Here is a 57,671-nt window from a genome sequence, read left to right as displayed (position 1 = left end):
AAATCAGGTCGCAAAGGGCGGCTGGTTCAATCGATTTTTAGCCACAGTAGAATTTTTAGGGAACATGCTTCCCCATCCAATTACCTTATTCGCGCTGTTTTGTATTGCCATTATTTTATTTAGTGGTGTTGCCGATTGGTTTGGACTCAGTGCTATCGATCCACGGCCTGAGGGCTCTGCTGGGCGCGATCCAGATGGTGTTATTGAAGTAGTAAGCTTACTCAGTGCAGAAGGCTTACAACGTATTGTAACTGGGCTGGTGACCAACTTTACTAGCTTTGCGCCATTAGGGACTGTATTAGTTGCGCTATTAGGTGTGAGTGTAGCAGAGCATTCAGGGCTATTGTCTGCCGCTATGCGTGGCATGGTAATGGGGGCATCAAAACGCTTAGTGACCTTTATGGTGGTGTTTGCCGCTATATTATCCAATACAGCTTCTGAGCTTGGCTATGTGGTATTGATTCCGCTAGCGGCAATGATATTTCATAGCTTAGGTCGTCATCCGCTTGCCGGTCTTGCTGCGGCATTTGCTGGGGTATCTGGTGGTTACAGTGCTAATTTATTATTGGGTACTATTGATCCGTTACTAGCCGGTATTACCACGCCAGCTGCACAAATGATTGACCCAACTTACCAAGTAGGCGCAGAAGCAAACTGGTATTTCATGATGATATCGGTATTTTTAATTGCCATATTAGGCACGCTAGTTACTGAGAAAATTGTAGAGCCGCGATTAGGCAAATATAACCCAGACGAAGCCAGTGAAGATTTAGCTCAAAACAACATTGCCGGTTTAACTGATAAAGAAAAGTCGGGCTTAAAATGGGCTGGATTCTCATTACTTGTTGTTTCATTACTACTCGCGTGGACGGTTGTACCCGCAGACGGTATTTTACGTAACCCAGAAACAGGCCTAGTTGCTCACTCGCCGTTTTTAAAAGGGATTGTGGTTTTTATTTTTGTCACCTTTGGTATTCCAGGTTTTGTGTATGGCCGCGTTGTTGGCACCATGAAAAATGATAAAGACGTGATTAACGCCATGAGCAAAAGTATGAGCTCTATGGGCATGTACATTGTATTAGTATTTTTTGCTGCGCAGTTTGTGGCATTTTTTAAGTGGACTAACTTAGGTACTATTTTAGCCATTAATGGCGCTGCATTATTACAGGCACTTAGCCTAACGGGGCCGGAAGTATTTGTGTTGTTTATTTTAATGTGTGCTTTAGTGAACTTAACGCTAGGCTCATCGTCAGCGCAGTGGGCAGTAACAGCCCCTATTTTTGTTCCTATGCTGATGCTTATAGGTTATGCCCCCGAGACAATTCAAGCAGCTTATCGTATTGGTGATTCGGTAACTAACTTAATTACCCCGATGATGAGTTACTTTGGCTTGATCCTCGCGGTTGCCACTAAATACAAAAAAGACATGGGAATAGGTACTTTGGTAGCGACTATGTTGCCATATAGTATTATTTTCTTTGTTGGTTGGGTGGTGCTGTTTTACTTATGGGTATTTGTTTTAGGTATGCCAGTAGGCCCTGGGGCACCAACGTATTACACACCCTAACTAAGTAAGGTTTAATATTTACTTATAAAAAATGCCAGCTTATTAGCTGGCATTTTTATTTAAAAAGTAAAAATTATGAAAATACGACGGTTTTATTGCCATTAATAAATAGCTTATGTTCTGATGCTAGTTGCAATGCTTTACAAAACACTGTTTTTTCCACGTCTTTACCCATTTTAGCCATCATTTCAGCCGTATTAGCATGAGTCACACTCGATACGTCTTGTAAAATAATAGGGCCTTCGTCTAGCTCATTATTAACAAAGTGAGCCGTGGCACCGATAATTTTCACACCACGTTCAAACGCCTGATGATATGGTTTTGCACCAATAAAAGCAGGTAAAAATGAGTGATGAATATTAATGATTTTACCCTCAAAACGACCTACAAATTCAGGGCTTAAAATACGCATATATTTAGCTAGGCCAATAATGTCTGGGTTATAGCTGACAATTAAGTCACCGACTTTTTCGTCGTGCTCACTGCGCGTAAGTCCTTCATGAGAAACTACATGAAAAGGAATATCAAACCCTTTCACTAGAGGCTCTAAAGTAGGGTAATTGGCGATAACGGCTAGTATCTCTATGTTTAGGGCTTGTTCAAATTGCTTAAGTAACATGCCGCCCAAACAATGAGCTTCTTTTGTAGCTAATAGTACCACTTTGGTTTTTTCTTCGCCGTGCAGTGCCACTTTTGCGCCAGCAGGTAATACATCGCGCAGTTGTGACAAAAACTCAGTATGTGGTTCGCCTGTAAGCTCTGTGCGCATAAAAAAGCGCTGCGCATCTTTATCTACAAATTCGTTATTACGAATAATATTTAAATTATGCTCATTACACAGTCCGGTAATTTTGGCGATTAAACCTATATCGTCTGCGCATTGGGTGGTTAGTATATAACTCATTTTCCTCATTCTTACCCAGTGGTTAGTTGCTTCATTATTTGTCTTTTAACTCAGAAAGCAAGACCTTTGTGTGATAGCCAATGTTTAATTTTAATTTACGCTAAGATAGCGTTAGTAAGGTTAATTTAGCTTTAAGTAAGTTTAACAAATTGTGTTCTAGTAAGGATTTAAAACAAGGAACTAAATCAGTTGTTTATTACTATATTTATACTATTGTTTTAGCTAAAAAGTTGTTTTTAGTGTGCTTTACTAGCATACGAGTATATTAAATTGCGAATTAACTCTGTTTGTGCTTAATTTGTATACAAGTGTGGCGCTATTGTAAGTAATATAAACAATGGAAACTTAGCTGCTAAGTGGCTGCAAAATAAAAAGCTTGATAGCTTATAATGTTAATTGGAGAAATAATGGGTAATTTAAGCTTAAAAACCAAATTGCTACTGCTGGCTGTTTTACCTTTGATTGTATTACTAATCAGTTTTATGGCAGGTTCTTATTATTTAGAGATGCAAAATCAACAGCAAAACTTTAATGAGTTCAAAACTAAATTAATTGCTGATAAACAAACTCTATTAAGAACAGAAATAGAAATCGGCTCTAAAGTAGTGCAATACCAATTAGCGCAAGGAAATGAACAAGACGCTAAAGATGCGTTGCGAGATTTAACCTTTGGTGAAGATGGTTACTACTTTATTTATGATACCGATGGTATTAGTGTTTTTCATGCATTACTGGGTGATGCGATAGAAGGGCAAAGTAAAATAGGCATGACCGACCCTAACGGTAAAAAAATAGTGGTTGGCTTACTTGAGCAAGCGCGTAAAGGCGGTGGCTCGTTTACTTATCATTTTCAAAAGCCCAATACTAGCGGCTTAGTCGAAAAAATTGGTTATGCAGCCATGATCCCAGGTACTAATTGGATGATAGGCACTGGCACATATATGGATGATATTGAAGCCGAACTGGTAAAATATCAAACAACCATGGAGCGCCATTTAAGCGAAAAAATGACCACTTTGGTTTTAATCTCACTTCTACTGCTTGGTTTAGCAGCAGCCGGTGCGTTGTACGCTTCTAATAATATGCTAAAACCAATTAAACGTATGGTGCAAAGCTTAGACGATATTGCCAAAGGGGAGGGGGATTTAACCCGACGTTTAGAAATAGATACTCATGATGAAATTGGTCAGTTAGGTGAATCTTTCAATGTATTTGTGAGCAAGCTACACAGTATTATTGCCGGAGTGGTTGATGTAACAAGTGACGTTAAAACAGCTTCTTCAGACATTAATACGCAAACATTGCTAATTGAAGATAAATTATTAAAGCATAACCATGAAACCGATTTAGTGGCAACAGCGATTACCGAAATGTCAGCAACCTCGCATGAGGTAGCGCAAAATACCACGCAAGTTGCGGTATCAACGCAGGCAGCGACAAAAGAAGTGGCCAACGCGCAAGATTGTGTAGATGTTTCACTGAGCGAAGTATCAAACTTAATGAGCGAAATTAATCAAGCCGCAGAGCAGGTTAACTCCTTGAGTGAGCAATCTAAAAAAATTAATAGCGTATTAAGTGTAATTGGTGGCATTGCTGAACAAACAAACTTACTGGCATTAAATGCGGCTATTGAAGCGGCACGCGCAGGTGAGCAAGGCCGTGGGTTTGCGGTGGTGGCTGATGAAGTAAGAAGCCTGGCGAGTAGAACCCAAGACAGCACATTAGAAATTAACGAAATGCTAAGCGAGTTACATAATTTAGTAACGGCAGCGGTTGATGCAATGCATGCGAGTCAACAAAGCTGTAACCGCTCAGTTGAGTCTTCACGGGCTATATCTGAAAGCTTAGGTGCGGTAACTACGTCCGTGACCACCATTAATGATATGAGTACACAAATTGCCACTGCCGCTACCGAGCAAAGTAGTGTTACAGAAGAAATTAACCGTAACGTGTATGCTATTCAAGAAATAGTTAATGAGTTAACACAGTCGAGTAAAACCACTTCTTCAGTTAGTAAGCACTTAGCGGGACGCGGTGAGAACTTGGGTGACCTAGTGGGGCAATTTAAAATATAAATAGCGCTGAGTTATTAATTTTTTAGCAAGCCGTAACGTGTTTAGTTACGGCTTTTTTTGGCTTTATTTTTAGCTAAAGCGCGATAGTTTATAGCACGCTACAACCATAAATATTTAACAACACAGCGATTTTTTAATATTTTTATGCGTGTCTAATGTACACTATTAGCTATTCTCATTAATAAGTGCTTACTTATTACAGTAAATTTATAGTGAAAGACTATTTTAGGGTTTTTAAATGATAGAGTATCCGGTTGATCAGTTACCACAACTCATAAACGACTTATTGCAGTGTGATACCACTGAGCGCAAAAATAAATTACTTATTGATGCTCAGCAAACCTTATCAACGGAACACTTATCCTTATTATTTGAAGCTATTCCTAAAGAGCAGCGCCTTGAAATTTGGCATTTACTAGATGAAGACACGCAACACGAAATTTTCGTTAATTTAAGTGAAGATAGCTGTTTATGGTTACTGCAAACCCTAGATGACAGTGACGGTTTTAAATTATTAGACGAAGTTAACGTTGAAGAGCTGCTTGAGTTAGAAGAAGTGATCCCGCAGCGCTTTATTGATTATGCAAAAAAGCAGCTTGATGAAGCACAAACCAAACAATACGAGCTGGCGCAACAATATACGCCTGAGCAACTAGGTCACTGGATTGGCTTTGACTTTTTAAAGGTGTCAGACAAACTCACAGCCGGCGGCGCTAAAAAGTTACTCCACAAAGGGTTACCGCAGTACAGCGAAGTGATTTATTTAGTGAGCCGCAAAGGCAGCTTAATAGGCGAAGTGGCAGTTAATGACCTGATAAAAGCGCATGATAATGAGAGTTTAATGACCTTAGCTAATCATGACTTTACCTCATTGCATGCAGACCATGATTTATATGAAGCCGCTGAAGTGGTTATTCATAGTGAACAAATGGCCATGCCCGTGGTTAATGCCGATAACAAACTAATAGGGCGATTAACCATTGCATCAGCTTATGAATTACGTCAGGAAATCGCTGACGAAGCCACAGCAAAGGCTGGTGGTTTACGAGAAGACGAAGACCTATTTGCTAGTGTTCGCAAAAGTGCTAAAAACCGAGGTATTTGGCTAGGTATCAACTTAGCAACCGCATTTTTAGCCTCGTGGTTTATTGGTTTATTTGGCGCCACCATAGAACAAGTGGTTGCTTTAGCTGTATTGATGCCGATTGTCGCTTCAATGGGGGGTATTGCCGGAAGCCAAACCTTAACGGTTATAGTGCGTGGTCTTGCGCTTGGTCAGGTTACCGACTCCAACCGTAAGGCACTGCTTAAAAAAGAGCTGCGTGTGGGCGCGGTAAATGGCTTGGTATGGGCTTTAGTGATTGGCTTGCTAACTTTCCTATGGTTTAACGATATTATGCTTAGTATAACCATTACTGTGGCAATACTGCTGAATTTAGTGGCTGCATCATTGGCGGGCGTAGTGATCCCGTCTATTTTAGATAAAATGAAAATTGACCCTGCATTATCAGGCTCAGTTATTTTAACCACAGTCACTGATATTGTCGGCTTTGTAACCTTTTTAGGATTAGGTAGTTTGTTACTACTGTGAAGCTGTCTCAGTTCAGCGCTAATTCCTATTTATTAGCGCTTGTTTTGGGCATAATGCTACTAATTCGTTAAATGATAGAGCTTATTCTATTGCGTCCTTCTTTTTTAGCTCGGTATAGTGCTGTATCGGTTGCACATAAAAGCGCTTCATATGTCCTATATTGATTATGATGCTCACAGGCTATACCTTGGCTTATGGTAATTTTAACCTCTGGTGGTAAGCCAATATCTGTGAAGGTCATCTTATTAACGAGTTGCTCGATTTGTTTTGCAACAATGGTTGCACTTTTAATATCGCAACGGGGCAAAACTATTGCAAACTCTTCACCGCCATACCTAGCCGCTAAACATTCTCTTGAGGGTACACACTGTAAAATTAGCTTTGCAATTTTTTGTAAGCATTTATCACCTTTAATATGCCCATAGGTGTCGTTGAATTTTTTAAAGTGATCTACATCAATCAATATGCTGGTTAGAGGTTGTTGGCTTTGAATACTTTCTTGCCAGTATTTTTTTAGTGACTCATCTAAAGCTAAACGATTAGCGAGCCCAGTTAAGTGATCGGTTGAAGCTTGTATTTTTAAACGGTTGTACATCGCTTTATGCGTACTGAGATCATGAAGTATGCAAACGTATAATTTTTGCGCCGATGCAATACTTTTTGGCATACTAGATATTGATAAGTCTGCTTCAATCACATCGCCATTGGCTTTGTTTATAGTAACTTCATTTGGGCCAATGCTAAGAGGGGTGTCCTTAATACCAATCCAATTTAATAAGGTCTGTTTATATTTATCAAGATCGGCACCGTGTAAAAACGACAGTAAATTTTCGCCTATTAGAGATTGCTGAGAGTAACCTAATAGCTGCGCTGTTTTTGGGTTTGCAAACTCAAAACCACCGTGCTCATTAAGTACAAAAATGCCTTCAGCGGTGCCGTTAAATAATTCAATTAAAGCGCCAAATTGAGTATGCGAAAAAGGGGATAATAAAGCGCTATTGAAGGGCAATGCTTTATCGTTTTTAACCGCTGCAGTCTCTTTTTTATTAATTTGTTTAGACACGTTTTAGCCTTAGCATGATACAGACGTTTTTGATGTCTACAAATTTACATAAAAAAGTGCAATTAAACCTTTCGGTAATCTTCTGTTTTTAACTGCTTGATATTTAATGGTAAAAATCATACTTGCACAGGTTTTAAGTAACCTGTGCAAGGTGAAAATTAGTTACTCAGCAATTGAAAGTTGAGGTTTTTATTATAGATTAGTAATAAAGGATGGTTATTAATAATGCTGCTTGGTATGTGTTAGCGTTAAGGTGTTTGGCTTATAAAAATTGCACAGGAGTAAATCAGCCCTGTGCAATTTAGAAAAGTTATTTTAATTTACAGTATATCTTTATTTATAACCTGAGGGTCAGTGCTCTTATACGCTTTGCCATTACACTCAACATTAAATACTAAACAGGCGGTGCCTGGATTTTCATCGGTATCGATAATGGTAATTGTACGGCCGTTATCGCTTACTTTAAAGCTGAAGTCTTGAGCGCAAGGTGTTTCTTTATTAACATCGGTGATAGTGGCGCCAGTAAATAAAAAACCTTTAGCAAGCGTGGCTTGATCTAAACTATAAATGCCCGCAGTTTCGGTTCTTACAACTCCGCCACCTGTCACTTCTTTACCATCTATAAAGTATGTAAAGTTAGCTTCGTCGTCATTGCCTAGTACAATCTTAACTGTAAAGCGGATTTGTTCTTGAGTATTATTCATATTATTTCCTTTTGTATTCATGATTATAATTGAAAGTTGTTGATGCCCAGCTTAACTAGACGTGCTTTTATCTGGGGGATTTCGTTTGCGCGGTTTAAGCAGGTGTAAACCTTTACTAGCCGGTACGTTTTGTGAATGCTTTGATTTGTATCTGCTATTTGAGTAATGGCTTTAAGCGCATTTAAGCAGAATTGATCTCGCTGCACGTTATTTTTAGCTAATTTTGCTTTAAGTAAATTAATATCTGTCAGGGCTAAATTATCGCCGCTTTTCATTTTATTAATTATGTACCGTTTAAATTCGCTGTCCTTCTCAAGGCTGGTTAATAAATCTTGTGCTTTAAGCGGTAACTGTCTACTAATAAAATAGTGAATCAGGCTAATTTGTGCATTGATTGAATTGAAACTATTAAGGCCTTCTGATTTTAAGAAGCTAATAATTTTTTCTATTCCTAAATCAGCCTTCTTTTCGTCAGATAGCATTATTAATTGCACTAAAGAGAGATAATACATTCGTTGAAATTCACTATTTTCTGAATCTTGCTTTAAAGCCTCGCTTATAGTTTCGTTAGCAAAACTAGATTTTGAATAGGCCATTTTTTTGTCAGTTAAATAGTTTAGTAAATAACTTTGTTGCATAAGTATATTTGCTGACATATAAAGAAGGCTTGCGTCATCAGGATAGTAAACAATCATTTTTTTTACTACGTTAACAGCATTTTCTAGCATATCCACTGCTGCATTAAAGTTACCCAATCTCTCTTCTGTTTTTGCCAGCCAACTGATGGTATCGGCTTTATCGCGTAACAAATTTTTATTATTGGGTTTAAGCTCAAGGGCTTCTTTTTTTAAAGCAAGCGACTCTGTAAAGCGTTGTTTCGCGCCAGTGTAGTTAAATTGCTTTAAATACAAAGATCCCAGCGAATTATGCGAATACGATAACTCCATAATCGAGTTAAAACTATTTGGTGCTAATGAATACATTTTCTCACTGTAGGCATGATATTTTTTAAATAATGGTTCAGTGGCAGCGTAATCACTTTTATCATAATGGAGCTGGCCGAGCCAAAAGGCATTCGCACCGGCGAGTGTGAGAAGCTCTAAGTTGTTTGGCTGAATTTTTAATAACGCCTCAAGGCGAATGCGGGCGTTTTCAAAGGCGGTGAAGGCCTCAATGGTTTTCCCGCGAGAATAGGCCACTTCTCCCATGGCTTCCAGAGTTTGCGCGTACTGAAAGCGACTTTTAAATTCTCCTTGTTGACTGCTAAAGTTAAATAGCGAGCTTGGCTCATCAACTTGATTGGTAAAATACTCAAGTGCTTTATTACTAATGCCATCAAGTAAGTCCATACGCTTTACGCTGCGTAATTTATCGGCAAAATCACCTACCATAAATCCTAGTAAGCTTTCGGCCTCTTGGCGCTTTTGCTGTGCAAGTTGCTGCGCTTGAAAGCTAGTAACACTCATAAATAGGGCAACACAGGTAAGTAAACAAAGCAGCGCAATCGTGCCGCGTTTTATGGTTGTTTTTGTTTTACTGTGTTTAAGAGAGCTGGTTATAAGCGCGCGTTCGTCATCGTCTAGTTTGAATATGTTGTCGTTTAATAAGGTAACGGCTTCTTGCAGCGGTTTACCCGGTGCTAAAAAGTAAGCGCTACTTTTATGTTCATTAAGCCACTGTTGCGTGTGGTGGTGCAAACGGCTTTTAATAGCAAGGGCATCTTTATGATCGTTTATCCACTGTTTAGCACGTGGCCATTGGCGTAATAATGCCTCGTGGGCAAGGCTAAAGCAGGCTTCTTGGTTTTGTAAGTGCGATACAAATAAGCGGCTGTCGACCATGGCTTGTACAAGCTCTTTTTGGCTGGTGTTGGTTAATGCTTGTAAGCGGGCCGCACGGCTAGTAATGGTTTTACCATCTGGGTTTAGCGTCACTAACTGCGATAATACGCTTTTTAGTTGTTGTTGTTGTTTTGCGCTCAGCCCAATAAAAACATCTTCTGCCTTTTTACCAATGGCGCCTTCAATACCGCCGAGTTTTTCATACACGCTGTGCAATAACTCATTATTTTCACTGCGCTGTAAATACAGCTCTTGCAGTGTGTATTGCAACATGGGCAGGGCATCAGGGTTGTTGGCGGTATCTGCACACAGTATTTCATCCAGCGGAGTTTTGGTTTGCGGGTCGTGTGAGAACGTTAAATTAGCGGTTAATGCCGGCAAGCGAATAATTTGTTGTAGTTCCTGGCGGTTGGGAGGGGTTAAATCATAATGGGCGCCATTCGCTTTTGCGGCCATAAGGCTGGGTTGCTCTACCACTAAAGGGTAAAAGTCGTTACGACACGCACTAAATACGATCACCGCTTTAGAGGTGGCTAAACGTTCAATAATCGATAAAAAATGACTTCGGGTGTTGGGACTAAATAGTGGCGATGAAAGCAGCACCTCTAAGCGGTCTATAAACAAAAAAAACTGCGGTGTGTTTAGTTTTGTATTTGCCTTACTGATTGCAGTTTGTAACGTGTTTATCGCTTCGTCAATTGTGTGCTCTAATTGCTGCGCCAGTGTTTGCGAGCTTAATCCTTCAAATACGGGGTGTTGGTTTATATCCCAATCAAGCATGGCAGAGGCTAAATCTAAATAGAGCCTAGTTTGATGCACATCTGCAAAGTCGAGCTGAGTGTATGAAACAACGCCAATACTATCATAACCTCGCTCATCAAGTAGCTTCGGTAAAATACCCGCATTGACTAACGACGATTTACCCGTACCACTTGGGCCAAGTATTAAGCAAAAAGCACGGCCAGATTTTACTTGGTTTGATACGTTTTCGAGTAAGGTGGTGATGGCTTGGTTACGACCAAAAAATAAATGAGTATCGGTTGGGTTATACGCGCTTAAGCCTAAAAAAGGAGAACCGCCTTGCCACGTGTTTACAGGGCTTGATGTATCTTCTGCAAATGGAAACTCAAGCTTTGCAATAATACGGTAGCCGCGTTTACGAATGGTTTCTATGTATTGCGGGGAGCTTGCCTTATCACCCAGTGCTTTTCGCAGTTGTGTGATGGTTTTATGCAGTGGGTTATCGCCTACTTCAATGTTTTGCCAGCACTGATTGAGTAACTCGTCACTGGTGACCATATCGCCTTTTTGTAAGCACAGATATAATAATACATCCATTGCTTTAGGTTCTAATTGTGTTACTTTTTCAGCACATTGTATACAATTGCTGGCAGGTGTTACCTGCCAGTCGCCTAAATAAAAAGGTGATTGATGCATAAGGACTCGTTATTATTTTATTTGTAAGCACGCTTAATTAATTTAATATGATTTAAAATCATATTAAGGTTTTTATTTATTTTAAGTCGCTTTTATTAAGCGTAACAATGCGTTGTGGAAACGGAATTTCAATATTGGCATCGTTAATCGCTTTATACACACCGCCATTTATAGCGAGTTTAGTTTCAATAATTTTAGTGGTGGGCACCCAATAACGATAACTAATGGTGACGCCGCTATCGGCAAAACGTTCTATGCCAATTTGTGCATTAGGGTGTTTAGCTACGAGTTCGTGATTGACTAATACGTTTTCAATAAGGCTTATCGCATTATCACTACAGGCACTGTAGGCTATGTCTATTTCACCTTTTACCAGTGAATAATTAAATGAGTTATGCAGAATTTCGCCAACAATATGTTTGTTAGGAATGGTTATTTCTACTTTTTCTTCATTAATTAATATGGTGTGCCCCAGCTCAATTACTTTTACTTGGCCACTAACGCCTTTTACTTCTATGGTATCGCCAACCACAAATGGCCGCGTAGCAATAATGGCAAGCCCCGCGCCATAATTAGAAAGCATACCTTGTAACGCTAAGCCTGCGCCTAATGAGGCGGCACCTATTGCAGCTACAAATGGGGTCACACTAATGCCAATTTTACCAAGCGCAATAATGATCACCATAATGATCAGCAGTACTTTTACAACATTACTGACAAAATTAGTCAGGGTGATATCAATGTTGTGGCGGGTCATTAAGTTTGCGACAACTTCGGCGAGCTTTTTAGCGACCCACAGGCCAACGAGTAGAATAAAAATAGCGCCCACTATTTGCATACTGTAGGTAACTAAATACTCGGTAAGTAGGGCGTAGTACTTTTCAAATTGCTGAATTTCGGAACTGATCATGCTGGGCTCTATTTTTAGCGATACTGTTATCCGCTTACTATAACAAAGTGTTAACTAAAATTGGATATAATAGTGGTACTATCACTGCGGTTAATAATGCACTGAGTGCCATAGCCACTGATGAAAATGCGCCTATTTTTGGGTGTTCGGCAATAGCTGCCGCCGTACCAATTGCATGGCACGCGGTACCGATTGCAATTCCTTGTGCCTCAAAGTTATAAATCTTAACTAATTTGAGCAATATAAAGCCAAACAAAGCCCCCAATAAACCAATAAAAATAACCATGGCAGCGGCAAGCGAACTAATTCCTCCTAATGAGTCAGTAACCAGCAGTGTGATAGGCGTTGTTACACTGAGTGCCGCAACAGAGGCGCTCAATTGTGAGGGCACAGCAAATAAAATACTTAATACAAAAGCCACTAGTGTGGCGTTAACAATACCTATACTGCAAGTAGCGACAATTAATAGTAAGTTTTTACGTACGTGCATAAATTGCTGATAAAGCGGCAAGGCTAAAGCAACTATGGCCGGCTCTAATAGCCAACTTAGTAACTGACTATGTGAGGCAAATTGTGAATAGGGTAATTTAAGGTTAACTAACAGTAGGGCAATAATGCCAATGCTTAAAAAAACAGGGTTGGTTAATGACTTTAAAATACTCTGATTTATTTTAAGATTAACCGCTCTTAGTGCAATAAAGAGAATAATAATAAATGGCACGGTTAACCACCATAGGCTGGGGGTTATGCTGGTGGTTAAGTTAGTCATTATTAGCTCTGCCTTTAAAATAGCCCACTAGGCTTGCCACTAAAATTAAACTACTGAGTGGGACTAATAAGATGACCGCAGTTAAGAAAGGCCAATGTGATTTAATTAGCCCTAAATGTTCTATAAAACCGACGCCTGCAGGAATAAAGAAAATAGGCATTACATTCAAAATAGGTGATGCGCAGGGAGCGAGTTGATGTTCTTTAACTATGCCCAATAACAGTAACGTTAGCAGCAAAACCATGGCGAGTAGAGGAGCAGGAAAACTTGCATCAAGAAGGTGCATAATGAATTTGCTTGTTGCCAAGCACAATAAAATAATTGCGCTACTTAGTAGGTATTTCATTAATTTGGCTCACTAGAATAGAAGAGCCTAACTTTAACAAATAACACTGTTTTATGCATTGTGCCTTAGTATTACCATCAATGTTACCAGCGCTTGGCGTTTGTAAACTCAATATCAGCTTTCCCTTTAGCTTTAGCAATGGCTTTTTTAGTATTAGGGTTGATCAGTAAGCGAATTTGGCTCCATGTTTCTTTAGCGAGTATTTTTCGAGCAGGGGCTTTATAGCTTTGTTGAGTTACACGCTTTATTGCAGCTAATGTGTCAGGTGAGCGCGCTAGCAGTGTATCAAGCATCTCTTTAGTTGCTTTATCTGTATCGTCGGTTGTTTTGGTTACTAAACCTAGTTCAAAAGCATGTTGTGCGTTTATTGGATTTGCGTGACTTGCTAACCAAAGCGCTTGGTCGCGTTTTACTAAGCCTGAAAGCATAACATTAGCGCCCATATCTGGGCATAACCCCCAGCGCGCTTCCATAATGGCGAGTTTGGCATCGTGGTGAACAATCCGGTAATCGGCACCCAGTGCTATTTGCAATCCACCCCCAAGGCAATTTCCGTTTATTTTTGCAATAACAGGCACACTCAATGATTGCCAACCAAGTACTACTTTTTGCGCTAAATTTTGATTACCAGGAAGCCATTTAAATAGGAGTTTTATAATATTTATTGGCGAGGCCATAACCGCGTTAATATCAAGCCCTGCACAAAAGTGTTCGCCTTCACCGGTTAATACAACCGCACGAATATTGGCATCTTTTTTAATACTTTTAATCACCTTGTTAAGCTCAATAAACATAGTAAAGCTTAAGGCATTTTGTTTTTCTACTCGATTTAATGTGACGGTGGCAATGCCCTGTTTTTTTTCTAGTTTTATCATCTCGCACTCCTCTGACCTGTTACTTGAGCTTATGTTTTTATTCGTGCTAAGTAAAGTGGATGAAGATGAATAAAAAACAAAGTGAATTTTTTAATGCAATTGCGGTCTGTTATCTTTCAAGGCAAATTTAATCTTGAAAGGCCAACAGACCCTAATGCTAACCAATCCATTAATATCTATAAGTATTAGGTAAAAGTAAAAAAGTCAGTATTTAACGTGTTTTTTTTATCAAAACACTAACAACTTTTGATATTATGGCGCCAACTTAAAAGCTCAGAGGTTAACCACTCATGTCAGGTCCACGTTTATTTACGGTAGAAGAAGCAACCCATCAAGCTTATGATATTTTTTTGGAGCTGGCTCCCAACAACCTGAGTGATAAAGATGTTGAAGAATTTAACCTGCATCGTGAAGAACTTGGCTTTATTGAAGAAGATGAGCCCGATGAACAGTGGCAAGATTTTGTTGCACTAGAAATAGAGCCTGAGCATTTTATTCAAGTATTAGTGGGCCTTGAGTTTGATAACGAAGACGTCTTATTTGCGAAAATTTTAATTAGCCGTGATAAAGACGCGCCTTATTGCCATATTTTATGGAAAGAAAGTGAATAACTTTTTCGGCCCCTTTTCATTATTACCATTTGCAAGAGAATGTATTTTGCGAAAGTACGTTGTATTACTGCTTTTATTATTTAGCTCCTACAGCTGGGCAGTGGATCCCTTTGAAGATTTTCATCAATATGGGGAGCTCTCTGATGAAGAAATTCATGAGCTACACAAAGGCGAAGTACTTTATGGTGATACCGAGTTTGGTTTTATTTTAAGTAAAGGTAATACCAACTCAACCAGTTTTAAACTCAAAGGTAATCTTTACCAAGATTTTGAAAACTGGCGTAATCAATTCAAAATAGATTCCTTATACAAACGTGACGAAAATGAAGAAACGGGCCAGTCGGATGTTACGGCTAATCGCGTGTTTGTTTCTGCGCAGGGTAACTATAAAGTTGGTGTTAAAAATTCGTCTTTCTTTATTTATGGCGATTATGAAGAGGATGAATTTAGCGGTCTTGATTTTAAAAGTACGGTGGCAACCGGCTATGGTGCACGTATTTATCAAGGGGTTAAAAACAAAGTAGATATAGATATTGGCCCTGGTTTATATCGCTCCGTTGCTGATGATGAGTCAACAATAAGCGAAGACGATAAAGACAAAATGGGTTACTTGTTACGTATTGCCATGCAATGGGAGCGATTAGTATCTAAGCGCACCCGATTTAATCAAGACATTAGTATAGAGCAGTCTTTATCTGGGCTTAACTCACGGTTAAAGTCAGAAACCGCCTTAATTAGCCAAGTGGTTGGGGCTGTATCGCTCAAGTTTGCTTATATGTACCGTTATAACTCTAAGCCTGAAGAAGATAAGCTTAAATATGATTCAGAGCTCAGCGCAACGTTAGTATACAGTTTTTAATTTTTTAACTTTTTAATTGAGAGTGTTATGTATCAGCATAAGCAGTATGCGGTATTTATATTTGTAGTATTGGCATGGATAGGTGGGTTTGTTGCACTTGCATGGAATTTAATGGGTGCCGATGTGCCGTTAATGGTATTTGCAGGTATTTTATTGCTGGTGGGTTTTTTATTTCATGGTTTAACCATTAAAGTTGATGAAGCCCATATTAGCTGGGCATTTGGTCCAGGCGTTGCGGGTCAAAAATTAGCACTAGAGGACATAGTTGGCGTAAAAGCAGTACAAAACTCATACCGTCACGGTATTGGTATTCGCATTACGCATGATGGTTGGATTTATTCAGTATCAGGCTTTAGTGCCGTGCAATTAACGCTTAAAGATGGCAGCCAATACCGCTTAGGCACTAATGACCAAGCAGGATTAGTTGCTGCGCTTGAAGATAAAATAACCCCTAGCGAAGCACCTGCAGCAGAGCCTCAAGTTAAATTACGTACGCATAATAATATGCTATAAAAAAAGCGCCTGAGGCGCTTTTTTTATTACTGGATTAGGGTTTAGTGGTCGTGACCACAACCGCCTTCACCATGTACATGGCCATGCTCAAGCTCTTCAGCCGTTGCATCGCGTACTTCTAAAATCTCTACATCAAAATTGAGCGTAATACCAGCGAGTGGGTTGTTACCATCAACAATCACTTCTTCGTCTTGAATATCGATGATCATGACTGACTGGTCGCCGTCATCAGTGGTTGCACGAAATTGCATGCCCACTTCAATGTCCATGCCTTCAAACATTGATTTTGGCACTGCTTGCATGAGGTGATCATGACGCTCACCGTAACCTTCTTCAGGTTCAACTTTTACACTTAGTGTATCGCGAGCTTGTTTGCCTTGCAGCGCGTTTTCAAGTCCTGAGATCAGGTAACCCGTACCAACGATAAAAATTAATGGCTCACCGCCAAATGAGTTATCAATGGTATTGCCGTCATTATCTAGTACAGAGTAATGCATTTTTACCACTTTATTTGCTGCAACGATCATAGTCATTCCTATTATTCATCTTCAAGAGAGTAAGGTAGAGGCAGAATGTTTAGCTCTACCGAAGGGGTATGTTTTGCACGAAGAACCTGAGCGGTGTCAGTATCGTTTGGCAACACAACTAAGCCAGTTAAAGTGTGTGTTTTTTCATTAAAGCTTTGCGCAATAAGTTTGCCCGCGCGGCGCCAGTTTTCACCTAACTGGGTTTCGATATCGGGTGCATCGAGCAATCCTTCACTTTGCCCTGTAACGATATACATGGCACGTTTATTTTTACCTAAGTATTTCATACGTGCGACGGTTTCTTGGCCGGTGTAGCAACCCTTTTTAAAACTGATGCCATTGATGGCTTGAAGGTTAACCATTTGCGGCACATACTCATCAATTGCATCAACGCTTAACTGAGGCTCACCAGCTAGCAGTGAGGCCTGTTGCCACATAGCGTCGTTGTCGAGGGTAGATACTTCATCAGGTAAGCAAAATTGGCTATCAACCATAAGTAAAACGCGGTTTGGCGCAAGTTTAAGGGCTTTGCCGTTAGCAAAGTCGCATGCTGTGGCATCGTCACTAAAGTGAATATCAAGTTGCGTAAGCAAATCAGTTAGGTCATCACCTAATAAACCAATTAATCGCTCTGGGGCTTTATTAATTTCAACTTTTGCAAATACAGCGTATTTTTTTAACTCAGCCAGTGAGCGTTCTACTTCAGCACTTGATCCGGTTAAATAATAGTTTTGCTGGTAAGAAAATAGCTTAAATACACCCCACAGCTTACCTTTTGCGCTACAGTGACCTGTCCACAAAAAGTTGTTGTTGTTGATTTTATTGAGATCTTGAGTGATTTGTCCGTGTAGGTAAGATAATTTATCTGTGCCTGAGAGGCTAATAACCTGATGTGATAAAGGACATGCATAAACCAGAGACATAAACACCTTCTTTGCAATAACAAATGAAACCACATAATAACGTAGTTAAAGCCGATGGTACAGCCACCAACAAGCGTTGTTTTTTTATAATTTAGTGCTGTTAAATTAACGTGCATTTGTTAAACTCGAATTAATTAAATATGAGGTTTAAAATGGTTGAAATACATAGTAAAGCACGTATCCGTTGGGCTTGCCGCCGTGGCATGTTAGAACTAGATGTTTTGTTTATGCCGTTTGTTGAAGAAGCTTATGATTCGTTAGATGCTAAACAGCAGGCGACTTTTCAGCGCTTATTAACACAAGAAGACCCAGATTTATTTGCTTGGTTTATGGGCCATGAAAAATGTAAAGACGTTGAGCTAAACAGTATGGTTGAGCTAATTTTAGACCGAGTTCGTGTATAGGTTTACCGTCACAGATAATCAGACAGACCACAAACAGATTGTGGTCTTTTTTTGTGTGCTAACTTTAATATTATGCTTATTTACCACTTCTATTTTGGCAACTCTTTTTTGCATTGCGCTTAATATCGTTGCTGGCATTATCGTTTGGCGAAAAATCGTGGCTGCTCAGCCAGAGCAGGGCGTTATATTATTAGAGCCAAATCAATTTCGTTTTGAGAATGAAAAGCTGCTAATTCAAGGGGTTATTGGTAAGCAAAGCCGATTGCTTGGTCGCAGTGTATGGTTGTATATTAATGGCTTTAGTGAAAACTATTGGCTGATTATCTCAGCCAATAGTGTTGATGAGCAAAGCTACGCGCGTTTAAAACGCGCAACACTTAAAGCAATTAATTGCGCTTTGGAGTCAAAATAGTTGGCGTTGGATTTTCGTTTTGCTCTGGGTAGTCAATGGTAAAGTGCAGTCCGCGACTTTCTTTACGTTCCATAGCACTTCTAATTATAAGCTCGGCTACTTGAACTAAGTTACGTAACTCAAGTAAGTTATTACTCACTCTAAAGTTCGCGTAGTAATCGTGGATTTCTTGTTGTAATAGTTCAACACGATGAAGCGCGCGTTCAAGTCGTTTGGTTGAGCGCACAATCCCAACATAGTCCCACATAAATAATCGCAGCTCATGCCAGTTATGGGTGATCACGATTTCTTCATCTGAGTTAGATACGCGGCTTTCATCCCAACTAGGTAACTCAACCAGTGCAGGAGCGGTCTCTATTTTACTCAAAATGTCTTTTGCTGCTGCATGGGCAAATACAATGCACTCTAATAATGAGTTACTTGCCATACGGTTAGCACCGTGCAACCCAGTGTAAGCCACTTCACCCACAGCGTATAAATTAGCTAAGTCGGTTTTGCCATTAAAGTCGGTCATAACGCCGCCACAGGTATAATGCGCAGCAGGGACAACAGGAATTGCCTCCTTGGTGATATCAAGCCCTACGCTTAAACATTTGGCGTAAATCGTTGGGAAGTGTTCAATAATAAAATCTTTGTCTTTGTGGCTAATATCTAAATATAAGCAATTTGCACCAAGGCGCTTCATTTCAAAATCGATAGCGCGCGCGACTATGTCGCGCGGGGCGAGTTCTTCTCGCTCATCAAACTCTTTCATGAATCGCGTGCCATCTGGGCGTTTTAAATAGGCTCCCTCACCACGCATTGCTTCGGTAATTAAAAAGTTTTGCAACTCAGGGTGATAAAGACTGGTTGGATGAAATTGATTAAATTCCATATTAGCAACGCGACACCCTGCACGCCATGCCATGGCAATACCATCACCGCTAGAAACATCAGGGTTAGAGGTATAAAGGTATACTTTACTTGCGCCACCCGTTGCTAGGGCAACAAATTTTGCGCCAATTGTTTCTACTTTTTTGGCTTTTTTATTCCACACATACATGCCATGAACATGTGTGCCTGTTTTGCCGATACTTTTATCGGTAATTAAATCAATCGCGTTGTAATGCTCTAATAAGGTGATATTGCTGTGCGCTTGAACTTGGCTAATCAAGGTTGTTTGCACAGCTTTGCCTGTGGCATCGGCTGCATGCAAAATGCGTCGGTGGCTATGCCCACCTTCACGAGTTAAATGAAAGCGCTCTTTACCTTTGCTATCAAACTCCATATCAAAAGGCACGCCTTGGTCAATCAGCCATTGCAGGCAGTCATGAGCATTGCTGGCAGTGTAATGAACCGCCTCTCTGTCGCATAAACCGCCACCGGCGTCTAAGGTATCTTCAACGTGAGACTCTATACTGTCATTTTTTTTATCAAAAACAGCGGCAATTCCGCCTTGGGCATAAAGAGTAGAACCTTCGGTTAATTCACCTTTACTAATTACGGTAACGTTACAGTAATTAGCCAAAGATAAAGCAAGTGATAAGCCTGCTGCGCCGCTACCAATAATAGCGACATCGGTAATGTGATGTTTATTTTGGTTCATCTGTGAGGTACTTTGCGGTTACAATGCTCAGATAGAGCAATATTTATTTTTAATACTTATAGTTGTACCATATTTGTAGCACTACCACGAAGTGGTTTTAGCGTATAAATACGTAATTTTTTAGCTATTTTATAAAAAAACAATATGAAGCAGAACTTTTTATTCATCTAAGGGTCAGAGTAGGTGTGAACAATGGCGACACTATGAATAATAAGCAAGAATCAATCAGAGGAGTACCGGCTCGAATGAGCGAGCAGGAATTAGATTTAGCGTTAGTGAAAAGGGTTCAGCAGGGAGATAAAAACGCCTTTAACCTATTAGTTAAGAAGTATCAGAACAAGATTGCCGGTTTGATCTCACGTTATGTATCAAATCAGGGTGACATTGCTGATGTAGCACAAGAGGCGTTTATCAAAGCGTATCGTGCCCTTCCAAACTTTCGTGGTGACAGTGCTTTTTATACTTGGCTTTACCGTATCGCCGTTAATTGTGCTAAAAATTACTTAGTGGCTCAAGGGCGTAAACCGCCAGCAAATGATATAGATGCTGACGATGCCGAGTTTTATGAGGGTGCTGATTCAATGCGGTCAAACGCATCACCTGAAAATTTACTATTAAGCGAAGAAGTACGCGCTGTTATTTTTAATACGATTGATAGTTTGCCTGAAGATCTTAAAACCGCGATTACCCTTAGAGAAATTGAGGGGATGAGCTATGAAGAAATAGCCGTGGTGATGGATTGCCCAGTCGGGACGGTGCGTTCGCGTATTTTTCGTGCCCGTGAAGCAATTGATAACAAATTAAACCCATTAATAGGCGAGTCTTAGTATGACGAAAGCACACGTTAACCGCTTAGATAACGAATCGTTATCAGCATTACTTGACGGTGAGCAAGCATTAAATGATGCCGAGATTGCATCTGCTGATGTAGCTACATTTGGCCGTTACGCGTTAATCGGTGATGCAATGCGAGCTAAAGAAAACAACAAAAATATGGATTTTGATATTAGCGATCGCATTTCATTAGCACTTGATAGTGAGCCGGTTTATGCAGACTTTAGCCAGTCTGAAAGTGTGGCAAAGCCGGTAAATACTGAAGCCGATAATAAAATCGTGGCGTTTAATTGGCGCAAGCCGGTTGCGCAGTTAGCAATTGCAGCTAGCGTGGCAATGTTTACTATTGTTGGCGTGAACACCTTGCCGCAAGGTGAAGATGCTGTGCAAAACGAAATTCCTTTATTACAAACCACGCCGTTAACCGGCATGGCATCGCCAGTGAGTTATTCATCAGCACCGGCGCTAGAGAACGCAGAGCAAGGCTTACGAGAGCTTCAACAGCAACGTATTGGCGCTCTAGTACTTGAACACCAGCGTCAAGCACGTGTGGCTCATTCGTTGAAAACTGCGAAAACAGATGAAACGTCACAAGAGGAAAAAAACTAATTAGATGAAAGTAATAACTTTTGTTATGTCGTTGGTGTTAAGTTTTAATGCTTTTGCCAATGACACAAACCCCGCTAAAGATTTACTGCTTGAAATGGCCAGTGCAGTACATACACGTAATTTTGATGCCTCTTTTGTTGTTGTTAAAGGCAAAAGTATGGAGCCCTACCGTTGGGTGCATGCTAAACAGGGGGACGTTGAGCTTGAGCATTTGAGTTTACTCAACGGTGCTGGCCTTGAAATGATCCGCATTGACAACCAAGTTACCTATTTTGAGCCACAATCAGAGCCGTATTCATTAACAACCGACTCAATTGCCGGCCCTATTCCTGAAGTGCTTTTTAAAGATATTAATCGCTTAAGTGCGCATTATGATTTTGTGCTTGGTGGTAAAGGCCGTATTGCGGGGCGTCCTGCTCAGCTGGTTCGAATTGAATCTAAAAACGATGACAAATATAACTATTGGATTTGGATTGATACTGAGTCTTCGTTATTATTAAAAGCCGCTTATGTTAATCATCAAGGCGAAGCACTTGAGCAATTACAACTTACCCAAATCAGTGTAACTGAGCAACCGGCAAGCTTATTATTAGAAGTACTTAATCGTAATTTTCCAACCCCATTACCCGCTAATTCAATTGCTGAACAGAGCAAAGCAAATGCTATGAATTGGACTATTGGTTGGCTACCTGAAGGGTTTGAACTACTCAAGTCAGATAGACATAAGCTCGACTTAAACAATGAATTAACAGACTACTATTTATTTTCTGATGGATTCGTTGAGGTATCAGTATTTGTACAACGACCACTACCGGGCAAGCGTTTAAGCGGAGCACTGACCTCGGGTGCAACCACTATATATGTGCACAACGGCGGAAATTTTGATGTGTCTGTGGTGGGGAATATCCCAACAACGAGTGCTAAAGCGATTGCAGAGTCGGTATCACGGGCATTATAGAAACTAAATTATGATAGAACAAACGTTAACCGTCGTGGCCCTTAGTGGCCACGTTGCGCATTTAGAAGCCCAACAAAAACAGGCCTGTGAAGGCTGTAATGGACGTTGTGGCTCACAGGTGTTTAGCAAGTTATTTGGTACCGCCAAAAAAACCTTGCCCTATAAATTTGAAACGCAATTAGAAGTGGGTCAAAAAGTGACCCTGTCACTAGATGACAGCCATGTTGTAAAACATGCCTTTGCCGTTTACATGTTGCCCTTGTTTTTGAGTTTAATCTTCGCCTTAATAACCAGTGAATTAATATTATTGGCCGAAGGCTGGCAAATTTTAGCAGCGATATTGGGTGGCATCACCGGCTTTTTAATTGCTAAAACATGGGTAAAATCACTTAGACATGAGATTAAAGTGATAAAAATTCATCCAATTAGTCTCCCTTTAACTCAAATAGATGGTGATTGACGCCAATTAAATGTAAAATTGCGTTTTTATGCCACAGTAACTTGAAAATGCACAGCAAGTATTTTCAAGTTACTTAGGCATGCGACCTTAGTCCTTTAAAATAGAAGTTTAGAATCCAGTTTATGAAGCATATCCGTAATTTTTCGATCATCGCCCACATTGACCATGGTAAATCGACCCTTTCTGACCGTTTGATCCAAGTTTGTGGTGGTTTAACCGACCGTGAAATGCAGAAGCAGGTTCTAGATTCAATGGATATTGAACGTGAACGTGGCATTACCATTAAGGCGCAAAGTGTAACGTTAAACTACAAAGCAAACGATGGTGAAACGTACCAGCTCAACTTTATCGACACTCCTGGGCACGTTGACTTTACTTATGAAGTATCACGCTCACTAGCAGCGTGTGAAGGCGCATTATTAGTTGTTGATGCCGGCCAAGGTGTCGAAGCACAAACATTAGCCAACTGTTACACCGCCATTGAAATGGACTTAGAAGTTATACCGGTTCTGAATAAAATTGATTTACCGCAAGCCGATCCATTACGTGTAGCCGAAGAAATTGAAGACATTATTGGTATTGATGCCCTTGATGCCGTGCAATGTAGCGCCAAAACAGGTGTGGGTATTGCTGAAGTACTTGAAATGATCGTTAAAGATGTACCACCACCAGTTGGTGATAAAGACGCACCATTACAAGCGCTAATTATCGATTCTTGGTTTGACCCATACCAAGGCGTTGTATCGCTAGTGCGTATCAAGCATGGCGAACTTCGCGCGGGTGACAAAATTAAAATCATGTCAAACGAGAACGTACATACCGCAGATCATGTGGGTATTTTTACGCCTAAACAAACTAACACCGGTGTTTTACGCACAGGTGAAGTAGGGTTTGTTATTGCCGGTATTAAAGAAATACACGGTGCACCAGTAGGCGATACTATTACTCATCAAAAAAATGCGGCACCACTGCGCTTACCTGGTTTTCAGAAAATTAAACCACAAGTCTACGCGGGCATGTTCCCAATTGCGTCAGATGATTACGAGTCGTTCCGTGATGCACTTAACAAACTAAGCTTAAACGATGCGTCGTTATTCTTTGAACCAGAAAATTCAACCGCGTTAGGGTTTGGTTTCCGTTGTGGCTTCTTAGGTATGCTGCACATGGAAATTATTCAAGAGCGTTTAGAGCGTGAATACGACATTGACTTAATCACCACAGCACCAACGGTTATTTATGAGGTAGTGACTAAAGAGGGCACTACACAAATAGATAACCCGTCTGACCTACCAGCCGTAAACGATATTTTAGAAATACGTGAGCCAGTAGTAGAAGCAAATATTTTAGTACCACAAGAGTACTTGGGAAGCGTAATCACGTTATGTGTTGATAAGCGCGGTATGCAAACTAAAATGAGCTATCACGGCAAGCAAGTTGCAGTAACGTATGAACTGCCAATGGCTGAAGTGGTAATGGATTTCTTTGATAAGTTAAAATCAACCAGTCGTGGTTTTGCGTCGCTTGATTATAACTTTAAGCACTTCCAAACCTCAGACATGGTACGTGTAGATATACTTATTAATGGCGAGCGCGTCGATGCTCTAGCTATTATTGTACACCGCGAAAGCGCGCAGTCTCGTGGTCGTCAGCTTGCTGATGCGTTAAAAGAGCTTATACCGCGTCAAATGTTTGATATTGCGATTCAGGCAGCAATTGGTCAGCATGTAATCGCCCGTACAACTGTAAAGCAACTACGTAAAAACGTAATCGCGAAGTGTTACGGTGGTGACGTGAGTCGTAAGAAAAAATTACTTCAAAAACAAAAAGATGGTAAAAAGCGAATGAAGCAACTTGGTAACGTTGAAGTGCCTCAAGAAGCGTTCTTAGCCATTTTAAAAGTTGGTAAATAAAAATAAAGGATAATAAATGGCTGGCTACTTTTCAGTTTTATTGGTGTTATTAACCTTAGGCTCAGGCCTAATATGGTTAATAGATCACTTAATGTTTGCCCCTAAAAGGCAGGAGCGTTTGGCAATTGCACAAACTTCTGCCGGTGGCCAACTTGATGAAGAAACAGCAGCATTGATTGCGCCTGAGCCAGTCATTACTGAAACAGCAAAGTCGATTTTTCCGATGATTGCTGCTATCACTATTTTTAGATCGTTTATTTTTGAGCCGTTTCAGATCCCATCGGGTTCAATGATGCCAACCTTATTAGTAGGCGATTTTATTTTAGTGCAAAAGTATTCTTATGGAATTAAAGACCCAGTATGGCGCAGCCAGTTAGTGGATGTGAGCGAACCAGAGCGTGGCGATATTGTTGTTTTTAAATACCCATTAGATGAAAGAGTTGATTATATTAAACGTGCTATAGGCTTACCTGGCGATAAAATTGTTTACCGCGATAAGCGTTTATATATTCAACCAAAATGTGAAGAAGGCGAAGTTCAAAAAGGCGCGTTTCTTTGCAACGAATTCAATAAAATTGATTTTAAATTAATTAATGATGATGAATTTATGCAAGGCCCAATGGCTTTAGCGCGTTTAAATGAAGATTTAACTACGTCTAGCCATGATATTTTAATTAACCCAAAATCGCCTGAACGAAAAGGGCGTTACTACCAGCAATTGGGCACTCCTGCGGATGAATGGGTGGTGCCTGCTGATCATTACTTTATGATGGGTGACAATCGCGATAACAGCCAAGATAGTCGCTTTTGGGGCTTTGTACCAAAAGAAAACTTGGTGGGTAAAGCTGTCTTTATATGGATGAGTTTTGAATTTGATAATGGCCCAGATGACATTTTACCAGGATGGGTTCCAACTGGTGTTCGTTTTGAACGCCTAGGTAATATTCAGTAACAATGAAAAAAAATGTAACAGAGTTATACAAAAGAATTGGCTACACATTTGCTGATCAAGGCCTACTTGAGCAAGCAATGACGCACCGCAGCCATAAAGGTCAACACAACGAGCGACTCGAATTTTTGGGCGACTCGATTTTGAGCTTTGTAATTGCCAATGCCTTGTACGCTAAATTTCCTAAAGCACGTGAAGGCGATTTAAGCCGCATGCGTTCGACTTTAGTTCGCGGCCAGACGTTAGCTGAATTTGGCCTTGAGTTTGAGCTAGGTGATTACCTACGTTTAGGCCCAGGCGAGCTAAAAAGTGGCGGGTTTAGACGCGAGTCGACCCTTGCAGATGCAGTTGAAGCCATAATTGGTGCTGTATTTTTAGATTCAAATATTGATCGCTGCGGCGAGCTTATTTTAGCGTGGTATGAATCACGTTTAGATGCTATTTCACCAGGGCTTAATCAAAAAGATCCTAAGACCCTGCTGCAAGAGTATTTGCAAGCTCGTAAGCTATCATTACCTGGCTATACTGTAGTAGATACTAAAGGTCAGGCACACAATCAAACATTCACGGTTGAATGTATCGTTGATGGAATGGATAGCATTATTTCTGTTGGCAGCTCAAGGCGTAAAGCCGAACAAAAAGCGGCCGAAAAAGCATTGAAGATACTTAAAAATGAATCTTGATACCTTAATACAGCCTCATGAAGGCGAAATAGACACATTTTGTGGCATGGTTGCGATTGTTGGCCGTCCTAATGTGGGTAAATCAACCTTGCTTAATGAAATTATTGAGCAAAAAGTCAGTATTACCTCACGTAAGCCACAAACCACGCGCCATCGTATTATGGGTATTCATACTGAGGGTAAACACCAAGCGGTGTACGTAGATACCCCAGGTCTTCACGTTGAAGAAAAACGCGCCATTAACCGTTTAATGAACCGTGCAGCGTCGAGCTCAATTGGCGATGTTGAACTGATTATTTTTGTTGTTGAAGGCACTCATTGGAATGCCGATGACGAGATGGTACTTAACAAAGTGAGCCAAAGTGGCAAGCCGGTATTGTTAGTTATTAACAAAATTGACCAAGTGAAAGATCGCGACCTTGTACTGCCACATATGAAGTGGTTAGGCGATAAGTTTGATTTTATAGGCATTATGCCTGTATCTGCGACTCAGGGTAAAAACATTAACCTGATCAAAGATGAAGTGACTAAACGCTTACCGCCGTGCGAATTTTATTTTCCAGACGACTACGTTACTGACCGCTCAATGCGCTTTATGGCTGCTGAAGTGATCCGTGAAAAGCTTATGCGCTTTATGGGTGAGGAACTACCTTACTCAGTGACTGTGGAAATAGAGCAGTTTAAATGGCAAGAAAACGGTATTTGGCACATCAATGGCCTTATTTTGGTTGAGCGTGAAACGCAAAAGCGCATGGTTATCGGTAACAAAGGCGAAAAGCTAAAAGTGATCGGCCGTGAAGCGCGTAAAGACCTAGAAGAAATGCTTGAAAATAAAGTATTTTTAGAATTATGGGTTAAAGTAAAATCGGGCTGGGCTGACGATGAACGTGCCTTAAGAAGCTTAGGCTACGGTGAAGATTAATAAGTATCGAATAGCCTAATATGGACAGCGACTTTTACAAAGCCTATTTATTACACCGACGTCCCTACAGTGACTCGCAAGTAATGTTAGATATGCTGGTAGAAGGCGTTGGTCAGCTTAGAATGCTCGCTCGAGTTAGTGGTCGCCAGGCCACTAAACATAAAGCCCAATTACAACCATTTCAATCCTTACTCGTCCATTACAATGGCAAATACGATTTAAAATATATTAATAAATTTGAGCTCTACGGCAACCCGTTATTTCTAACCGGTGATAAGCTTTACTGTGGCTTTTATTTAAATGAGCTAACTAATCGCATTGTGCCGATTAATGAGCCCATTGATCAAGTTTTTCAACTTTATAAAACACACCTAGAAAACCTTAATAGCGGTAGTGACATGCAAGCGGTACTGCGTTCTTATGAATTTCAACTGTTAGAGCTGCTAGGATATGGAGTCGATTTTAGTTTTGACGCTGACGGTGAGCCAATTGACGAGGTACAAACGTATAGCTACTTCGCAGAAGTAGGGTTTTCAGTGCAACATGACTCGCGTTCTGGATTCACCGGTTCACAACTTAATGCCATAGCAAATCATGACTTTAGCCAAGCGGATGTGTTATATATGGCAAAGCAATTAAGTCGTTATTTATTAAAGCCATTATTGGGCAATAAGCCATTAAAAAGTCGTGAGTTATTTATTAGCTCTCAATAAACAAATTTCACAGGTACAAACATGAAAGATATTCTTCTAGGCGTGAACGTAGATCATATTGCAACGCTTCGCCAAGCTCGAGGTACTTCTTACCCAGATCCAGCCCATGCAGCCAGTGTTGCAGAACATGCCGGTGCAGATGGCATTACGATTCATTTACGCGAAGACCGCAGACACATTCAAGACCGCGATGTGTATGTGATGGCTAAAACCATTCAAACACGCATGAATCTAGAAACCGCAGTAACCGATGAAATGATTGCGATTGCACTTGAGGTTAAACCTGAATATGTATGCTTAGTACCTGAAAAACGTGAAGAGCTTACTACCGAAGGTGGCTTAGATGTAGCGGGTAATATTGATAAAATAGCCGCAGCGACTAAAACCCTAACGCAAGCCGGTATTAAAGTATCACTGTTTATAGATGCTGATAAAGCGCAGTTAGATGCGGCAAAAACCTGTGGTGCACCTTATGTTGAAATTCATACTGGGGCCTATGCAGATGCAACTAATGATGAAGACACCGCAAAAGAGCTTGAGCACATCCGCCAAGGCGTTAAGTATGCAGCGAGTATTGGCTTAATTGTCAATGCCGGCCATGGTTTGCATTATCACAACGTGAAGCCAATTGCAGCGATGCCAGAGATTTACGAGCTTAATATTGGTCACGCTATTATTGCCCGTGCAGCGATTGATGGTTTAGACAAAGCGGTGCGTGACATGAAACGCTTAATGCTTGAAGCACGCGCTTAGAATCATAAAAAACAACATCAAAGACGAGCTTATTTATTAGTGATATCAATTTTGGCATCAACAAGTAAGTTTTCCAGCTCGTCTTGAAGTTCAAACAGTTCGGGCTCTATATTATCAAGTACGCATTCATTTTTTAGTGATGTTTCGATCGTTTCAGCTAAGGTTTTTAGCTTTGGTACGCCGGTGTAGCAACACGCTCCATGAAACTTATGGATCACGCTGAGTACTTGATGGCAATCATTACTGACGATTGCTTGATTTAATAAGTTTAGGGTTTCAGGCACGCTTAATAACAACATGTTAAGCATTTCATTGGCTAATTCAGGCTTACCGCCTGCACGTTGCAGTGCCAACGTCCAATCAAGGCGAGTGCTATCAAAAGGGGCTGGGCTATGCGCTAAGGTGCTTTTTGATTTATCGCGGCTTACCGGTAATTGTGGGCTATGATCGCAAATAATCTGGTTTAGCATATCTTCATCGATAGGCTTAGTTAAATAACCTTCAAAACCATCTTTTAATAACTGTTCTTTTTCACTATTAAGTGCATGCGCCGTCACGGCAATAATAGGGGTATCTTCATTCAAAGATGACTCTTTAATGAGTTTACAGGCTGTAATACCATCCATTATAGGCATTTGAATATCCATAAAAATCACATCATATTTATGGCTTTTGCTTAAACTATACGCTTGTGACCCATTATGTGCGGTATCAATTAATTCAACTTGCTCGTTGAGTAGGGTGTAAATTAATTTTAAATTAGCGTCATTATCATCCACCACTAACACCTTTAGCGGCAGCAGGGTTTGTTCATGCTGTTCTATATTATGTGCCGGGTGGTCGAGTCGATAAGGCGCAGCTAATAGCTCACATAGCTTTCGGTGATTAAGAGGTTTACTCAAACAGGCGTCAGCGCCGCTGCCGATGAAGGCTTCGCGCATGTTGTGCGATACGGTATTGAGCATTAAATATAAATAATCGGTTGATTCTCTAACCGCTTTTACATAGCTTTTTAAACGCTGCATATCGTCAACTGATGCCATGTGACCAATAAGACAAATATCAAAATTGATCTCTGAATTTTTTATGCACTCTAAAAATTCGGTTTCGTTATAGCAAGGAGTGACATTGACTTTCCACTCTTGTAATAATGAGGCAACAGCATGATGGGTATGCTTATGCGGCTCTAAATAAAGAACACGTTTACCAATTAATGACTGGGTAGGCAAATCGTTGATAAATACATGATTTGGTAATCTAAATACGCCATTAAAGGTAAAACAAGTACCGCTACCAGGGGCTGAATTTAAGGTAATACGGCCGCTCATTGCTTCAACGATATGTTTAGTAATAATAAGCCCTAAGCCGGTACCGCCAAATTTGCGGGTAATACTGGAGTCGGCTTGACCAAAGGCGGTGAATAGCGCGTCTTGTTTATCTGCTGGAATACCTACCCCAGTATCTGCGACTGACACTAAGACAGAGGTGCGCTCTTCATCAAGTAAACGATGGCTAATATCAACTTTTATCGCGCCCTTTTCAGTAAATTTAATCGCGTTACTTAACAAGTTAATCAGCACTTGCTTAAACCGTGTGGGGTCGCCAGTTAAATGATCGGGCACCTGAGGATTAATAAAAATAGAAAGCTCAAGTTGTTTGTCGTGTGCGCTAGGTGCCAGTAAGGTCATTACTTCGTTTACGCTATCGCGCAGTTGAAACTGAATAGACTCAAGCTCCATGGCTCCTGCTTCTAACTTGGAGAAATCTAATATGTCGCTAATAATAGTCATTAAGCTGTTAGCCGAAAGCTCAATGGTATCAAGGTAATCTTTTTGGTTTTTATTCAGAGGCGTTTTATAAAGCTGGCGGGTAAATCCAATAACCCCGTTAAGTGGTGTGCGTAACTCATGACTCATTTTAGCTAAAAAGTCAGATTTAACGCGGTTAGCATCCTGCGCTTCTTTTTTAGCCATGGTGAGCTGGATATTTTGTGTTTCGTATTGTTCAAGCGTTTCGCGGTAATCGCTGGTTGCCTGATCAATATTTTTTTGCATTTCATCTTTTTGCATCACCATAGAATGCGAGATGGTATTGAGCCCCTCACGTAATAACTCAAACTCGCCACTCATGGGTTCAGTTAATCCGGTTTGTCTTTTACCTTCAATCAATCTGTCGGTAGCAAGTACTAACTTATTAAGCGGGGTCATAAACATACGACTAAGTCTTAGCGCTAAAATAGCCGCTAACACTAAGGCGAGAATAATAATAATACCGCTGACCAATAATGCACGTTGTTGGCCAATAACAGCTTTGTCGCGGTTAAGCTGAATCACAACGGTGCCTAACGAGGTTTGAAACTCAGAAGTATTCCAGTCGCTATTGGGGGTTGTATGGTTAATGATAGGGGTGAAAAAGGTTACTAAGTCTTCACTTTGCTGAACATAGGTGGCTTTAAAGCCATTTAATTGCGTTTGCTCAATTAAAGTGTCGAATGAGCGATGATAATTACTGGTTATAATAAGTTGGTTGTTATCATTAAAGATGGCAATCGATTTAATCGAAGGGGAGTGTTTATTGTGTGTATAGCGAATAATGCGATTAAGCAGTTTTTTATTTTTTTCCAGTAAAGGTTGTTCAAGTGCAATAGCCAGAGGTTCAGCAATCGTTGTGCCTTGTTGATATAAAATTTCATCAAGCTCAATGTAACGATTTATTGTAAAATAACCACCTAGTAATAGCCCGATGATCACTGTAGGGATCAGGGTGAGTGTTAAAACAGAATCGCGCAAGCCTAGTTTGGTCATAATCTGAGCATTATTATCATTTTTATTGAATGTGAGTATATACATACTCATAGTTATTCTCAAAGTATCTAGGTAGAGACGTGATTCATCAATCTTTTAAGGTAATGCCTAATGGCACAAATATTTAAAGCAAAGAAAAAACCACTTCAACAGCAATCACTTGAACTTGATATTACGGCTATGGATCACCACGGACGTGGTATTGCTAAGCATAATAATAAAGTGTGTTTTGTCAGTGGGGCATTACCTGGTGAGCGAGTAAAAGCCAAGTTAGTTGATGATAAAGCGCGTTACAGCCAAGCTGACACGCTTAAAATACTCAAAGCCAGTGAATATCGCACTACACCCATTTGTGAACACTACAGCCAATGCGGTGGTTGCCAGTTACAGCATTTAGATGCCACACAACAAGTCATTGAAAAGCAAGCAGCGGTAAATCAATTATTTGCCAAGTTTGCAAAATTAACTGATTTGAACTGGCAAGCCCCGCTGCAAAGCCAAGCAACGCATTACCGACGTAGTGCCCGCATTGCCGTAATGTTCGACAAAGCAGCAAAAAAAATGCGGGTAGGCTATAGGGCACGTGGCTCTAAAAGCATTGTTAGTATTAATCAGTGCCCAGTATTAAGTGACGTATTTGCCGATGTATTTAATGTATTTGATAAAGTCATTAATCAACACAAGACGCTGCACAGTATTAGTCATTTACAGTTATGTGCCGCTGATGAACAATATTTTATTGTTATTCGTCATACAAAAGCCATTTCGCCCACAGATAAAGCGTTTGTTGAGCAAAGTGTCTCGGCGCATCATTGGCAATTAGTGTGGCAAAGTGATAGCGATATGATTGATCATGCCCATTTAGCGATGCCATTTTATAAGCTTGATCAGTTAGATATAAAATTTGAATTTGGACTAAATAACTTTATTCAGGTCAATGCGAGTGTAAATCAGGCAATGTTAATTCAAGCGGCGAGCTGGTTAGCATTACAAGGTGATGAAAATGTACTGGATTTATTTTGTGGTATTGGTAACTTCTCTTTAGTGTTAGCAAAGCAGGCTAAAACAGTAACAGGAATTGAAGGCGTTACTTCGGCGGTTGCATTAGCGACGCAAAATGCGCACACTAACTCTATTACAAATACTCAATTTCATTGTTTTGATTTAACCACGAGTATTAAAAAAGCGCCGTGGTTTAATAAAGAGTTAGATATTTTAGTACTCGACCCTTCTCGCACTGGTGCTATGGCAGTTTTAGAGCAGCTTCCATTAACGCAGTTTAAAGCGATTTTATATGTCTCTTGCGACCCTGTTACTTTAGCCCGTGACAGCGCTATTATTTCGCAAGCCGGCTTTGAACTTAATAAAATAGGGCTAATGAATATGTTCCCTCATACGGGGCATATCGAAACTATGGCGTTATTTCAACGGAGGTAAAGCGCATTATGGTAGCGACACGTCAATCTCATCAACATGACAAAGCGGGTGATTTTTTTTCACGCGTAGAATCTCTTGATTTGTCTCAGGAAAAAATTAGCTTACTCAATAAAGCGCAGCAACTTTGCCAAACTTGTGATAACAGCGAACGCCAAAATACCGCCATAGAGATGGTGGAGATTTTGGTTGAGCTAAATTTAGATGCTGACTCGTTAGCCACCGCCTATTTAACCCCTTATTATTTAAATGATGTAGTGAGCATTGACGCTGTCGAAGAGCATTTAGGAAATCATGTTGCGGTGTTATTAACGGGTGTGTCGCAAATGGCCACCATAAGTACGTTAGCTCATCAAGGCAATGGTACCGTGCAGGTCGATAATATTCGCCGTATGTTGCTTGCTATGGTGGAAGATGTGCGTGCCGTGGTGATTAAATTAGCCGAACAGGTGTGCCATTTACGCAACGTAAAAGATGCCGCTGAAGAAGAGCGAGTGATTGCAGCCAAAGAGACTGCGGATATATTTGCACCGCTTGCTAATCGCCTTGGTATTGGCCAATTAAAGTGGGAGCTAGAGGATTTAGCCTTTCGCTATTTACACCCAGATATTTATAAAAATATAGCTAAACAACTTGATGATAAGCGCCTTGCCCGTGAAGCGTATATGGCTGATATGGTTGAGCAAGTAAAACAGCGCCTACATGAAGCGGGTATTAAAGCTGAGGTATACGGCAGGCCAAAACATATCTACAGCATTTATAAAAAAATGGCGAAAAAGAACTACGAGTTTGATCAGCTGTTTGACATACGCGCGATGCGAATTGTGGTTGAACGATTACAAGATTGCTACGGCGCCCTAGGCATAGTGCACACTAATTGGCGCCATTTAAATAAAGAATTTGACGATTACGTTGCGACCCCAAAACAAAACGGCTACCAGTCTATTCATACCGTAGTATTTGGCCCCGAAGGTAAAACTGTTGAGATTCAGATACGAACGCACGACATGCATCAAGATGCAGAGCTGGGTGTTGCCGCACATTGGATGTACAAAGAAGGTGCGTTACCAGGGCGTGGTTCAGGCTATGAGCAAAAAATTAGCTGGTTGCGTAAGTTACTGCAATGGCAAGAAGAAGTGGTTGATGGCAGCGATTTAGCGCAAGAGCTTAAAAACCAAGTGGTTGAAGACCGCGTCTATGTGTTTACTCCACGTGGAGATATTTTTGACTTACCGCTAGGGGCAACGCCTCTTGATTTTGCTTACTACATTCACTCCAATGTAGGGCATCGGTGTATTGGTGCAAAAATATTTGGCAAAATAGTGCCGTTTACTCATCAATTAAGTACCGGCGATCAGGTTGAAATACTGACCCAAAAGCAGCCAAATCCAAGTCGTGATTGGCTAAATCCGTCGCTGGGTTATATAAAATCGTCTCGCGCTAGAGCCAAAATCCACCATTGGTTTAAACAGCTCGACCGCGATAAAAATTTAAGTGCGGGTAAAGAAATCCTTGATAACGAATTACAAAAGTTAGAGTTAACTTACAAAGATTTAGACCCAGCGATAAAGCGCTTTAACTTTAGAGAGCTTGATGACTTAATGGTCGCCATTGGTGCAGGCGATATTCGCCTTAACCAAATGCTTAACTTTATTACCGATAGAACGGAGCACGAGCCGGTTATTCGCTTTAAATCGCCCAGTAAAGTGACTGGCGATAAAAACGGTATTGTGGTTGATGGAGTAGGCAGTTTAATGAGTCATGTTGCTCGCTGTTGCCGCCCTGTACCTGGGGATGAAATTATTGGGTATATTACCCAAGGCCGTGGCATTGCCGTGCATCGTGAGGATTGTGACTCGTTTAGTAATTTAAAAAACAAGCACCCAGAGCGCGTTATTTCAGTAAGTTGGTCAGATGATATTAGCAGCTCCTACGCGTTAACTATTCGTATTGAAGCCAGCGATCGGTCTGGTTTAATTCGTGATATTAGTTCTGCTTTGGCGAATGAAAAAGTCAATGTGCTCAATATGAATGTCAACACGGTTGATAGCACTCAAACGGCTATTTTTGTGATGCAAATAGAAGTGCATGACTTACAAGGCACAAATAAAGTGCTTTCTAAGTTACACCAGATAGAAGGGGTGCACAGTGCAAAACGAGGGCAGTAATCAGGCTAATAATGATGCTTTAAGCCAACTGCTGGAAATAATGCAAACACTGAGAAACCCTGAGGGCGGATGCCCTTGGGATCTCAAGCAAACGTTTGCGTCAATCGTGCCGCATACTCTTGAAGAAGCCTATGAAGTGGCTGATTGTATTGAAACGAATAATTTAAACGATTTAAAAAATGAGTTAGGCGACTTACTATTTCAAATTGTGTTTTATGCGCAACTAGCACAAGAGCAGCAATTATTTAATTTTAACGATGTAGTGGCACAGTTAAATGAAAAGTTGGTGCGTCGTCATCCGCATGTATTTTCAGCGCAAGACACACCTAAAACCGATGCCGAATTAGCTGCGCAGTGGCAAGCAATAAAAGCACAAGAGCGTGCGGCTAAACCCCAAGGTCAAAGCTCAGTACTTTGGCAAGATATACCAAACAGTTTACCTAGCTTAACAAAAGCCAAAAAAATTCAGCAACGTGTAGCCGCTTTAGGCTTTGACTGGCCCACTTATCATGGCGCTATAGATAAGGTGAGTGAGGAAGTTGAGGAAGTCAAAGAAGCCTTAGAACATGACCCTTACTCAGACCATACAGCAGAAGAACTAGGTGATTTGTTGTTCGCGACCGTGAATGTAGCGCGCCATGTTAAACGGGATCCAGAGCAATTGCTCCGTAGTGCCAACGATAAGTTTTCTGCACGATTTGAAAAGGTACAAAACTACTTAATTACACAGGGTAAATGTATTGAGTCAGCGTCTTTAGAGGAAATGGATGCGGCATGGGATGCGATAAAAAAAAATTAAATAAATAGGGACATAAAAAATGTCTGTTTTTTGTGCACAGATTTGCCATTTATAGCTGGATTGCTCAGCCATGTTTTGGTACAATTTCGCCCCGTCTTGTTTATATTCCAAAATCACTTGTTTGGGTATTATATTCCTTTTAATTCCTGATATTCTAGGGTTCGCATGAGTACAAAATTTATCTTCGTTACTGGCGGAGTTGTTTCTTCGTTGGGTAAAGGTATTGCAGCAGCATCATTGGCCGCTATTTTAGAAGCCCGTGGCTTAGATGTTACCATTTTAAAGCTGGATCCTTACATCAACGTTGACCCAGGCACAATGAGCCCAATTCAACACGGTGAAGTATACGTTACCGAAGACGGCGCAGAGACCGACCTTGATTTAGGTCACTACGAACGTTTTATTCGCACCAAAATGACCAGCCGTAATAACTTTACGCAAGGGCGCGTATATGAAGATGTACTACGTCGTGAAAGACGTGGCGAATATCTTGGCGCAACAATTCAGGTTATTCCTCATATCACTAATGATATTAAGCAACGTGTTTATGATGGCGCAGAAGGCCATGATATAGCAATCGTTGAAATTGGTGGTACGGTAGGCGATATTGAGTCACAACCATTTATCGAAGCTATTCGTCAAATGGGCACAGAGATTGGTCGTGAACGTGCGCTATTTATTCACTTAACGCTAGTGCCATTCTTAGGCCCTGCCGGTGAAGTGAAAACAAAACCAACTCAGCACTCAGTTAAAGAGTTACGCTCAGTCGGTATTCAACCAGATATTCTTATTTGTCGCTCAGATCGTAAGCTGCCAAATAACGAGCGTGCAAAAATTGCATTGTTCACAAACGTTGAAGAAAAAGCCGTTATTTCACTGCCTGATGTAGACAGTATTTATAAAATCCCTGCGTTATTAAAATCGCAAGAGTTAGATAACTTTGTATGTCGTCGTTTTCATTTAGACGCGCCTGAGGCTGATTTAGCTGAGTGGGAACAAGTATTGTATCAAGAGTCTAACCCAACGGGTGAAGTGACAATTGGTATGGTTGGTAAATACATTGAATTACCGGATGCATACAAATCAGTAAACGAAGCATTAAAACATGCGGGACTAAAAAATCGTTTAACTATTAATATTCAATACGTTGATTCACAAGACTTAGAAACTAAAGGAACGGATATTCTTTCTCGCTTAGATGCTATTTTAGTGCCAGGTGGTTTTGGTGGTCGTGGTGTTGAAGGTAAGATTCTAGCGGCTAAATATGCTCGTGAAAACAAAGTGCCTTACTTAGGTATTTGTTTAGGTATGCAGGTTGCGCTTATTGAATACGCACGAAATGTTGCCGGTTTAGTTGATGCAAACTCAACGGAATTTAATGCAAACTCAGAGGCTCCAGTGGTTGGTTTAATCACTGAGTGGCTAGACGCTGAGGGTAACGTAGAAGTACGTGATGAAAAATCTGATTTAGGTGGCACAATGCGTTTAGGCGCACAAAAATGCCATTTAACGCCTGGCTCTAAAGTACACGAAGTGTATGGCAGCGACGAAATTGTTGAACGTCACCGTCACCGTTATGAAGTTAACAACAACTTCGTTGCACAGCTTGAACAAGCAGGTTTAAGCTTTACTGGTTTATCTGAAGATAAAAAGCTAGTAGAGATTATTGAAAATAAAGATCACCCTTGGTTTATTGCAGCGCAATTCCACCCGGAATTCACTTCAACACCACGCGATGGTCATCCGCTATTTGAAGGGTTTGTAGCTGCGGCTCATACCTACCAAAAAGCGTCTTCGTAATTTAAAAAAGGCTGTGCATATTGCGCGGCCTTTTTTGTTTCTAAGGCTAGCCAAACTCAGGTTAGCCGCACTCACCATTTTGGGAATATAGAGGAATCAAGATGTCAGAAATCGTAAAAGTAATCGGTCGTGAAATTATGGACTCGCGTGGTAACCCAACTGTTGAAGCTGAGGTATATTTAGCTGATGGTTCATGGGGCCGTGCTGCTGCACCTTCAGGTGCATCTACAGGAACTCGCGAAGCATTAGAATTACGTGATGGTGATAAAGCGCGTTACTTAGGTAAAGGCGTATTAAAAGCGGTTGGCTTCATTAATAATGAAATTGCAGAAGCGCTAAAAGGTCAAAACGCACTTGCTCAAAGTGATGTAGACCAAGTAATGCTTGATTTAGATGGTACTGAAAACAAAGAAAAACTAGGTGCTAATGCTATTTTAGCGGTTTCACTTGCTAACGCAAAAGCGGCTGCACAATCTAAAAAAGTAGAGCTTTACGAGCACATTGCTGACTTAAATGGCACGCCAGGTGTTTACTCTATGCCACTACCAATGATGAACATCATCAACGGCGGTGAGCACGCTGATAACTCAGTAGATATTCAAGAATTTATGGTTCAGCCAGTAGGTGCTACTAACTTCCGTGAAGCATTGCGTATGGGTGCTGAAGTATTTCATAGCCTTGCAAAAGTACTTAAAGCAGATGGACATTCAACAGCTGTAGGTGACGAAGGTGGTTTTGCACCAAACCTTGCATCAAACGAAGCTGCACTTGCAGCTATTAAAGTGGCTGTTGCAAATGCCGGTTATGAGCTTGGTAAAGATATTACCCTTGCACTTGATTGTGCGGCCTCTGAGTTTTATAACAAAGAAGCAAATATCTACGACCTTAAAGGTGAAGGTAAGCAATTTACATCTGAAGAGTTTAACCACTTCTTAAAAGATTTAACTGAGCAATACCCAATTGTATCAATTGAAGATGGTTTAGATGAGTCTGATTGGGATGGCTTTGCACACCAAACCAAACTAATGGGCGATAAAGTTCAATTAGTGGGTGATGATTTATTCGTAACCAATACTAAGATTTTAAAACGTGGTATCGACAATGGTATTGCTAACTCAATCTTAATTAAATTTAACCAAATTGGTTCACTAACAGAAACGTTAGCGGCAATCAAAATGGCAAAAGATGCAGGTTTTACAGTGGTTATTTCTCACCGCTCTGGTGAAACTGAAGATGCAACTATTGCTGATTTAGCAGTAGGTACTGCTGCAGGTCAAATTAAAACAGGTTCATTAAGCCGTTCAGATCGTGTTGCTAAGTACAACCAATTGCTACGTATTGAAGAGCAATTAGGCGCTAAAGCACCGTACAATGGTTTAAAAGAAGTTAAAGGTCAGTAATTCTCCAATCAGAATCTGATATTTAAGATTATAAAAATCCTCGCTTATGCGGGGATTTTTAATCATAAATGCAAATATAATAGGTGGGTGGTTTATTGTTTGTAAATTTATTGTTACTTTAGGAGCGTATTAAAAATAACAATAAAATGATTATGAAAAATAACTATGTTACTCACCTCATAAATGCCAAATATCATGGCACGCTTCCTCCAAAACAAGAAATAGTGTCTTTTGCGCTAACAGCTCCTGAATTTGTTCACTATTGGTTGTGCCATGCGCTTTCATCATCAACTTCTTCTCAGGAGCTAGCCATTGTTTTATGCTTAGCTAAGTATCATAAAATTAAAGCTCTTAAGGTTTTATCTCACTTTTGGCCAATCCGAACTGCTGATCCACAAGTAACAATTAACTTTGAAAAACATATATCAGGCCTTCCTAAGACTATACAGCAGGGTATTGAAACCGATTTAATAGGGTTGTGGAGTAGCTTAATTATGCCATTGAATATTCAATCCTCTGAACAATCATTACCTGTGACAACATTAGAAACGCAACTAACGAATGAATTAGCGCAGGAGATTATAAAGCTTGCTAATAATAATTTAAATTTAGCTGGAGTGTATGCTGAAAACTCTACAAGACAAAAAGTTATAGACATCAGAGACAATGAGCAGCTTATAACACAATTACCAGTCGATAATATTTTAATAGCTATATTACAGCGCATCATATGTTCAGACGACTATGCTGACTTAGCATATGCTGAGCCTATGATTATTTATCGTTATACTCAAGGTCAGCAATACAAATGGCACTATGATTTTATTACACCTTCAAATGAAAATGCTAAAAAAGAACTTAATTTTTTTGGTCAAAGACGGCGAACACGTATTATAAATTTAAATGACGGATTTGAAGGTGGAGAAACCGCCTTTAAAGACTGGAATGTAAGTGTTAAAGCCAAGCAAGGACAAGTGATTAAATTTAATAATATGATTGGTAATCAGGTAGATAAAAACTCAGTACATAGTGGAAAACCCGTATTATTAGGTGAAAAGTGGATTTGTACGCTTTGGATGCGAGAAAAACCTTTTTGGTTACGCGAATCTATTTGGTGCAAAAATTAATACCGACAAATAATTACAACTGAAACTGCTGTTTTAATATCTCTTTTGTAAAACTGGTTTTTAAATAAAAGCCACGGGGCAGTGTTTGTATAATTTGTCCGTTGGGGCCTATGGCATCGGTAACTACTTTGCTATTAGCAGCTTTTGGCCGTATTTGCATAGCGTCGCCTAAATGCCCTGATATTTCATCTACCCGACCAAGCGCGATAAGCTCCATTTGCTCTTCCCAGTCTCGCTGTAATTGCGCATCTTGCGCGGGGGAGGGTTGCCACAAAAAGCCACTGCCTATGGTTCTATCAAACGGGGCGATATTGCGCTCACTTAAAATAGGTAACCATAAAACATGATTCAACTTTTTACGTACGCTACTTGTGTGCCACGTCATGCCAGTTACATTCATTAGCGGGGTAACCGACACAAAGGTGGTTTCTAGCGGTTTACCTTTATATGAAATAGGCAATGTTTTAAGCTCTATGCCTAAATCCTCAAAGTCGGGTAGCGGTTTTGACCCAGCACTTGCGCCTAATACATACTCAATCAGTTGACCTGTCCAGCCTTTTTCACGCAATAAATCATCTGGCGTTTTAAAGTGGTACTGCTGTGCGAGTTGTCCAAGTGTGAGTCCTGCAATATTATTGACACGTTGCATTAATTGATTAATTGAATGAGGTTTTAAAGGTTGCATACTGTTAATTTAGTTGAATAAATACCAACGCCATGATAGCAAATTAGTGTGTTAGTGGATATCTTTAGCGGTTGGTTGATTTTTATACGCGCCGTGGTTGGTGTAATTTTATGCACTGCTTTAAAACGCTAAAATTAACTAAGTAACTGAACTACATTGTTTTTTTTGTTTTTGGTGTTCAGTTTTAATTAAGGTCTATAATTGTTGTTAGGATAAATACAGATGTATAAACATGTTTATCCACAGATTCTGTGGAGAACATCACCTTTTATATCTTGTATTGTGGATTTGTTTGCTAAATGAGCGTGTTTTACAAAAGTTATGCACAAGCTGTGAGTAACCAGCATAAACAGTGTGGTTTTTATGTATTTATACATGGCAGTGTTGTTTGTTATTCACATGCAATGGATTTCGCTATTAATTTGCCTTAACCGAGGACGTTAACGGGGCTTGTACGTAATAGTATTTGCCGTATTGCAGCTAATGTGGAACAATCATAAAAAATCGACTTACAAATGAGGCACTAAGGTGATTGATGCCGAAGGTTTTCGTGCCAATGTCGGAATTGTAATTTGCAATAATCAGGGGCAAGTGTTTTGGGCCAGACGCTATGGTCAACATTCTTGGCAATTTCCCCAAGGCGGTGTTGATGATGGTGAAACACCAGAACAAACTATGTACCGTGAATTACACGAAGAAGTAGGTTTGCGACCAGAAGATGTAGAAATAGTTGCAAGCTCAAAACATTGGTTACGCTATAAATTACCCAAACGATTAATCCGCCGCGACTCAAGTCCGGTGTGTATTGGGCAAAAACAAAAATGGTTTTTACTGAAGTTACGCTGTAAAGATGAAGATGTAAACTTACTAAAAACGCACCATCCTGAATTTGATGATTGGCGGTGGGTGAGTTATTGGTATCCAGTAAGGCAGGTAGTATCGTTTAAACGGGATGTTTATCGACGTGTAATGAAAGAGTTTGCTCCTTTTGCTATGCCCTTCAATAAGCGAGAGCAACAAAAAGACAATTGGCGAAGCAAAAGGTAGTTTTACATAAAAAGGAGCAGTGTATGCTGGCAACACTCAGATCAATAGCTGAGTCTGTTTCGCAACAAGCGAATTTAGACGATGCGTTAGTGTGCTTTGTGAAAATGGTAAAAGATGCCATGAATACCCAGTGCTGCTCCATTTATTTTGCCGATTACAGTCAAGATAATTTTGTACTGATGGCTACCGAAGGGTTAAACCCTGATGCGGTGGGCAAATTTAGAATTGGCTTTACCGAGGGTTTAGTTGGGCTTGTTGCTCAGCGTGAAGAAGCAATTAACATTGCCTTTGCTAAATCGCACCCTCGCTTTAAACTCTCCCCAGAAGTGAACGAAGAAGGCTATAACGCCTTTTTGTCTGTGCCTGTTGTTCATCAAAAAAAGGTATTGGGCGTTATTGTTGTGCAACAGAAAATGGCTCGAGTATTTTCTCAAGATGAAGAGTCGTTTTTAATTACGCTTTCTGCTCAGTTAGCTTCGCAATTAGCCCATGCTGAAATAAAAGAAGTATTACGCCAAGACGAGTCGTCTCATCAAACATCGGTTTTAAAAGGGGTGTCTAGTGCCCCAGGCATTAGTATTGGTAAAGCCTTTGTTGTTATTCCTAAACTTAATTTTAAGTCTATAGAGCTTACCAAAAATAGCGATGTGAATGAACAACGCCGTTTATTCACGCAAGCGGTTGCTGCAACGCGCAAAGAATTTAGCACTTTATCGATGACATTAAGCGATACCATACCTCAAGAAGCGTTGGCGGTGTTTGATGTGTATCAGCAATTATTGGATGCTAAAAGCTTAGGTCATAATGTAGAGGCACAATTACAAGAAGGTTGGTGTGCAAAAAGTGCATTAAAAATTGTGATTGAACGTTTAGTTGCGCAGTTTAATGAAATGCAAGACCCTTACATTAAAGAGCGTGCGGTTGATGTTAAAGACATTGGCTTACGGGTGCTTCATCACTTAGTGAATACCGAGCATGCAATAAAAGACTACCCTGAAAACACCATTTTAATAGCGCACACACTAACGCCAGCTATGTTAGCCGAAGTGCCAAATGAGCGTTTAGCAGGTGTGGTAAGCATTAATGGTTCAGCTAATAGCCATGCCTCTATTTTAACGCGAGCAATGGGGGTGCCTGCAATTTGGGGTATTGAAGATTTACCGTTATTGCAGTTTGATAACAAAGAAATGATTTTAGATGCTTTTGCTGGGCGTTTATATATTTCGCCTTCGCAAATGCTTATTGATGAGTATACCGAGTTACAACATCAAGATAACTTACTCAACAATCGTTTTTTAGAAGAGCAATCACTGCCTGCAATTACCTTGGATGGGGAGCATATTAGTTTATTGCTCAACGCTGGGCTTGAACTTAATACGCAACAAAATAGTGCCCATATTTGTGATGGTGTTGGCCTTTACAGAACCGAAGCATGGTTTATGCAAAAGGGGCAGTTTCCATCGCAACAAGAACAAGAAAAATGGTATCGAGAAGTACTAAGTAGCTATTACCCTAACCCCGTAGTTATGCGAACGTTAGATATTGGTGGCGACAAAGTTTTAGATTATTTTAATATTACCGAAGAAAACCCGTTTTTAGGATGGCGTGGTATTAGAATTAGCCTAGATCATCCTGAGCTTTTTTTAGATCAGCTCAAAGCCATGCTCAAAGCGAATATTGGCTTAGGTAATTTAAAAATAATGTTGCCTATGATCAGTGGCACTGATGAAGTTGAAGAGTCGCTGGCACTGTATAACCAAGCCTATTATGAGTTAAGCGAAACATTTCCTGAGCAACTAATAGAAAAGCCAGATATTGGCATTATGCTTGAGGTACCTTCAAGTGTATTTATGCTGCCAGAGTGGTCTAGAAAAGTCGATTTTTGCTCAGTGGGTAGTAACGATTTAACTCAGTATTTATTAGCGGTAGATAGAGCAAATGCCCGTGTGGCCGATTTATTCAATCCTTATCATCCAGCTGTGTTACGTGTATTAAATAATATTGCCAGCGAATGTGAGCACTATGAATTGCCCTTTAGTTTATGTGGTGAGCTTGGCGGCGATCCCGAGGGAGCAATATTACTGATTGCTATGGGTTATAGGCGTTTAAGCATGAACTTATCGTCACTAAACAAAGTGAAGTGGGTGCTAAGGCGCTTAAATGTAAGCGACATGGAACAATTACTGAGCGAGTGTTTAGCACAGCCCAATGCTAAACAAGTGTTGCGTTTAACCCGTAATTTTATGATAGAGCATCAGCTAGGTAATTTATTTTATACACCTAAATGATAGAGCTGTTATTGTTTATATAATCAATTAAAATATACATATTCTTAAGTGTATTAGAGATAACTATGTATGAACTAGGACTTCTAGTTGCAAGTTGTGCGTTATTAGGTTGCATTGTTGGTTTTTTAGCAGGACTTCTAGGCATAGGCGGTGGTTTAATCATTGTGCCGGTGCTAACGAGCTTGTTACTGGGTTTTAATGTGGCCGCTGCCGATAATGTATTAGTTATCGCTATTGCGACATCTTTAGCCTCTATATTATTTACCTCGACTTCTTCAGCGTTAGCTCATCATAAAAATGATAATGTGCCTTGGAAAATTGCCCCTTGGGTAATGTCGGGTGTGGCCATTGGCGCCTTGATTAGCGGCTTTGCTGCCAGCTTTATACCTGAGAAAATGTTACGAACCGTGTTTGCGGTGAGTGTGGTTTTTATTGCTATGAGAATGGTGCTTTCTGCCCGTAATAAAGTGAGCGTAGGTCACCCGATGCCTGCAGGCCCCGTGCTAGGAAGTATTAGTGCGATAATGGGGGCACTATCTGGGTTGATTGGGATTGGCGGTGGCGCATTACTTGTGCCTATGTTGCACTATTTTTCGGTTGATATTAAAAAGGCAATTGGTTGCGCTGCTGCATGTGGTATTGTAATTGCCTTTTTTGGCTCTATTGGTTATGTCAGCGCCGGTTGGCAAGTAACTGACTTAGCGCATGGTTTTATGGGATTTGTTTATTTACCTGCATTGTTAGGGATTGTTGTTACCTCATGGTTTATAGCGCCAATAGGCGCCAAAGCAACGCATTACTTACCTGTGAATACAATTAAGAAAGTTTTCGCGATGTTACTTGTTATCATCGCTATTAAAATGGTTTTTAGCTAAAGGTTTATTTTTATGGCACTGGAGTTTCCTCAAATTGATCCAATAATTTTTTCTATTGGGCCACTTAGCGTTCGTTGGTATGGGTTAATGTACTTAATTGGTTTTGCGTTTGCGATGTGGTTTGCTAATCGTCAAGCTAATAAATCCGGTTCAGGTTGGACTAAAGACGAAGTCAGCGATTTACTCTTTTACGGCATGCTGGGCGTTATATTAGGTGGGCGTATTGGTTATGTTCTGTTTTATCAATTTAGCTATTTTATCGAAAACCCCTTATATTTGTTTAGAATAGACCAAGGTGGCATGTCGTTTCATGGTGGGACACTGGGGGTGATCACTGCAATTGCTATTTTTGCTTACAAGCGTAAAAAATCGTTATTACAAGTCGGTGATTTTGTAGCACCTTTAGTGCCTGTTGGTTTACTGGCTGGGCGTATAGGTAACTTTATTAACGGCGAATTATGGGGGCGTACCACTGATGTTCCGTGGGCAATGGTGTTTCCAACCGGAGGCCCGCTTGCACGCCACCCTTCACAACTTTACGAAGCTTTTTTTGAAGGGCTTGTATTGTTTGTCATATTATTGTGGTTTATTAAGCGTCCACGTCCTGCGGGAAGTGTGTCGGGTTTGTTTTTACTGGGTTACGGCGTATTTAGATTTTGTATTGAATATTTTCGCCAACCAGATGCGCAATTGGGGCTATTTGCCGACTTTATCTCAATGGGGCAAATTCTATCGTTACCAATGATAATTGGCGGGTTAGGCTTACTTATTTGGGCCTATAAACAACCACAATCAAAAACAGCGGCAAAAGCTTAAAAGAAGAAGTTAGATGAAACAATATTTAGAATTATGTCAGCGCATTGTTGACCAAGGACAATGGGTTGAAAACAAGCGTACCGGTACACGTTGTTTAACGGTTATAAACGCTGATTTAGAATACGATGTGGCTAATAATCAGTTCCCAATGATCACCACGCGAAAAAGCTATTACAAAGCGGCTATTGCTGAATTATTAGGTTATTTAAGAGGCTATGACAGTGCTGAGCAGTTTCGTAGCATAGGCTGTAAAACTTGGGATGCCAACGCTAATGAAAATAGTTCCTGGCTCAATAATCCTAATCGTAAAGGTGAGGATGATATGGGGCGCGTTTATGGCGTGCAAGGACGTGGCTGGCAACGCCCTGATGGTTCAACACTGGATCAACTTGCAAAGGTCATCAATAATTTAAAAAATGGGATTGATGATCGCGGTGAAATTATTACCTTTTATAATCCAGGTGAGTTTGAGCTTGGCTGCTTGCGCCCATGTATGCATACGCATACCTTTTCATTACTAGGCGATACCCTGTATTTAACCTCGTACCAACGAAGTTGTGATGTACCGTTAGGGCTAAACTTTAATCAAATTCAATGTTTTGTTTTATTGGCACTGGTTGCACAAATTACTGGCCACAAAGCCGGTAAGGCATATCATAAAATCACCAATGCCCACATTTACGAAAATCAGCTAGATTTAATGCGAGATGTGCAATTAAAGCGCGAGCCATTTGCTTCTCCTCAATTAAAAATTAATCCAGAGATTAAGTCACTCGAAGATATAGAAACATGGGTAACACGTGATGATTTTGAGGTGGTTGGTTATCAATGCCACGAGGCTATTCAATACCCATTTTCAGTTTAAAAAATAAGGAGAGCATAATGAAAGCAGTGATCCCCGTAGCCGGCCTTGGAACACGTATGTTACCGGCAACTAAAGCAATTCCAAAAGAAATGCTGCCCGTTGTAGACCGTCCACTCATTCAATACGTTGTTAGCGAAGCGGTTGCCGCTGGTATTAAAGAGATAGTGCTAGTAACGCATTCGAGTAAAAACTCGATTGAAAATCATTTTGATACCAGCTTTGAACTAGAGGCAACGTTAGAGAAACGTGTAAAGCGGCAATTACTTGCCGAAATACAGTCTATTTGCCCTAAAGATGTGACCATTATTCATGTACGTCAAGGTGAAGCAAAAGGCCTAGGCCATGCTATTAACTGTGCCGCCCCTATTATTGGCAATGAACCTTTTGTGGTTATTTTACCCGACGTTATTATTGATGATGTAGAAAGTGACCTAACAAAAGACAACTTAGCTGAAATGATTACTCGCTTTGAGCAAACTAAACACAGTCAAATTATGGTTGAGCCAGTCCCTAAAGATGACGTAGATAAATTTGGTGTTGTGGATTTAGGTGATGTTGAGTTAAACCAAGGTGAAAGCTCACCCATTCAAAGCATGGTAGAAAAACCACCCGTTGACGAGGCACCTTCAAACCTTGCTGTGGTTGGTCGTTACGTGTTGAGTAAAAATATTTGGCCATTACTGGCTAAAACCCCTCAAGGTGCTGGTGATGAAATTCAGCTAACAGATGCAATAGCCATGCTTATGCAAGATGAAAAAGTAGATGCCTACGCAATGAAAGGCCGAAGCCATGATTGTGGCAGTAAAATTGGTTATTTAAAAGCAACCATTGAATTTGCTCTTCGTCGTGATGAATTCGCCGGTGAGCTTAAAACGTTTATTAAAACGTTAATTTAAATAAACTTATCATTATTAGAAGCGCCTATATGGCGCTTTTTTTGATTGTAAAATAGCTTTTTTAGTATTTTAAATTATCACTATTTTTGCAGTTATACAGACATATTTAACATTGTGTTGTAACCTTTATGTTAACCCAAGTTGTTTTGTTGTTAACGTGCTTTATTGATTCAATTGAAAATTGACTTAATTGAGCGGTCTAAACTATTGAAAGAGAAACAATCAATGTGTGAATACAGCAAAAAGTATCACCGATATCTATTAGTCGTATTACTGTTGTTATTAAGTACTGGTTGTACGATATCGCCTGATAAAACATCATTAAATGAACAAGTTAAAGATTCACCTGAATATGTAACTATCACTGCACTTGAGCTTGCTCAACTAAAAGATGCCGCCTTGCAATGGCAGCAAGCACGCTCTGGCATAGAACGGCTATTAAAGTTAGAACGTGAGCTCACATATTTAGTTGATAACCTGGATATTATTAACAGTAAAGCAATAGCGCAATCTAATCAGGCTGTTAGCAATCGTTATGCTCGCTCAGTAATAAACACAAAGGCGCCGCCAAATCTTAGATATGGTAATAATTACGCAAGCACCTCAGATAAAGTTGAACGACCAAGGCAAAGGTATAGTAATCGCTACGCAAAATCCTATAAAGGGGACGCTCCATACAATCAGCGACACAGTAGTCGCTATGCTAGCGTGCCTACAAAAATGATTACAGCCCCTTCAAAAAGCTACAGTAAGCGCGCTGTTAGTTTGCCTGTGAAAGCAACGAACTCAATTGTGAAGAAAAAAGTATTCCCTCAAACATCGAAGCTAACAAAAGTGGCAATGGTTGATACCAACAAAAAAGTATTTGCATTGCAGGTTGCGTCACTCGATTCACAAGAGAGTGTTGCTAAAGAATGGAAGCAAATTAACAAAAAAGCAGCGCCTTTGTTTAAGGACAAAATCACGACAAATATTGAAAAAGCAAAGGTTAATAACAAAACCTATTATCGACTAAAATTAGGTGAGTATTTTAACTTTAAAAGTGCAGAGGATGATTGTGAGGTATTTAAATTCTATAAAGTTGATTGCTTTGTGAGTAACTACACTGACAAACCAATTAGATTATAAATTATTTATTTGGCGCTTTTATTGCATAATAGCTAGAGCTAGTTTTTTGTAATAGGTACTTTAAAGTGAAACTTCGTTTAATAATATTACTAATACCATTTGCATTAGCTGGTTGTAGCAACCAGCTAATGCACGCCGACTCACAAAGCGACAAGCTTGTGCGTGAAAAAGATATAAAACCTTACTTAGAGCAATGGGATAACAACAAAGAGCAAATAGCGCGTTTAAGCACCATGGAAGAGGACTTATCATTACTGATTCAAGCTCTTTCTGCACAAACAGATATTGATGCCATACCTGAGCCGTTGAAGCGCTGTTTGCCCTCCAAGTTGCAGCCGTTACCGACAAAGACCGACTTAGCCAAAGTTTAAATCAAATAAAAGCCAGCGCATCTTCGTTATTTCAGGGCGAATTCGTGGCGAATGTAGAAACTATTAACGTGAGTGACATGACTTACTACCGTTTAAAGCTTGGAGCTTATCAAAATCAAGCCAATGCCGCTGCTGATTGCGATAGACTTAAACAGCGCCAAATCAACTGCATTGTGAGCCATTACACCCAACAGCCATTAAAATAAATATGTATCTAGGGTATTCGGCATAATAATTGCTTTGTAACTATTATGTTTTTAGAGGATGGCAACTATGCGCCTTTTGTTACCCTTACTATTATTAAATTTAGCGGGCTGTAGCTTAACACCCCAGCCAAAGCCAAGTATAAGCACTGATGCGCCTAAAGCGGTCATGGCACCCTATACGCTCAATCAGTACGTAAATAGCTTGAGTGCCCAGCTCAGCCATATCAAAGAGCCTTTTAAAAGCACCGCTTCAATAGCGGTCAGCAGCTTTTATTTAGCCAATGCTTTGGATTCACAAATTGCCCAAGGGCAGGGGACAGGGCTTAGCCAGCAAATTCAGGAAAGCTTAATAACCCAATTCACCCAATTAGGTTATAACACGGTTGAATACCGGCTTGAAAACCAACTTAACTTATCAGCGAGTGCAGACTCAGTACTTAGCCGCAATACTGGCAACTTAAAGCAGCGTCAGATTATTGACTTTGTCATCACCGGTACTTTAACCCGTCAAGAGCATGCTTATATTGTTAACGCGCGCATGGTAAATATGCAAACTAATCAAGTTGTATCTGCCGGCAGTACTGAAATTCCCATCAATGTGATGTGGAGCAATGAAAAAATACAGCAGCGCGGTGACTATATTTACCGCAGTGAATATTAATTAGGAGCACACATGAAACGCCTACTATTAACTTTATGTTTGCCACTAGGCTTTGGTTGTTCACAAATGACAAACCATAGTGACACACAAATTACCGACGATGCGCCTATGTTTTTTGAGCAACGCCCTGTAGCCGCACCTACACAAAGCGACTCGCTGTATCAAAATAAAGCCGCAGTGATGAATAAAAACAAACAAGTTAACACGCCAACACGTAAAAATATTAATCACTATGTGCGTGGCATCATGCAAGACATGGCTGAAAATTTACAGTACGTAAATACTAAAACGCCATTGGCGGTATCGAGCTTTGTTTTTTTAGACCGTGACTACAACAATGCTGACTTAGTAGGTAACCAAATCGCAGAGAGCTTTATGCATGAGCTGCATAATTTTGGTGTGCCGGTCATTGATTTTAAAACCACCGATTATATGCGTGTAACCCCTGGAGGCGATTTTGTTTTTAGTCGCGACTACTTAGAGCTTAACCAAGAACAAAACTTTAGTTACGTATTAGCCGGCACGCTAGTAAACCACCAAGGCGGCATACTAGTAAACGCACGTATTGTTGGTTTAGCGAGTAAAGCGGTTGTAGGCTCTGCACAGGGCTTTATTCCGCAATCAGTGATCGACGCGTTAAATAGCAGTAACAGTGCTGATGGCGTTATGCTAAAACAAGCGAGTAAGTGAGGTTTATCATGGCTAACTTAGCTAAGCGCTCAGCTTTAATTAGCATAAGTGCATTATCATTATTACTTTCAGGCTGTAATTTAATGGGTGGGGCGCCTAAAGCTGAGTCTGAGCAAACGGTCGTTAGTGATCTTGATTTTAATCAGATCATGGCGCAAATGCAGCAAAATGACGAGCAAGAACAATACGCCGATACAACGCAGTTTAATCCAAACAAGCATCATAAAAGTTTAGTTAACTACGTAGAGCAAATGGCACTTGATTTAACCGACACCATGCAAGTAGCCCCGCAAGATGCAGCGATTGCAGTTACGTCGTTCGTTGATTTAGACGCAAGTTTAACCACAGCAAGCCAGTTAGGTAATCAGTTATCAGAAACCTTTATACACCAGCTACAAAAGTTTGGTTATAGCGCCGTTGATTTTAAAACAGCCAATTTAATTACCGTAAATAAGCAAGGCGACTTTGCATTCACCCGAAACACTCGCAAGCTTGCAGGTACGAATATAGCCAGCCATGTTTTATCGGGTACATTAATTTACCGTGCAGATGGGGTTGTTATTAACGCTCGCGTAATAAATATTGAAAATAAGCGCCTTGCCGCCAGCAGCCGAACATTTATACCGCTTTACGTATTAAATAAAGAAGATATATATTTATCAAGCAATTAACTTAATTTGATGCTTGATATAAAAAACCAGATGCCGTTATAATTTTTGTAAGCTTGATGTGGCCTCTTAGTTAAATGGATATAACGGCCCCCTCCTAAGGGGCAGTTGCAGGTTCGATTCCTGCAGGGGCTACCAATTAAATCAATGAGTTATGTTCTTTCTTTGTTTCTATATCAACTATATGTAGTATATTTGTAGCAATGTCAGCTTTGTGCCGTTCGGATAAAAAGTGAATTTGAAAGCTTGTTGGGTGGCCCCTTCGGCTTAACCAACCTACATTTTGGTGTAGGTCGGATAAGTGGCGGAGCCACGCCATCCGACAAAAATGATGAATTTACCAGAGACAACTGCTTTACACTGTAAGTTAAACCACTCTATACCGACTATCGGCTGAGTGCCATTAGCGGACACTCAATCTTGACACCAAGTGATCAAAAACCAATCTAATACGTTGTGGTACTGGACCACGTTGAGGGCGATAAATATATAAATCCCAAGGCACCGGCTCGGCCTCTTCTAACACTCTCACAAGTTTCTCTTGGCGTAATAAGTCTTGGACCAAAAAGTCAGGAATTTGAGCAAAACCTAGTCCATTTTGTATAGCCATTAATTCAGCTTCGGTGTCGGCACTTCGAAAACGTGTTATGGATGGCGTCCACTGTCTGTCCATGGAAAAAATCCATGGCCAAAGCTTTCCCGTATTGCGATCTACTAACCCTGTAACCGGCAAGTGGTTTAGTTCTTCAATAGACGCAGGCCTTCCCACTCTATTTATTAAGTCAGGCGAAGCCACGACATACATATTAATTTTGGTGAGCTGGCGGGCAATAAATCGACTATCTCTCATGAAGCCGATACGAATCCCAATATCTATTTTTTCGTCAACTACATCCACGCGCTCGTCACTGAGTGTCAGGTCTATATCCAGTTGAGGATGTATTGTTGAAAGTTCCAGTAACACTGGCATTAAGCACTTATGACCAAAACCAACAGGCGCTGCGATACGAACACGCCCTTGTAATTCATTACCCGAGTTAGGGGCGCTTGTTTGAAACAATTCATCTACAGCGCGCAGGCGTTCTTTTGCTATCAAAGCAAATTTTTCTCCAACTAGGGTCACTTGTATGTGTCGAGTATTTCGATGAAATAAAAGCTCCCCTTGCAATCGCTCTAACTCCTTCACTGCTCGCGTCACTGCCTGAGGAGAAATTCCCAGACGGTTAGCCGCTTCTTTAAAGCTGCGAGACTCAGCAGCAGTACAAAATATCCGGAGCATTTCCAATCTGTTAAGCATCACAGTCACATTCAGGTTTGAAATGAATACATAAATATTATTCCAAAATATGGAATTGTGAAATTAAAATATTTCCATTTATTGATTTTTGAAGGTAAGAGATACTTTGCTTGTTATTTAGACAACGTCATTCAACTTATTTGAGGATATTAACTATGAGCAGTGTTTTAGCAAATAACATCAGCGGTAAGGTCGTTGTTATCACTGGTGGTAGCAGCGGTTTAGGCGAGACCACGGCAAGACATTTAGCCAGCCTTGGCGCATCTGTTGTTTTAGGTGCCCGACGCATCGACAAGCTTGAAGCTATTGCTGCTGACATACGCGCAGCGGGCGGAGAAGTTGCGGTTCAAGCGACAGATGTGACTAGCCCGGACGAAGTGAAGGCCCTTGTAAATCTTGCACAAGAGCGCTTCGGTAAAGTTGATGTGGTTATCAATAATGCAGGGTTAATGGCGATTGCACCGTTAGCTGAGACTCGAGTTGACGAATGGGATCGCATGATTGACATCAACGTTAAAGGTCTGCTGTATGGAGTAGCCGCAGCGCTTCCGATCTTTCAGGCTCAGGGAACAGGCCACTTTATCAATATTTCTTCCGTAGCGGGTATCAAAGTATTCAGTCCCGGCGGCACGGTTTACAGCGGAACCAAATTCGCTGTTCGCGCTATTGCCGAAGGCTTACGCCATGAAGTTGGGGGTAAAATTCGTTCAACAATCATTTCACCGGGGGCAATCGAATCTGAATTAAAACATGGAAGTTCAGATACTCAGGGTGCAGCCTTTGTAAAAGATTTTTATCAGCAAAATGAAATTCCATCTGAATCTGTTGCTCGTGCTATCGCATACGCAATTGAGCAGCCTGCGGATGTGGATATCAACGAGATTGTTCTGCGCCCAACTGTTCAAGAGTTTTAATTCGTTTAATAAAAGACCGATTAACCAGCGGGTGATTTAACCACCCGCTGAATATTCAGTTTGTGAGGTTATTGATGACAACGTTAAACAGACAAATGCGTGCTTTGGTATTAGATAGCTATGAAGAGGGTACAGTATTCCGGGATGCCCTGATTAACTTACCCTCTCCATCAGCAGGTCAGGTGCAAGTAAAAATATTTGCAAGTGGAGTCAATCCTATTGATTACAAGATCCGCCAAGGTTTCGCTCCTTATGCCATGCCGGAATTACCCGCAGTACTTGGCACCGATTTAGCTGGAGAAATTGTTGCTATCGGCGACGGCGTCACCGACTTTGCAATAGGCGATGCCGTTTATGGTCTGACTGGCGGAGTGCGAGGATTGCAAGGCTCATTGGCTGAATATGCCAACGTAGATGCTGAGTTACTTGCTCTCAAACCGAAAAATTTGTCCATGCGTGAAGCTGCGGCTTTACCTCTGGTTGCACTTACTGCTTGGGAAGGTTTGGTTGACAAGGCGAATGTTAAAGCGGGCCAGAAAATCCTTATCCAAGGTGGAGCTGGCGGAGTTGGGCATTTAGCCGTGCAAATTGCTAAGGCTTTAGGTGCCGACGTTTATGCCACTGCATCGACTGGAAAACAACAACTGCTCAAGGCGCTTGGTGTCACGCCAATTGATTATCACACTGCAAGCCCTGCTGACTACATGGACGCATACACCCAAGGCAAAGGATTCGATATCATTTACGACACTGTCGGTGGCTCTGCACTCGATGCCTCATTAGGTATCATTGCACATTACGGCCATATTTTAAGCTGTGCTGCATTCAGCTCACATAACCTCGCACCGTCGTCAATACGTTCTGCAACATTGTCAGGGATTTTTGTGTTACACCCACAGCTCAGCGGAGAGGGACGCAAACATCATGGTGACATTCTGCGGCAAATTACGGCTCTTGTTGAAGCTGGACAAATTAAGCCACTACTCGATCCGTTACGCTTTTCCCTAGACACGGCAATGGATGCACATAATGCCGTAGAGTTGGGGTCCATGGGTAAAGTCGTTATTGATGTAATTGCTTAAAAAGTCATTATTGAGGATGCATATGAGCCCAAGAAAACTAATTCGAACTGTTCGTTTCCATGAATTAGGTGGCCCCGAGGTATTAACTATTGACTCACTGGCGAGTCCAAGTTTGCAGGCCACTGATGTACGTATTGCGGTCAAAGTTGTTGGGCTCAATCGTGCTGATGCCATGTTTAGGCGAGGCCGCTATATAGAAAAGGCTGACTTCCCTTCGCGAATCGGCTATGAAGCATCCGGGATAGTCATTGAAGTCGGGGAAGAGGTAAATCATTTACGCCTTGGAGAAGAGGTTTGTATTGTCCCTCAGATGGGGCTTTCTCAGAATGGCTGCTACGCAGAAGAGATTGTCGTACCAAGTGAATATGTGGCACTCAAACCAGCAGGGCTAACCTTTGCTGAAGGCGCAGCAGCTTGGATGCAGTACCTGACAGCTTATGGCGCTTTGGTCGAAATTGCTAACGTGCAAAAAGGCGATGCAGTACTGATAACAGCCGCATCGAGCAGTGTTGGATTGGCTGCGATTCAAATTGTGAATTCTCTAGGGGGTATCCCTATCGCTACAACTCAAACACGAGCTAAAAAGGCTGCTGTGCTCATGGCAGGCGCGGCCCATGTGATTGCAACTCAAGAAGAGCCGCTGCTGGATAGCTTGAGAAGCATCTTGGGAGAAAACAATTTAAAAATCGCATTTGATGCTGTCTGTGGGCCGCAGATAGCTGAAATTGCTGAAGCAATGAGCCCTGAAGGAACAATAATAGTACACGGAGCATTAAGTCCCGAAACAACTCCTTTTCCCTTAAAAATAGCACTTCGTAAAAGTCTGACAGTTAGGGGGTATGTGTTTACTGAAGTTGTAAAAGACATCGAGCGCTTTCGCAGAGCAAAGCAATTTATCCACTCGGGTTTATCCGAAGGAACACTCAAGCCTGTCATTGATCGAAGCTTTAAATTTGAAGAGATAGTGGCAGCGCACCACTATCTGGAGTCAAATCAGCAGATTGGTAAAATAGTGGTCGAACTTGATTAACAGTTCGTGGCTTCCGCTAGTCTCTCAACTCAGTCAGTGACTGATAATAATTAGCGTGGGCTTTGTTGCGGAAATCGAATGAACTAAATCAGAATCTTACGATCAGATCAGGGACATTCATTCACTGACTTTGATTACATGCCGAAGCCTCGCTACAAAACCACTAACTGGCGCAAGTACAATATTTCAGGCGTGACAGATGCGGAAGTACTCCCAAATTTACTCAAACAAACACGCCGATCCATCAAGGAAATTTCGAGAGATGGCGCATACGATACAAGGGAGTGCCACAGGGCGATTAGGGTTAAGAAAGCGATACCTCTAATCCCTCCACGTGAAGGAGCCGCCTTCTGGGAAAAAGGTCATCCACGTAATCTGGCGGTTGGTTGCCAAAAGCTCTATGGTTCGAACAAAAAGTGGAAACGAAAATATGGTTACCACAGGCGTTCATTGTCGGAGACCGCTAAGTATCGCGCAAAACAACTACTAGGCGCTTCACTCACGTTTCGAAATTACAATGCACAAGTTGGGGAGAAATACGCCATGATCAAAGCACTCAACAAGCTAACAGGGATAGGTATGCCCGAAACTCAGTATATCGTTTAAAATGCAAACGATTTTGCTAGTATTCGCTCTCAAGTTGAATTCCGCAACAAAGCCGGTTGATTGCACGTGTTACGGAGATGCATGCCCATTATTACACGACAGTGGCTGATTTTGGTCGGGAATTTGCATGTTCAGTGGCGAGTAGCATGGCGGAATTTATTGGAAGGCTAGATAACCCAAGCAATGAGATTTGGACGATCAAACGGGACGATAAAATCCATCTGTTGCCATTGATGGTGAAGATCTTGGGCATAATCGAGCACATTTACGATGGTTCATTGCGGACGACTCTTTGAGAGGTTTCGGACTAGGTAAACAGCTTCTCAATTCTGCATTAGCTTTTGCCGATGCTCAGGGTTTCGTCCAAATCAACTTATGGACTTTCTCAGGGCTTAATGCAGCTCGATATCTTTACGAAAGTCAGGGCTTTGCATTGGTGGAAGAGAAACTAGGCTCAAAATGGGGTATAGAAGTCTTGGATCAACGCTTCACCAGGTGCATATAAACGTGAATAAATATTTAAGGAGTCTCAATGACAGCTACAAAAGAAGAAGTTATCGCTTTCATGAAATCGGAGTTTCCACAAAGTAAATGCGTTGTGGAAGCAGTGAGCAACGGTAGAGCGACTGTATCTCATCATGTAGGTCAGGATGAATTACGTCCTGGCGGAACGGTTTCGGGGCCTGTTTTAATGAGTGTGGCTGATGTGGCACTTTATGTGGCGATACTTGGTAAAATTGGCATCGTGCCATTGGCAGTAACAACTAGCCTTAACATCAACTTCTTACGTAAGCCATCGGCAAATGAGCGAATCATTGCGGAATGTTCTCTGATAAAAGTCGGCCGTACTCTCGTGGTTGGGGAGGTTTCTCTGTACTCTGAGGGGGTGAGTGATTTAGTAGCACATGTTGTGGGTACATACTCTATACCGCCCTATACATCGAAACGAAGTGAGAATATTAAAACAATTAACTCTCTGAAAGCTTGACTCCGTTTAAAAGAAAAAAGGCAGTTATTTGAGGGGAAGATTAGTGGTTACCAATTGCAATCTTATATAAACGCCTACTTCAGGCCTGCAGCGGAGGCATTGAAGCAATTCGAGGCTAACAAACAAAGTCAGTCGGACAGCTAACGCTGTCGCTGCTTTGGGCGTAGAACGTTCGCCCCTTGTCTGAAGCGGACTTGCGCAAAAGTTATGTCCAACGTCCGCTAATCGCTCAACGAAGCCCTCCATTAAATTTTTCATAATAAAAAAGCGAGCTATCAATTAGCCCGCTTTATAAAATACTTTGCCGAACCCCGAACCC

Annotated in this window: 55 protein-coding genes, 1 tRNA gene and 1 pseudogene (1 of these 57 running past the window's edge); 43 read left to right on the top strand and 14 right to left on the bottom strand. The window is 40.8% G+C overall.

Translation table 11 applies throughout. The features are described 5' to 3' along the window. Positions 1-1,567, top strand: partial view of an AbgT family transporter gene (locus ND6B_RS14930; RefSeq protein ID WP_033102811.1) — the 3' portion only. 41 nt of this gene lie to the left of the window's left edge; only the last 1,567 of its 1,608 coding nucleotides appear in the window; the start codon falls outside the window, past its left edge; the stop codon is at positions 1,565-1,567. A 73-nt stretch (positions 1,568-1,640) separates the two neighbouring features. Here the strand turns inward: ND6B_RS14930 and purU are convergent, their stop codons facing one another. Then, the gene (purU, locus tag ND6B_RS14935) at positions 1,641-2,471 is read right to left on the bottom strand and encodes a formyltetrahydrofolate deformylase (RefSeq protein WP_008467591.1); all 831 of its coding nucleotides are present in this window, start codon (positions 2,469-2,471) and stop codon (positions 1,641-1,643) included. 407 nt (positions 2,472-2,878) lie between these two features. Between purU and ND6B_RS14940 the strand changes: the two genes are divergently transcribed. Both ND6B_RS14940 and ND6B_RS14945 read left to right on the top strand, forming a co-directional pair. Then, complete coding sequence (locus ND6B_RS14940; protein ID WP_008111551.1) at positions 2,879-4,546, top strand: methyl-accepting chemotaxis protein; 1,668 nt, start codon at positions 2,879-2,881, stop codon at positions 4,544-4,546. Between the two features lie 238 nt (positions 4,547-4,784). After that, a complete protein-coding gene (locus ND6B_RS14945; RefSeq protein ID WP_008111553.1) occupies positions 4,785-6,137 on the top strand; it encodes a magnesium transporter in 1,353 nt (450 codons plus the stop codon). 67 nt (positions 6,138-6,204) lie between these two features. On the opposite strand, the gene ND6B_RS14950 is transcribed toward ND6B_RS14945, so the two are convergent. From ND6B_RS14950 to ND6B_RS14980, 7 genes are all read right to left on the bottom strand, one after another. Next, positions 6,205-7,200, bottom strand: a complete 996-nt coding sequence (locus ND6B_RS14950; protein ID WP_033102810.1) for a GGDEF domain-containing protein — start codon at positions 7,198-7,200, stop codon at positions 6,205-6,207. Between the two features lie 320 nt (positions 7,201-7,520). Continuing rightward, positions 7,521-7,904: a DP-EP family protein gene (locus ND6B_RS14955; protein ID WP_033102809.1), complete on the bottom strand. Its 384-nt coding sequence runs from the start codon at positions 7,902-7,904 to the stop codon at positions 7,521-7,523. A gap of 23 nt (positions 7,905-7,927) precedes the next feature. Continuing rightward, the gene (locus ND6B_RS14960) at positions 7,928-11,182 is read right to left on the bottom strand and encodes an nSTAND1 domain-containing NTPase (RefSeq protein ID WP_033102808.1); all 3,255 of its coding nucleotides are present in this window, start codon (positions 11,180-11,182) and stop codon (positions 7,928-7,930) included. 76 nt (positions 11,183-11,258) lie between these two features. Next, positions 11,259-12,092, bottom strand: coding sequence for a mechanosensitive ion channel family protein (locus ND6B_RS14965; protein ID WP_028833948.1), 834 nt, complete (start codon positions 12,090-12,092; stop codon positions 11,259-11,261). 37 nt (positions 12,093-12,129) lie between these two features. Next, positions 12,130-12,861, bottom strand: a complete 732-nt coding sequence (locus ND6B_RS14970; protein ID WP_033102807.1) for an LrgB family protein — start codon at positions 12,859-12,861, stop codon at positions 12,130-12,132. Continuing rightward, on the bottom strand, positions 12,854-13,207 hold the full coding sequence (locus tag ND6B_RS14975; protein WP_013465649.1) for a CidA/LrgA family protein: 354 nt from the start codon (positions 13,205-13,207) through the stop codon (positions 12,854-12,856). Before ND6B_RS14975 ends, ND6B_RS14970 begins: the two co-directional genes overlap by 8 nt. Positions 13,208-13,290: 83 nt before the next feature. Beyond that, complete coding sequence (locus ND6B_RS14980; RefSeq protein ID WP_033102806.1) at positions 13,291-14,082, bottom strand: crotonase/enoyl-CoA hydratase family protein; 792 nt, start codon at positions 14,080-14,082, stop codon at positions 13,291-13,293. A gap of 290 nt (positions 14,083-14,372) precedes the next feature. On the opposite strand from ND6B_RS14980, the gene ND6B_RS14985 reads away from it, so the two are divergent. From ND6B_RS14985 to ND6B_RS14995, 3 genes are read left to right on the top strand one after another with little or no spacing between them, the layout of a single operon-like run. Then, positions 14,373-14,693, top strand: a complete 321-nt coding sequence (locus ND6B_RS14985) for an HI1450 family dsDNA-mimic protein (RefSeq protein ID WP_033102805.1) — start codon at positions 14,373-14,375, stop codon at positions 14,691-14,693. Positions 14,694-14,739: 46 nt separating this feature from the next. Then, complete coding sequence (locus ND6B_RS14990) at positions 14,740-15,552, top strand: DUF481 domain-containing protein (protein ID WP_013465645.1); 813 nt, start codon at positions 14,740-14,742, stop codon at positions 15,550-15,552. Between the two features lie 27 nt (positions 15,553-15,579). Continuing rightward, the gene (locus ND6B_RS14995; RefSeq protein ID WP_033102804.1) at positions 15,580-16,065 is read left to right on the top strand and encodes a hypothetical protein; all 486 of its coding nucleotides are present in this window, start codon (positions 15,580-15,582) and stop codon (positions 16,063-16,065) included. Positions 16,066-16,106: 41 nt separating this feature from the next. On the opposite strand, the gene ND6B_RS15000 is transcribed toward ND6B_RS14995, so the two are convergent. After that, a complete protein-coding gene (locus ND6B_RS15000) occupies positions 16,107-16,592 on the bottom strand; it encodes an FKBP-type peptidyl-prolyl cis-trans isomerase (protein WP_033102803.1) in 486 nt (161 codons plus the stop codon). A gap of 11 nt (positions 16,593-16,603) precedes the next feature. Then, a complete protein-coding gene (gene ygfZ / locus ND6B_RS15005) occupies positions 16,604-17,515 on the bottom strand; it encodes a CAF17-like 4Fe-4S cluster assembly/insertion protein YgfZ (protein WP_016899678.1) in 912 nt (303 codons plus the stop codon). A 152-nt stretch (positions 17,516-17,667) separates the two neighbouring features. Here ygfZ and ND6B_RS15010 point away from each other — a divergent pair, with 152 nt between their 5' ends. Continuing rightward, the gene (locus ND6B_RS15010) at positions 17,668-17,919 is read left to right on the top strand and encodes an FAD assembly factor SdhE (RefSeq protein WP_013465640.1); all 252 of its coding nucleotides are present in this window, start codon (positions 17,668-17,670) and stop codon (positions 17,917-17,919) included. 55 nt (positions 17,920-17,974) lie between these two features. After that, on the top strand, positions 17,975-18,331 hold the full coding sequence (locus ND6B_RS15015; RefSeq protein WP_033102802.1) for a hypothetical protein: 357 nt from the start codon (positions 17,975-17,977) through the stop codon (positions 18,329-18,331). Here ND6B_RS15015 and nadB read toward each other — a convergent pair. Then, positions 18,306-19,916 (bottom strand): L-aspartate oxidase, encoded by a 1,611-nt coding sequence (gene nadB, locus ND6B_RS15020; protein WP_033102801.1) that lies wholly within the window; start codon positions 19,914-19,916, stop codon positions 18,306-18,308. The two genes, ND6B_RS15015 and nadB, sit on opposite strands and share 26 nt — an antisense overlap. A 245-nt stretch (positions 19,917-20,161) precedes the next feature. Here nadB and rpoE point away from each other — a divergent pair, with 245 nt between their 5' ends. From rpoE to pdxJ, 10 genes are all read left to right on the top strand, one after another. Continuing rightward, positions 20,162-20,743 carry an RNA polymerase sigma factor RpoE gene (gene rpoE, locus ND6B_RS15025; protein WP_010387792.1) on the top strand — a complete coding sequence of 194 codons (582 nt, stop codon included), beginning with the start codon at positions 20,162-20,164 and terminating at the stop codon, positions 20,741-20,743. A 1-nt stretch (position 20,744) separates the two neighbouring features. Continuing rightward, positions 20,745-21,359, top strand: a complete 615-nt coding sequence (locus tag ND6B_RS15030) for a sigma-E factor negative regulatory protein (protein ID WP_013465637.1) — start codon at positions 20,745-20,747, stop codon at positions 21,357-21,359. A gap of 4 nt (positions 21,360-21,363) precedes the next feature. Next, positions 21,364-22,317, top strand: coding sequence for a MucB/RseB C-terminal domain-containing protein (locus ND6B_RS15035; RefSeq protein WP_033102800.1), 954 nt, complete (start codon positions 21,364-21,366; stop codon positions 22,315-22,317). A 10-nt stretch (positions 22,318-22,327) separates the two neighbouring features. Then, entirely contained in the window at positions 22,328-22,777 is a 450-nt protein-coding gene (locus ND6B_RS15040; RefSeq protein ID WP_008111758.1) for a SoxR reducing system RseC family protein, read from the top strand. Positions 22,778-22,899: 122 nt separating this feature from the next. After that, entirely contained in the window at positions 22,900-24,687 is a 1,788-nt protein-coding gene (gene lepA, locus ND6B_RS15045) for a translation elongation factor 4 (RefSeq protein ID WP_008111760.1), read from the top strand. A 16-nt stretch (positions 24,688-24,703) separates the two neighbouring features. After that, complete coding sequence (lepB, locus tag ND6B_RS15050) at positions 24,704-25,639, top strand: signal peptidase I (protein WP_008111762.1); 936 nt, start codon at positions 24,704-24,706, stop codon at positions 25,637-25,639. Positions 25,640-25,641: 2 nt separating this feature from the next. Then, complete coding sequence (gene rnc, locus ND6B_RS15055; RefSeq protein WP_008111763.1) at positions 25,642-26,319, top strand: ribonuclease III; 678 nt, start codon at positions 25,642-25,644, stop codon at positions 26,317-26,319. Then, positions 26,309-27,241, top strand: a complete 933-nt coding sequence (gene era / locus ND6B_RS15060; protein ID WP_008111765.1) for a GTPase Era — start codon at positions 26,309-26,311, stop codon at positions 27,239-27,241. Before rnc ends, era begins: the two co-directional genes overlap by 11 nt. Positions 27,242-27,261: 20 nt before the next feature. Continuing rightward, positions 27,262-27,954 (top strand): DNA repair protein RecO, encoded by a 693-nt coding sequence (gene recO, locus ND6B_RS15065; protein WP_008111767.1) that lies wholly within the window; start codon positions 27,262-27,264, stop codon positions 27,952-27,954. Between the two features lie 21 nt (positions 27,955-27,975). After that, positions 27,976-28,707: a pyridoxine 5'-phosphate synthase gene (gene pdxJ, locus ND6B_RS15070; RefSeq protein ID WP_008111769.1), complete on the top strand. Its 732-nt coding sequence runs from the start codon at positions 27,976-27,978 to the stop codon at positions 28,705-28,707. Between the two features lie 29 nt (positions 28,708-28,736). Here pdxJ and barA read toward each other — a convergent pair whose 3' ends face one another. Continuing rightward, the gene (gene barA / locus ND6B_RS15075; protein WP_200882076.1) at positions 28,737-31,511 is read right to left on the bottom strand and encodes a two-component sensor histidine kinase BarA; all 2,775 of its coding nucleotides are present in this window, start codon (positions 31,509-31,511) and stop codon (positions 28,737-28,739) included. A gap of 111 nt (positions 31,512-31,622) precedes the next feature. On the opposite strand from barA, the gene rlmD reads away from it, so the two are divergent. The 6 genes from rlmD (at position 31,623) to ND6B_RS15105 (ending at position 40,239) form a co-directional block, all read left to right on the top strand. Further along, a complete protein-coding gene (gene rlmD, locus ND6B_RS15080) occupies positions 31,623-32,948 on the top strand; it encodes a 23S rRNA (uracil(1939)-C(5))-methyltransferase RlmD (RefSeq protein ID WP_033102798.1) in 1,326 nt (441 codons plus the stop codon). An 8-nt stretch (positions 32,949-32,956) separates the two neighbouring features. Then, positions 32,957-35,113, top strand: a complete 2,157-nt coding sequence (relA, locus tag ND6B_RS15085; RefSeq protein ID WP_013465627.1) for a GTP diphosphokinase — start codon at positions 32,957-32,959, stop codon at positions 35,111-35,113. Beyond that, positions 35,094-35,912, top strand: coding sequence for a nucleoside triphosphate pyrophosphohydrolase (gene mazG, locus ND6B_RS15090; protein WP_033102797.1), 819 nt, complete (start codon positions 35,094-35,096; stop codon positions 35,910-35,912). Before relA ends, mazG begins: the two co-directional genes overlap by 20 nt. A 165-nt stretch (positions 35,913-36,077) precedes the next feature. Then, the gene (locus ND6B_RS15095) at positions 36,078-37,712 is read left to right on the top strand and encodes a CTP synthase (protein WP_013465625.1); all 1,635 of its coding nucleotides are present in this window, start codon (positions 36,078-36,080) and stop codon (positions 37,710-37,712) included. Positions 37,713-37,813: 101 nt separating this feature from the next. Then, positions 37,814-39,112, top strand: coding sequence for a phosphopyruvate hydratase (gene eno, locus ND6B_RS15100; RefSeq protein ID WP_008111781.1), 1,299 nt, complete (start codon positions 37,814-37,816; stop codon positions 39,110-39,112). 152 nt (positions 39,113-39,264) lie between these two features. Beyond that, positions 39,265-40,239 (top strand): prolyl hydroxylase family protein, encoded by a 975-nt coding sequence (locus ND6B_RS15105; protein WP_033102796.1) that lies wholly within the window; start codon positions 39,265-39,267, stop codon positions 40,237-40,239. A 13-nt stretch (positions 40,240-40,252) separates the two neighbouring features. On the opposite strand, the gene mutH is transcribed toward ND6B_RS15105, so the two are convergent. After that, a complete protein-coding gene (mutH, locus tag ND6B_RS15110) occupies positions 40,253-40,924 on the bottom strand; it encodes a DNA mismatch repair endonuclease MutH (RefSeq protein WP_033102795.1) in 672 nt (223 codons plus the stop codon). A gap of 528 nt (positions 40,925-41,452) precedes the next feature. Between mutH and rppH the strand changes: the two genes are divergently transcribed. The 13 genes from rppH (at position 41,453) to ND6B_RS15170 (ending at position 51,573) form a co-directional block, all read left to right on the top strand. Next, entirely contained in the window at positions 41,453-41,971 is a 519-nt protein-coding gene (gene rppH / locus ND6B_RS15115) for an RNA pyrophosphohydrolase (RefSeq protein WP_013465620.1), read from the top strand. A gap of 23 nt (positions 41,972-41,994) precedes the next feature. Then, complete coding sequence (ptsP, locus tag ND6B_RS15120; protein WP_033102794.1) at positions 41,995-44,259, top strand: phosphoenolpyruvate--protein phosphotransferase; 2,265 nt, start codon at positions 41,995-41,997, stop codon at positions 44,257-44,259. A 65-nt stretch (positions 44,260-44,324) separates the two neighbouring features. Continuing rightward, positions 44,325-45,134, top strand: a complete 810-nt coding sequence (locus ND6B_RS15125) for a sulfite exporter TauE/SafE family protein (protein ID WP_033102793.1) — start codon at positions 44,325-44,327, stop codon at positions 45,132-45,134. A 12-nt stretch (positions 45,135-45,146) separates the two neighbouring features. Next, positions 45,147-45,950 carry a prolipoprotein diacylglyceryl transferase gene (lgt, locus tag ND6B_RS15130; protein WP_033102792.1) on the top strand — a complete coding sequence of 268 codons (804 nt, stop codon included), beginning with the start codon at positions 45,147-45,149 and terminating at the stop codon, positions 45,948-45,950. A gap of 13 nt (positions 45,951-45,963) precedes the next feature. After that, the gene (locus ND6B_RS15135; protein WP_033102791.1) at positions 45,964-46,815 is read left to right on the top strand and encodes a thymidylate synthase; all 852 of its coding nucleotides are present in this window, start codon (positions 45,964-45,966) and stop codon (positions 46,813-46,815) included. Positions 46,816-46,832: 17 nt separating this feature from the next. After that, positions 46,833-47,711 carry a UTP--glucose-1-phosphate uridylyltransferase GalU gene (gene galU, locus ND6B_RS15140; RefSeq protein WP_013465615.1) on the top strand — a complete coding sequence of 293 codons (879 nt, stop codon included), beginning with the start codon at positions 46,833-46,835 and terminating at the stop codon, positions 47,709-47,711. Between the two features lie 225 nt (positions 47,712-47,936). After that, positions 47,937-48,839 carry an SPOR domain-containing protein gene (locus tag ND6B_RS15145; RefSeq protein WP_033102790.1) on the top strand — a complete coding sequence of 301 codons (903 nt, stop codon included), beginning with the start codon at positions 47,937-47,939 and terminating at the stop codon, positions 48,837-48,839. Positions 48,840-48,904: 65 nt separating this feature from the next. Next, a complete protein-coding gene (locus ND6B_RS15150; protein WP_235420436.1) occupies positions 48,905-49,210 on the top strand; it encodes a hypothetical protein in 306 nt (101 codons plus the stop codon). Then, a complete protein-coding gene (locus tag ND6B_RS19855; protein ID WP_081844563.1) occupies positions 49,153-49,416 on the top strand; it encodes an SPOR domain-containing protein in 264 nt (87 codons plus the stop codon). The genes ND6B_RS15150 and ND6B_RS19855 overlap by 58 nt, the downstream gene beginning before the upstream one ends. 67 nt (positions 49,417-49,483) lie before the next feature. After that, complete coding sequence (locus tag ND6B_RS15155; protein WP_033102789.1) at positions 49,484-50,077, top strand: FlgO family outer membrane protein; 594 nt, start codon at positions 49,484-49,486, stop codon at positions 50,075-50,077. Between the two features lie 12 nt (positions 50,078-50,089). Then, entirely contained in the window at positions 50,090-50,767 is a 678-nt protein-coding gene (locus tag ND6B_RS15160; protein WP_033102788.1) for a FlgO family outer membrane protein, read from the top strand. Between the two features lie 8 nt (positions 50,768-50,775). Next, on the top strand, positions 50,776-51,438 hold the full coding sequence (locus ND6B_RS15165) for a FlgO family outer membrane protein (protein WP_033102787.1): 663 nt from the start codon (positions 50,776-50,778) through the stop codon (positions 51,436-51,438). Between the two features lie 60 nt (positions 51,439-51,498). After that, positions 51,499-51,573: transfer RNA gene (locus ND6B_RS15170), tRNA-Arg, on the top strand. 265 nt (positions 51,574-51,838) lie between these two features. Here ND6B_RS15170 and ND6B_RS15175 read toward each other — a convergent pair. Then, a complete protein-coding gene (locus tag ND6B_RS15175) occupies positions 51,839-52,732 on the bottom strand; it encodes a LysR family transcriptional regulator (RefSeq protein ID WP_033102886.1) in 894 nt (297 codons plus the stop codon). A 155-nt stretch (positions 52,733-52,887) separates the two neighbouring features. Here ND6B_RS15175 and ND6B_RS15180 point away from each other — a divergent pair, with 155 nt between their 5' ends. The 6 genes and pseudogenes from ND6B_RS15180 to ND6B_RS15200 all read left to right on the top strand — a co-directional run bounded on the left by ND6B_RS15180 (position 52,888) and on the right by ND6B_RS15200 (position 57,352). Further along, positions 52,888-53,646, top strand: a complete 759-nt coding sequence (locus ND6B_RS15180) for an SDR family oxidoreductase (protein WP_033102786.1) — start codon at positions 52,888-52,890, stop codon at positions 53,644-53,646. Between the two features lie 74 nt (positions 53,647-53,720). After that, positions 53,721-54,728: a zinc-dependent alcohol dehydrogenase family protein gene (locus tag ND6B_RS15185; protein WP_033102785.1), complete on the top strand. Its 1,008-nt coding sequence runs from the start codon at positions 53,721-53,723 to the stop codon at positions 54,726-54,728. Between the two features lie 22 nt (positions 54,729-54,750). Next, on the top strand, positions 54,751-55,758 hold the full coding sequence (locus ND6B_RS15190) for a zinc-dependent alcohol dehydrogenase family protein (protein ID WP_033102784.1): 1,008 nt from the start codon (positions 54,751-54,753) through the stop codon (positions 55,756-55,758). Between the two features lie 180 nt (positions 55,759-55,938). Then, a pseudogene (locus ND6B_RS15195) lies at positions 55,939-56,364 on the top strand (transposase); the annotation flags it as partial. Positions 56,365-56,593: 229 nt separating this feature from the next. After that, positions 56,594-56,869 (top strand): GNAT family N-acetyltransferase, encoded by a 276-nt coding sequence (locus ND6B_RS20550; RefSeq protein ID WP_350608370.1) that lies wholly within the window; start codon positions 56,594-56,596, stop codon positions 56,867-56,869. A 27-nt stretch (positions 56,870-56,896) separates the two neighbouring features. After that, complete coding sequence (locus ND6B_RS15200) at positions 56,897-57,352, top strand: PaaI family thioesterase (protein ID WP_008464865.1); 456 nt, start codon at positions 56,897-56,899, stop codon at positions 57,350-57,352. Positions 57,353-57,671: the final 319 nt, after the last annotated feature.

The organism is Pseudoalteromonas sp. ND6B (assembly GCF_000764215.1).
GTDB lineage: Bacteria > Pseudomonadota > Gammaproteobacteria > Enterobacterales > Alteromonadaceae > Pseudoalteromonas > Pseudoalteromonas tetraodonis.
The sequence above is the reverse complement of the archived record's forward strand: the minus strand, read 5'-3'. Positions and strand labels throughout refer to the sequence as shown.

Bases quoted from the DNA above. Each gene is read 5' to 3' on its own strand.
- purU (WP_008467591.1), bottom strand. From the start codon at position 2,471: ATGAGTTATATACTAACCACCCAATGCGCAGACGATATAGGTTTAATC.
- ND6B_RS14940 (WP_008111551.1), top strand. From the start codon at position 2,879: ATGGGTAATTTAAGCTTAAAAACCAAATTGCTACTGCTGGCTGTTTTA.
- ND6B_RS14945 (WP_008111553.1), top strand. From the start codon at position 4,785: ATGATAGAGTATCCGGTTGATCAGTTACCACAACTCATAAACGACTTA.
- ND6B_RS14955 (WP_033102809.1), bottom strand. From the start codon at position 7,904: ATGAATAATACTCAAGAACAAATCCGCTTTACAGTTAAGATTGTACTA.
- ND6B_RS14960 (WP_033102808.1), bottom strand. From the start codon at position 11,182: ATGCATCAATCACCTTTTTATTTAGGCGACTGGCAGGTAACACCTGCC.
- ND6B_RS14965 (WP_028833948.1), bottom strand. From the start codon at position 12,092: ATGATCAGTTCCGAAATTCAGCAATTTGAAAAGTACTACGCCCTACTT.
- ND6B_RS14970 (WP_033102807.1), bottom strand. From the start codon at position 12,861: ATGACTAACTTAACCACCAGCATAACCCCCAGCCTATGGTGGTTAACC.
- ND6B_RS14975 (WP_013465649.1), bottom strand. From the start codon at position 13,207: ATGAAATACCTACTAAGTAGCGCAATTATTTTATTGTGCTTGGCAACA.
- ND6B_RS14980 (WP_033102806.1), bottom strand. From the start codon at position 14,082: ATGATAAAACTAGAAAAAAAACAGGGCATTGCCACCGTCACATTAAAT.
- ND6B_RS14985 (WP_033102805.1), top strand. From the start codon at position 14,373: ATGTCAGGTCCACGTTTATTTACGGTAGAAGAAGCAACCCATCAAGCT.
- ND6B_RS14995 (WP_033102804.1), top strand. From the start codon at position 15,580: ATGTATCAGCATAAGCAGTATGCGGTATTTATATTTGTAGTATTGGCA.
- ND6B_RS15000 (WP_033102803.1), bottom strand. From the start codon at position 16,592: ATGATCGTTGCAGCAAATAAAGTGGTAAAAATGCATTACTCTGTACTA.
- ygfZ (WP_016899678.1), bottom strand. From the start codon at position 17,515: ATGTCTCTGGTTTATGCATGTCCTTTATCACATCAGGTTATTAGCCTC.
- ND6B_RS15010 (WP_013465640.1), top strand. From the start codon at position 17,668: ATGGTTGAAATACATAGTAAAGCACGTATCCGTTGGGCTTGCCGCCGT.
- nadB (WP_033102801.1), bottom strand. From the start codon at position 19,916: ATGAACCAAAATAAACATCACATTACCGATGTCGCTATTATTGGTAGC.
- rpoE (WP_010387792.1), top strand. From the start codon at position 20,162: ATGAGCGAGCAGGAATTAGATTTAGCGTTAGTGAAAAGGGTTCAGCAG.
- ND6B_RS15030 (WP_013465637.1), top strand. From the start codon at position 20,745: ATGACGAAAGCACACGTTAACCGCTTAGATAACGAATCGTTATCAGCA.
- ND6B_RS15035 (WP_033102800.1), top strand. From the start codon at position 21,364: ATGAAAGTAATAACTTTTGTTATGTCGTTGGTGTTAAGTTTTAATGCT.
- ND6B_RS15040 (WP_008111758.1), top strand. From the start codon at position 22,328: ATGATAGAACAAACGTTAACCGTCGTGGCCCTTAGTGGCCACGTTGCG.
- lepA (WP_008111760.1), top strand. From the start codon at position 22,900: ATGAAGCATATCCGTAATTTTTCGATCATCGCCCACATTGACCATGGT.
- lepB (WP_008111762.1), top strand. From the start codon at position 24,704: ATGGCTGGCTACTTTTCAGTTTTATTGGTGTTATTAACCTTAGGCTCA.
- rnc (WP_008111763.1), top strand. From the start codon at position 25,642: ATGAAAAAAAATGTAACAGAGTTATACAAAAGAATTGGCTACACATTT.
- era (WP_008111765.1), top strand. From the start codon at position 26,309: ATGAATCTTGATACCTTAATACAGCCTCATGAAGGCGAAATAGACACA.
- recO (WP_008111767.1), top strand. From the start codon at position 27,262: ATGGACAGCGACTTTTACAAAGCCTATTTATTACACCGACGTCCCTAC.
- pdxJ (WP_008111769.1), top strand. From the start codon at position 27,976: ATGAAAGATATTCTTCTAGGCGTGAACGTAGATCATATTGCAACGCTT.
- barA (WP_200882076.1), bottom strand. From the start codon at position 31,511: ATGACCAAACTAGGCTTGCGCGATTCTGTTTTAACACTCACCCTGATC.
- rlmD (WP_033102798.1), top strand. From the start codon at position 31,623: ATGGCACAAATATTTAAAGCAAAGAAAAAACCACTTCAACAGCAATCA.
- relA (WP_013465627.1), top strand. From the start codon at position 32,957: ATGGTAGCGACACGTCAATCTCATCAACATGACAAAGCGGGTGATTTT.
- ND6B_RS15095 (WP_013465625.1), top strand. From the start codon at position 36,078: ATGAGTACAAAATTTATCTTCGTTACTGGCGGAGTTGTTTCTTCGTTG.
- eno (WP_008111781.1), top strand. From the start codon at position 37,814: ATGTCAGAAATCGTAAAAGTAATCGGTCGTGAAATTATGGACTCGCGT.
- ND6B_RS15105 (WP_033102796.1), top strand. From the start codon at position 39,265: ATGAAAAATAACTATGTTACTCACCTCATAAATGCCAAATATCATGGC.
- mutH (WP_033102795.1), bottom strand. From the start codon at position 40,924: ATGCAACCTTTAAAACCTCATTCAATTAATCAATTAATGCAACGTGTC.
- ptsP (WP_033102794.1), top strand. From the start codon at position 41,995: ATGCTGGCAACACTCAGATCAATAGCTGAGTCTGTTTCGCAACAAGCG.
- ND6B_RS15125 (WP_033102793.1), top strand. From the start codon at position 44,325: ATGTATGAACTAGGACTTCTAGTTGCAAGTTGTGCGTTATTAGGTTGC.
- lgt (WP_033102792.1), top strand. From the start codon at position 45,147: ATGGCACTGGAGTTTCCTCAAATTGATCCAATAATTTTTTCTATTGGG.
- ND6B_RS15135 (WP_033102791.1), top strand. From the start codon at position 45,964: ATGAAACAATATTTAGAATTATGTCAGCGCATTGTTGACCAAGGACAA.
- galU (WP_013465615.1), top strand. From the start codon at position 46,833: ATGAAAGCAGTGATCCCCGTAGCCGGCCTTGGAACACGTATGTTACCG.
- ND6B_RS15145 (WP_033102790.1), top strand. From the start codon at position 47,937: ATGTGTGAATACAGCAAAAAGTATCACCGATATCTATTAGTCGTATTA.
- ND6B_RS15155 (WP_033102789.1), top strand. From the start codon at position 49,484: ATGCGCCTTTTGTTACCCTTACTATTATTAAATTTAGCGGGCTGTAGC.
- ND6B_RS15160 (WP_033102788.1), top strand. From the start codon at position 50,090: ATGAAACGCCTACTATTAACTTTATGTTTGCCACTAGGCTTTGGTTGT.
- ND6B_RS15165 (WP_033102787.1), top strand. From the start codon at position 50,776: ATGGCTAACTTAGCTAAGCGCTCAGCTTTAATTAGCATAAGTGCATTA.
- ND6B_RS15175 (WP_033102886.1), bottom strand. From the start codon at position 52,732: ATGCTTAACAGATTGGAAATGCTCCGGATATTTTGTACTGCTGCTGAG.
- ND6B_RS15180 (WP_033102786.1), top strand. From the start codon at position 52,888: ATGAGCAGTGTTTTAGCAAATAACATCAGCGGTAAGGTCGTTGTTATC.
- ND6B_RS15185 (WP_033102785.1), top strand. From the start codon at position 53,721: ATGACAACGTTAAACAGACAAATGCGTGCTTTGGTATTAGATAGCTAT.
- ND6B_RS15190 (WP_033102784.1), top strand. From the start codon at position 54,751: ATGAGCCCAAGAAAACTAATTCGAACTGTTCGTTTCCATGAATTAGGT.
- ND6B_RS15200 (WP_008464865.1), top strand. From the start codon at position 56,897: ATGACAGCTACAAAAGAAGAAGTTATCGCTTTCATGAAATCGGAGTTT.